52 protein-coding genes and 1 riboswitch (1 of these 53 running past the window's edge) are annotated in these 53,541 nt (G+C 37.7%); of the genes, 37 read left to right on the plus strand and 15 right to left on the minus strand.

The annotated features are described in order from the left end of the window. From H5R88_RS05280 to H5R88_RS05355, 16 genes are all read left to right on the plus strand, one after another. Window positions 1–755, plus strand: partial view of a segregation and condensation protein A gene (locus H5R88_RS05280; RefSeq protein ID WP_182600415.1) — the 3' portion only. It extends 37 nt beyond the left edge of the window; 755 of the gene's 792 nt are visible here — the last part of the coding sequence; its start codon lies off the left edge, out of view; its stop codon occupies window positions 753–755. Further along, the gene (gene scpB, locus H5R88_RS05285) at window positions 718–1,323 is read left to right on the plus strand and encodes an SMC-Scp complex subunit ScpB (RefSeq protein WP_182600416.1); all 606 of its coding nucleotides are present in this window, start codon (window positions 718–720) and stop codon (window positions 1,321–1,323) included. The genes H5R88_RS05280 and scpB overlap by 38 nt, the downstream gene beginning before the upstream one ends. Continuing rightward, window positions 1,323–2,036, plus strand: coding sequence for a pseudouridine synthase (locus H5R88_RS05290; RefSeq protein ID WP_182600417.1), 714 nt, complete (start codon window positions 1,323–1,325; stop codon window positions 2,034–2,036). Before scpB ends, H5R88_RS05290 begins: the two co-directional genes overlap by 1 nt. Window positions 2,037–2,176: 140 nt before the next feature. Further along, a riboswitch (FMN riboswitch) is annotated at window positions 2,177–2,296 on the plus strand. A gap of 116 nt (window positions 2,297–2,412) precedes the next feature. Then, on the plus strand, window positions 2,413–2,991 hold the full coding sequence (locus tag H5R88_RS05295) for an ECF transporter S component (protein WP_231795062.1): 579 nt from the start codon (window positions 2,413–2,415) through the stop codon (window positions 2,989–2,991). A 103-nt stretch (window positions 2,992–3,094) separates the two neighbouring features. Further along, window positions 3,095–4,120 carry a helix-turn-helix domain-containing protein gene (locus tag H5R88_RS05300; RefSeq protein WP_182600419.1) on the plus strand — a complete coding sequence of 342 codons (1,026 nt, stop codon included), beginning with the start codon at window positions 3,095–3,097 and terminating at the stop codon, window positions 4,118–4,120. Beyond that, the gene (locus H5R88_RS05305) at window positions 4,110–5,549 is read left to right on the plus strand and encodes a RecQ family ATP-dependent DNA helicase (RefSeq protein ID WP_182600420.1); all 1,440 of its coding nucleotides are present in this window, start codon (window positions 4,110–4,112) and stop codon (window positions 5,547–5,549) included. The genes H5R88_RS05300 and H5R88_RS05305 overlap by 11 nt, the downstream gene beginning before the upstream one ends. Before the next feature lie 84 nt (window positions 5,550–5,633). Then, on the plus strand, window positions 5,634–6,203 hold the full coding sequence (locus H5R88_RS05310; RefSeq protein WP_182579061.1) for a LysM domain-containing protein: 570 nt from the start codon (window positions 5,634–5,636) through the stop codon (window positions 6,201–6,203). A gap of 72 nt (window positions 6,204–6,275) precedes the next feature. Next, complete coding sequence (gene cmk, locus H5R88_RS05315) at window positions 6,276–6,962, plus strand: (d)CMP kinase (RefSeq protein WP_182600421.1); 687 nt, start codon at window positions 6,276–6,278, stop codon at window positions 6,960–6,962. A gap of 72 nt (window positions 6,963–7,034) precedes the next feature. Next, the gene (gene rpsA / locus H5R88_RS05320; protein ID WP_182579063.1) at window positions 7,035–8,285 is read left to right on the plus strand and encodes a 30S ribosomal protein S1; all 1,251 of its coding nucleotides are present in this window, start codon (window positions 7,035–7,037) and stop codon (window positions 8,283–8,285) included. A 91-nt stretch (window positions 8,286–8,376) separates the two neighbouring features. Beyond that, window positions 8,377–9,690 carry a ribosome biogenesis GTPase Der gene (gene der, locus H5R88_RS05325; protein WP_182600422.1) on the plus strand — a complete coding sequence of 438 codons (1,314 nt, stop codon included), beginning with the start codon at window positions 8,377–8,379 and terminating at the stop codon, window positions 9,688–9,690. A gap of 209 nt (window positions 9,691–9,899) precedes the next feature. Continuing rightward, the gene (gene hbs, locus H5R88_RS05330; RefSeq protein ID WP_003666054.1) at window positions 9,900–10,175 is read left to right on the plus strand and encodes a non-specific DNA-binding protein Hbs; all 276 of its coding nucleotides are present in this window, start codon (window positions 9,900–9,902) and stop codon (window positions 10,173–10,175) included. Between the two features lie 134 nt (window positions 10,176–10,309). Further along, window positions 10,310–11,575, plus strand: coding sequence for a tetratricopeptide repeat protein (locus tag H5R88_RS05335; protein ID WP_182600423.1), 1,266 nt, complete (start codon window positions 10,310–10,312; stop codon window positions 11,573–11,575). Between the two features lie 125 nt (window positions 11,576–11,700). Further along, window positions 11,701–12,912, plus strand: coding sequence for a CCA tRNA nucleotidyltransferase (locus tag H5R88_RS05340; RefSeq protein ID WP_182600424.1), 1,212 nt, complete (start codon window positions 11,701–11,703; stop codon window positions 12,910–12,912). 1 nt (window position 12,913) lies between these two features. Further along, on the plus strand, window positions 12,914–14,824 hold the full coding sequence (locus H5R88_RS05345) for an ABC-F family ATP-binding cassette domain-containing protein (protein WP_182600425.1): 1,911 nt from the start codon (window positions 12,914–12,916) through the stop codon (window positions 14,822–14,824). An 18-nt stretch (window positions 14,825–14,842) separates the two neighbouring features. Further along, window positions 14,843–15,805 carry a thymidylate synthase gene (locus H5R88_RS05350; protein WP_182579068.1) on the plus strand — a complete coding sequence of 321 codons (963 nt, stop codon included), beginning with the start codon at window positions 14,843–14,845 and terminating at the stop codon, window positions 15,803–15,805. Between the two features lie 15 nt (window positions 15,806–15,820). Next, window positions 15,821–16,309, plus strand: coding sequence for a dihydrofolate reductase (locus H5R88_RS05355; protein ID WP_182600426.1), 489 nt, complete (start codon window positions 15,821–15,823; stop codon window positions 16,307–16,309). Here the strand turns inward: H5R88_RS05355 and trhA are convergent. Further along, the gene (gene trhA, locus H5R88_RS05360) at window positions 16,298–16,942 is read right to left on the minus strand and encodes a PAQR family membrane homeostasis protein TrhA (RefSeq protein WP_182600427.1); all 645 of its coding nucleotides are present in this window, start codon (window positions 16,940–16,942) and stop codon (window positions 16,298–16,300) included. The two genes, H5R88_RS05355 and trhA, sit on opposite strands and share 12 nt — an antisense overlap. A 178-nt stretch (window positions 16,943–17,120) precedes the next feature. On the opposite strand from trhA, the gene fakB reads away from it, so the two are divergent. The 9 genes from fakB to H5R88_RS05405 all read left to right on the plus strand — a co-directional run bounded on the left by fakB (window position 17,121) and on the right by H5R88_RS05405 (window position 25,664). After that, the gene (gene fakB / locus H5R88_RS05365; RefSeq protein WP_182579071.1) at window positions 17,121–17,963 is read left to right on the plus strand and encodes a fatty acid kinase binding subunit FakB; all 843 of its coding nucleotides are present in this window, start codon (window positions 17,121–17,123) and stop codon (window positions 17,961–17,963) included. 91 nt (window positions 17,964–18,054) lie between these two features. Next, on the plus strand, window positions 18,055–18,981 hold the full coding sequence (locus H5R88_RS05370) for an SGNH/GDSL hydrolase family protein (protein WP_182579072.1): 927 nt from the start codon (window positions 18,055–18,057) through the stop codon (window positions 18,979–18,981). Between the two features lie 2 nt (window positions 18,982–18,983). Then, window positions 18,984–19,586, plus strand: coding sequence for a YpmS family protein (locus tag H5R88_RS05375; RefSeq protein WP_182600428.1), 603 nt, complete (start codon window positions 18,984–18,986; stop codon window positions 19,584–19,586). Between the two features lie 19 nt (window positions 19,587–19,605). Then, entirely contained in the window at window positions 19,606–19,827 is a 222-nt protein-coding gene (locus H5R88_RS05380; protein ID WP_182600429.1) for a YozE family protein, read from the plus strand. A 21-nt stretch (window positions 19,828–19,848) separates the two neighbouring features. Continuing rightward, window positions 19,849–20,721 carry a ribosome biogenesis GTPase YlqF gene (ylqF, locus tag H5R88_RS05385; RefSeq protein WP_182579075.1) on the plus strand — a complete coding sequence of 291 codons (873 nt, stop codon included), beginning with the start codon at window positions 19,849–19,851 and terminating at the stop codon, window positions 20,719–20,721. Next, window positions 20,714–21,484: a ribonuclease HII gene (gene rnhB / locus H5R88_RS05390; RefSeq protein WP_182579076.1), complete on the plus strand. Its 771-nt coding sequence runs from the start codon at window positions 20,714–20,716 to the stop codon at window positions 21,482–21,484. Before ylqF ends, rnhB begins: the two co-directional genes overlap by 8 nt. Window positions 21,485–21,534: 50 nt before the next feature. Further along, the gene (gene dprA / locus H5R88_RS05395) at window positions 21,535–22,410 is read left to right on the plus strand and encodes a DNA-processing protein DprA (RefSeq protein WP_182600430.1); all 876 of its coding nucleotides are present in this window, start codon (window positions 21,535–21,537) and stop codon (window positions 22,408–22,410) included. A 121-nt stretch (window positions 22,411–22,531) separates the two neighbouring features. Then, on the plus strand, window positions 22,532–24,652 hold the full coding sequence (gene topA, locus H5R88_RS05400; RefSeq protein ID WP_182579078.1) for a type I DNA topoisomerase: 2,121 nt from the start codon (window positions 22,532–22,534) through the stop codon (window positions 24,650–24,652). Between the two features lie 133 nt (window positions 24,653–24,785). Continuing rightward, window positions 24,786–25,664: an aldose 1-epimerase family protein gene (locus H5R88_RS05405; protein WP_443673983.1), complete on the plus strand. Its 879-nt coding sequence runs from the start codon at window positions 24,786–24,788 to the stop codon at window positions 25,662–25,664. Between the two features lie 41 nt (window positions 25,665–25,705). On the opposite strand, the gene plsY is transcribed toward H5R88_RS05405, so the two are convergent. Next, window positions 25,706–26,335, minus strand: a complete 630-nt coding sequence (gene plsY, locus H5R88_RS05410) for a glycerol-3-phosphate 1-O-acyltransferase PlsY (protein ID WP_182600432.1) — start codon at window positions 26,333–26,335, stop codon at window positions 25,706–25,708. Window positions 26,336–26,545: 210 nt separating this feature from the next. Between plsY and parE the strand changes: the two genes are divergently transcribed. The 5 genes from parE to H5R88_RS05435 all read left to right on the plus strand — a co-directional run bounded on the left by parE (window position 26,546) and on the right by H5R88_RS05435 (window position 33,100). Beyond that, on the plus strand, window positions 26,546–28,570 hold the full coding sequence (gene parE / locus H5R88_RS05415; protein ID WP_220477582.1) for a DNA topoisomerase IV subunit B: 2,025 nt from the start codon (window positions 26,546–26,548) through the stop codon (window positions 28,568–28,570). An 18-nt stretch (window positions 28,571–28,588) separates the two neighbouring features. Further along, window positions 28,589–31,054, plus strand: a complete 2,466-nt coding sequence (parC, locus tag H5R88_RS05420; RefSeq protein WP_182600433.1) for a DNA topoisomerase IV subunit A — start codon at window positions 28,589–28,591, stop codon at window positions 31,052–31,054. A 16-nt stretch (window positions 31,055–31,070) separates the two neighbouring features. Beyond that, window positions 31,071–31,526: an NUDIX hydrolase gene (locus H5R88_RS05425; protein ID WP_182600434.1), complete on the plus strand. Its 456-nt coding sequence runs from the start codon at window positions 31,071–31,073 to the stop codon at window positions 31,524–31,526. A gap of 120 nt (window positions 31,527–31,646) precedes the next feature. Further along, window positions 31,647–32,582 carry a manganese-dependent inorganic pyrophosphatase gene (locus H5R88_RS05430; protein ID WP_182579084.1) on the plus strand — a complete coding sequence of 312 codons (936 nt, stop codon included), beginning with the start codon at window positions 31,647–31,649 and terminating at the stop codon, window positions 32,580–32,582. A gap of 128 nt (window positions 32,583–32,710) precedes the next feature. Further along, the gene (locus H5R88_RS05435; protein WP_182600435.1) at window positions 32,711–33,100 is read left to right on the plus strand and encodes an iron-sulfur cluster biosynthesis family protein; all 390 of its coding nucleotides are present in this window, start codon (window positions 32,711–32,713) and stop codon (window positions 33,098–33,100) included. Between the two features lie 64 nt (window positions 33,101–33,164). Here H5R88_RS05435 and H5R88_RS05440 read toward each other — a convergent pair whose 3' ends face one another. Next, on the minus strand, window positions 33,165–33,488 hold the full coding sequence (locus tag H5R88_RS05440) for a hypothetical protein (RefSeq protein WP_182579086.1): 324 nt from the start codon (window positions 33,486–33,488) through the stop codon (window positions 33,165–33,167). Between the two features lie 126 nt (window positions 33,489–33,614). Here H5R88_RS05440 and H5R88_RS05445 point away from each other — a divergent pair, with 126 nt between their 5' ends. Then, window positions 33,615–33,755 (plus strand): hypothetical protein, encoded by a 141-nt coding sequence (locus tag H5R88_RS05445; protein ID WP_231795045.1) that lies wholly within the window; start codon window positions 33,615–33,617, stop codon window positions 33,753–33,755. A 362-nt stretch (window positions 33,756–34,117) separates the two neighbouring features. Here the strand turns inward: H5R88_RS05445 and H5R88_RS05450 are convergent, their stop codons facing one another. The 7 genes from H5R88_RS05450 to H5R88_RS05480 all read right to left on the minus strand — a co-directional run bounded on the left by H5R88_RS05450 (window position 34,118) and on the right by H5R88_RS05480 (window position 41,032). Continuing rightward, window positions 34,118–34,501, minus strand: coding sequence for an Asp23/Gls24 family envelope stress response protein (locus H5R88_RS05450; protein WP_182600436.1), 384 nt, complete (start codon window positions 34,499–34,501; stop codon window positions 34,118–34,120). A 17-nt stretch (window positions 34,502–34,518) separates the two neighbouring features. Continuing rightward, on the minus strand, window positions 34,519–34,710 hold the full coding sequence (locus H5R88_RS05455) for a hypothetical protein (protein ID WP_182579089.1): 192 nt from the start codon (window positions 34,708–34,710) through the stop codon (window positions 34,519–34,521). A gap of 14 nt (window positions 34,711–34,724) precedes the next feature. Continuing rightward, complete coding sequence (gene amaP / locus H5R88_RS05460; protein WP_182579090.1) at window positions 34,725–35,270, minus strand: alkaline shock response membrane anchor protein AmaP; 546 nt, start codon at window positions 35,268–35,270, stop codon at window positions 34,725–34,727. A 192-nt stretch (window positions 35,271–35,462) separates the two neighbouring features. Beyond that, complete coding sequence (locus H5R88_RS05465; protein WP_182600437.1) at window positions 35,463–36,992, minus strand: gluconokinase; 1,530 nt, start codon at window positions 36,990–36,992, stop codon at window positions 35,463–35,465. A gap of 51 nt (window positions 36,993–37,043) precedes the next feature. Continuing rightward, a complete protein-coding gene (locus H5R88_RS05470; protein ID WP_182600438.1) occupies window positions 37,044–38,063 on the minus strand; it encodes a LacI family DNA-binding transcriptional regulator in 1,020 nt (339 codons plus the stop codon). A 79-nt stretch (window positions 38,064–38,142) separates the two neighbouring features. Next, on the minus strand, window positions 38,143–39,486 hold the full coding sequence (locus tag H5R88_RS05475) for a gluconate:H+ symporter (protein WP_182600439.1): 1,344 nt from the start codon (window positions 39,484–39,486) through the stop codon (window positions 38,143–38,145). A gap of 13 nt (window positions 39,487–39,499) precedes the next feature. Beyond that, window positions 39,500–41,032 carry a gluconokinase gene (locus H5R88_RS05480; RefSeq protein WP_182600440.1) on the minus strand — a complete coding sequence of 511 codons (1,533 nt, stop codon included), beginning with the start codon at window positions 41,030–41,032 and terminating at the stop codon, window positions 39,500–39,502. Window positions 41,033–41,258: 226 nt separating this feature from the next. Between H5R88_RS05480 and H5R88_RS05485 the strand changes: the two genes are divergently transcribed. After that, a complete protein-coding gene (locus tag H5R88_RS05485) occupies window positions 41,259–41,792 on the plus strand; it encodes a GNAT family N-acetyltransferase (RefSeq protein WP_182579095.1) in 534 nt (177 codons plus the stop codon). 46 nt (window positions 41,793–41,838) lie between these two features. Here H5R88_RS05485 and H5R88_RS05490 read toward each other — a convergent pair whose 3' ends face one another. Further along, entirely contained in the window at window positions 41,839–42,150 is a 312-nt protein-coding gene (locus H5R88_RS05490) for a hypothetical protein (RefSeq protein ID WP_182579096.1), read from the minus strand. A 618-nt stretch (window positions 42,151–42,768) separates the two neighbouring features. On the opposite strand from H5R88_RS05490, the gene H5R88_RS05495 reads away from it, so the two are divergent. Beyond that, complete coding sequence (locus H5R88_RS05495; protein WP_182579097.1) at window positions 42,769–43,044, plus strand: hypothetical protein; 276 nt, start codon at window positions 42,769–42,771, stop codon at window positions 43,042–43,044. Between the two features lie 63 nt (window positions 43,045–43,107). Here the strand turns inward: H5R88_RS05495 and H5R88_RS05500 are convergent, their stop codons facing one another. Next, window positions 43,108–43,599, minus strand: a complete 492-nt coding sequence (locus tag H5R88_RS05500; protein WP_182600441.1) for a DUF805 domain-containing protein — start codon at window positions 43,597–43,599, stop codon at window positions 43,108–43,110. Between the two features lie 211 nt (window positions 43,600–43,810). On the opposite strand from H5R88_RS05500, the gene H5R88_RS05505 reads away from it, so the two are divergent. The 4 genes from H5R88_RS05505 (at window position 43,811) to H5R88_RS05520 (ending at window position 50,804) form a co-directional block, all read left to right on the plus strand. Further along, window positions 43,811–46,921, plus strand: a complete 3,111-nt coding sequence (locus H5R88_RS05505) for a type I restriction endonuclease subunit R (protein WP_182600442.1) — start codon at window positions 43,811–43,813, stop codon at window positions 46,919–46,921. A 51-nt stretch (window positions 46,922–46,972) separates the two neighbouring features. Next, window positions 46,973–48,595: a type I restriction-modification system subunit M gene (locus tag H5R88_RS05510; RefSeq protein ID WP_220477584.1), complete on the plus strand. Its 1,623-nt coding sequence runs from the start codon at window positions 46,973–46,975 to the stop codon at window positions 48,593–48,595. Then, window positions 48,588–49,790, plus strand: coding sequence for a restriction endonuclease subunit S (locus tag H5R88_RS05515; protein ID WP_182600444.1), 1,203 nt, complete (start codon window positions 48,588–48,590; stop codon window positions 49,788–49,790). The genes H5R88_RS05510 and H5R88_RS05515 overlap by 8 nt, the downstream gene beginning before the upstream one ends. Window positions 49,791–49,868: 78 nt before the next feature. Beyond that, window positions 49,869–50,804: a site-specific integrase gene (locus H5R88_RS05520; protein WP_035157478.1), complete on the plus strand. Its 936-nt coding sequence runs from the start codon at window positions 49,869–49,871 to the stop codon at window positions 50,802–50,804. A gap of 157 nt (window positions 50,805–50,961) precedes the next feature. Here the strand turns inward: H5R88_RS05520 and H5R88_RS09820 are convergent, their stop codons facing one another. From H5R88_RS09820 to H5R88_RS05535, 3 genes are all read right to left on the minus strand, one after another. Continuing rightward, the gene (locus H5R88_RS09820; RefSeq protein WP_310735478.1) at window positions 50,962–52,017 is read right to left on the minus strand and encodes a restriction endonuclease subunit S; all 1,056 of its coding nucleotides are present in this window, start codon (window positions 52,015–52,017) and stop codon (window positions 50,962–50,964) included. A 137-nt stretch (window positions 52,018–52,154) separates the two neighbouring features. Further along, window positions 52,155–53,051, minus strand: coding sequence for an IS3 family transposase (locus H5R88_RS05530; protein WP_310735477.1), 897 nt, complete (start codon window positions 53,049–53,051; stop codon window positions 52,155–52,157). After that, window positions 53,051–53,541 (minus strand): helix-turn-helix domain-containing protein (locus tag H5R88_RS05535; RefSeq protein ID WP_220477573.1); only part of this gene is annotated, 491 nt, incomplete at its 5' end. The genes H5R88_RS05530 and H5R88_RS05535, both read right to left, overlap by 1 nt.

Raw genomic sequence — 53,541 nt, forward strand, 5'->3', positions numbered from 1 at the left:
CGGTAATAAAGGTTCATGACTTTGAAGGGCCGTTAGATTTATTACTTCATTTAATAAAGCAATCAGAAATGGATATTTATGATATTCAGATTTCGCAAATTACTAGCCAATACCTTGATTATCTTCACCAGATGCAAAGCCACCAGTTAGAAGTTGCGGGTGAATATCTTGTCATGGCTGCCACTCTGATGGATATTAAAAGTCAGATGCTATTGCCTTTACCACCAGTATTAGATGATGAGCTCGAAGTAGAAGAGATTGATCCCCGGCAAGAATTAGTGGAACAGCTTTTGGAATATCAGCGTTATAAAAAGGCGGCCGATCGATTAAAAGATAAAGAAAATCTGCGGCAACAAGAGTATACTCGGCCGGCAATGCGGGTTCCTCGTGAAATGGTAAAATCTCATGTAGAACCCGGTGTCAAATTAACAGATTTGCAACAAGCATTTGCAGCAGTTCTTCGTCGTCAACAATTAGCTACCCCATTAGTTGAAACCGTAGCAGCTGAAAAAGTAAGTGTTGGTCAACAAATGAACTACGTGATTGAAATAATTCATGATGGTCCAGTTAGATTTGAAGATTTATTTGAACATTTACATACTCGCGATGGCTTAGTTACAACTTTTTTAGCAATTCTTGAACTGGCAAAGCATCAAGCAATTGTTATTAACCAAGGTGGCTTGTTCGAACCAATAATTTTAGCGGAGGGACCTAAGAGTGACGAATACGAAACTAACCAACCAAGCACAGATTGAAGGATTACTTTTTATTAGTGGGGATGAGGGAATTACTCTTGGTGATTTAGCAAAAATTTCTGGCTTTATGAAACCGGCTGTTTTAGCGATATTACAAGAGTTAAGAAAGAAATATGAGAATGATCCTACATCTGCTTTTATTTTACTTAAAAGTGACCAGACCTATCGTTTGGCAACAAAGCCTCAGCTGGCAGAGGTTATTAAGCATTACTTTGAAGTTCCGTTAACGGTGCCATTAACTAAGGCATTGCTAGAAGTGTTGGCTATCGTTGCTTATCGTCAACCAATTACACGGCTAGAAATTGACGATATTCGGGGAGTACAAAGTTCCGGATCATTACAAAAATTAATGGTTCGCGGTTTAATTGACACTCATGGACGCTTAGATGCTCCTGGTCGACCATTTCTGTATTCGACAACCCCCGCTTTCTTAAATTATTTTGGCTTAAGTGATTTGGATGAACTTCCACCATTGCCGGATCAAGATGAATTAGAAATAAGCAATATTAATGGAGATATTTTCCTCGAAGCATTACAAGCACGAGAAGAACGAAAGGACGATAATTAATGGAACGATTACAAAAGGCAATGGCGGAAGCAGGAGTAGCTTCTCGTCGAGCATCTGAAAAACTTATCCTTCAAGGAAAAGTGGCGGTTAACGGTATTACTGTAACCGAACTTGGTACTAAAGTTGGTGTTCATGATGAGATTGTAGTAAATGGGGTTCCAATCCACCACGAACAACATGTTTATTATTTGTTGAATAAACCGCGGGGTGTTATCTCGAGTGCTCATGATGATAAGGGACGGCAAACAGTCGTTGATATTATTCATGATGCTGAGATTGATGAACGAATTTACCCAGTTGGCCGGTTAGACTATGACACAACTGGAATTCTTCTTTTGACGAATGACGGCACTTTAGCAAATAAACTGATGCATCCCAAATATGAGGTTGAAAAAACATATGTTGCTAAGGTGGAAGGAATTGTTAAAAATGATGAATTAAAACAATTACGTTTAGGGGTGGTTATTGATGGTCGAAAGACAAAACCGGCCAAATCGAAACTCTTAAATGTTGACCGTAGCAAAAAGACAAGTATTGTTCAATTGACAATTCATGAAGGGCGAAACCACCAAGTTAAAAATATGTTTAAATCAGTAGGGCATCCGGTGATTAAACTTCATCGTGAAACTTATGGACCATTAAATTTATATGGCCTTCAGCCGGGTGAATTTCGTGCATTAAAGCCTGAAGAAGTACAGTTACTAAAGAAATGAAATTGAATTTGTGAAATAATCTGAAGGGACAGAAAGTATCGATTTTGCTAGATGGTAAAATCGATGAAAAAAGTGCTAAGCTATAAACGTTGACATGTCGGTAGAAGCCTATTAAAATAAGGTTCATAAAATTGAAAATCGTTTGTCTTCAAGGCGTGGTGTAATTCCCGACCGGCGGTGACAGCCCGCAACCCATTGTTAATGGTTGATCTGGTGTAATTCCAGAGCCGACAGTATAGTCTGGTATAAAGAAGATTTCTGTGTTAAATAATCTTTGAGTAGTTTATTTGCGTTGCTGACAAACAAATAGTAAGTTGGCAACGCTTTTTAATACAGGATGCCAAATGGAGACAATCTCAGATGGAGGTTGTTATTTATGACAGTAACGCATCAACGTATTCAGCGATTAGTAGGAATAGCATGTTTGGGCGCGCTAGCATTTATTTTAATGTTTTTTGAGTTTCCTGTTTTACCAATGGCTCCTTACCTAAAACTTGATTTTTCTGATATTCCAGTTTTACTAGGAGGCTATATTTATGGGCCAGTGGGAGGAATTGTTATTGCAGCAATTAAGTGCTTAATTCACGGAATGATTCACGGCTTTTCTCCAGCTGAATTAATTGGAGTTACTAGTGACTTTATTTCATCACTAACTCTTCTTCTTCCATTTTGCTGGGTATGGCGTCATCATAACTGGAGTAAGAGAAAACAGGCGATTACGGGAATTATTTTAGGAACCGTAACTTTGACGGTCGTAATGTCCCTGCTTAATTTGTGGATTCTAACGCCTCTATATATGGCAGTTTGGAACTGGAAATCGACATTACCAGTCTCCCAGTTAGTAACGATCGGCGTGTTGCCTTTTAACCTTATTAAGGGTTTGGTTGTTACAATTGTATATATAGTTATCGTAGGCCGGTTACGTCCATGGCTAGACCAGCATAGAATGATTTAAAAAGATAAATTAATTAAGGGGCTGAGGTTTTCTTGGCCTTTTATTTTTTATGGTAGAATTTTTAAATAAATTACGTATATAAATATATAGGGAGGTGAGATAGGTGAATAAATTGTTGCGCTTTTTTAGCTATCACCAGCCACGGAGAATTCGTGTAATTGAGAACACGCTTCGGAGTCGGCGCACGGTTGCAACCCTCTTTTGGGCTCGGCAGTACGGAATCTTAGAGTGGTTAGGAGCCGATCGAACAATGAATCGTCAGGAATACGATCAGCTTATTAATCAACTTGTTGCCGATAAATTATTAACTGTTGATGATCAATCCCAAGCGAGTCTTACTGAAGAGGGCGCTAAAGTTTTAAAAAACGAAGAAGTGAGTTCCTACATCCCATCATTTTATGACTGGTACTGGTTGGCCAATACCCAGCGAGTAATGCAACGACTTTTTTTAGCTATTCAAGTAGTATCAGAATTTGCTCATCATCAAAGAAAATATGTCCCATTAGCAATTCCATATAGTGAAATGGTTGCCGTAAAGCAGTGGTTTCGGCAAAACTATCATCACCATTTGATTAAGAGTCTATATACTGACCTTCACCGGTTCGGTACCGCTTTAGCAAGTGAAGATCCACGGATGACAACTGACCTTTTTAATGTCTTGATTGGTTATCAGCAATCAGGATGGACAATTAATCAAGCAGCCCAAAATTTGAAAATAAAAAACGATGATATCCAGTACTTACGTCATGATGAGATGTTAGCAGTTAGCGCTTATGCTCGTAATTTTCGTGGCCCCTTGCAACAATTGCTTCTTCCGCTGATCAATGAGAGTCCACTGAATCGGAGCGCACAAGTAACGTTTGACTTATATACTCAAGGAGTGTCAATTGGCTTGATTGCTCAAGAGCGCCGTTTAAAAGAAAATACTATTAAAGAGCACCTCTTAGAAGCGGCCATTCTTATTCCTGACAAGCTAGATTGGGATACACTTTTGCCCGAGAGTAAGCGTGATAAACTTAGTCAATGTTATAAAGGAGAACCGACCACATGGCAATTTGATGAGCAAATTGCTAGTTTTTATGAATATCGTCTATATCAAATACTTCAAGGAATAACAAATGAAAAATAAGCAAGAAATTCTAAATATTTTAAAAAATCATTTTGGCTTTGATGATTTTCGTTCAGGCCAAGAAGAGACAATTGATGCTTTACTGGAAGGAAAAGACACTTTATCGATTCTTCCCACGGGTGCCGGGAAATCTCTTTTGTATCAATTACCAGCTTATTTATTATCAGGAACAATTGTAATTGTTTCACCATTGATTTCACTAATGCAAGACCAGGTTGATCGTCTTCATCGTCAAGGAGAAAAACGAGTCATTATGTTAAGTGGCCAACTTGTCGGAAAAGAGCGGGTAAGTGTTCTTCGCAATTTAAAGGCATTTAAATTTATATTTACTTCGCCAGAAATGCTTGATAATCAGAAAGTTTTAACCGCGCTTAAGAAGAACAAGATTGCGTTAATGGTTATCGACGAGGCCCATTGTATTTCACAGTGGGGCCCTGATTTTCGCCCTGAGTATTTATTGCTTAAGGAAGTTCGCCAACACTTAGGGACACCGACAACGTTGATGTTGACGGCGACTGCTACTCCACGTATTCGCCAGGATATTTTGAAAAAAATGGGGATGGCGACTGCTTATCAGGTAATTAAATCTGTTGATCGTCCTAACATTTTTTTAGCTGTTCAGTCCATAGCCACTCAAAAGGAAAAAGATGGTGAACTACTAAAACTAGTTCAAAAGTTTACAGGTCCTGGGATTATTTACTTTGCAAGTCGCAAGCAGGCTTCTCAAATGGCAAAATGGCTTGAAAGTCAAACCAACTTAAACGTGGCAGCCTATCATGCCGGCGTTACGCCAATTGAAAGATTTCGAATCCAAAACCAGTTTATGAATAATGAATTACAAGTGATTTGTGCAACGAGTGCTTTTGGTATGGGAATTGATAAAAATGATATTCGTTATGTCATTCATTATCATTTGCCAAGTAATTTAGAAAATTATTTACAGGAAATTGGCCGGGCCGGTCGTGATGGTAAGCAGAGTTTGGCAGTTCTTCTATATGCAAATGGCGACGAAATGATTCAACGACAATTAACAGGCATTGATGTTCCACCAATTACAATCTTAGAGCAGATTAAGGATGGGAAGTTGTCAGCAAGTATTTTGGGAGATCAAGCATCTTTATTTGAGTTTTATCTTGAACATTCTTTTACACCCCAGCAAATAATTACAATGTTTGAGCGACGTAAAATTCAAACAGAAAAAGAGTTACAGGAAATGGTTGCTTATATCAAAGAAGATGGCTGTAAACGTGAATATCTTTTAAAATACTTTGGTGAGCAATTTGATGGTTCAAATGAGTTTTGTTGTGATTATGAGTTTCCAGATTGGTCAACTAAACTGATTTTGCCGGTCAGTCAGTTAATTTCTGAAAACACCAAAAGGGAATGGGAAGACCACTTGAAGGCCCTATTAAATATTACCGAAAATTAAAGTTTAGCGTTGTTGCTAGACAATCATCAAAAGTTTGCGATACAATCAGAATGTTAATTCTCAAAATAAGGAGGCATGATTACTTTGAGTGAGGAACGGAAAGAGAGCCGACGGGCTAATGATGAATTATGGGATAAAAAATTTACAGATAACGAAGACCTTGATAGTGACGGCCATTTGTCACGAACAGAACATCGTAAGCAACGATCCCATAATTCAATGATTACTACGATCTTAATCGTGTTAATTATTATTCTTGCTGCTACACCACTTATTTATTGGATTAATAATAAACAGTCCTTTAATCATCCGGTAAAGACTGAACAAGTAGCTACCAGTTCTGAAAACAGTAAAAAAAAAGAGTCTCACAGTTCGAGTACCTCTAGTGAGCACTCAAAGAAGGAATCTAGTGTAAGCAGTAGTAAATCCTCTTCTTCAAGTATTGAAGAATCAAGTTCGATGCAAACCAGCCAAAGTTACAGTGCTCCGCAAAGCAGTAGTAGCTATTATCGGTATAGTAGTAGTTATCGTTACGGTAATGGGTATCAAAACCGGACTACTGCTAATCGCTATAGTAGCTATCAACAGCGTTATAATAATAACCAAACCTATAATCGCTATAATAATACAGAAAACACAAATCGTTATCGTTAAAATAGAGTATCGGCAGTAATTTTCTGGTAAAGTAGTGTATTGAATTAAAAATAGAGGAGTGAATAACTAATAATGTGTAAGAGATTGCAAGTAGCAATTGATGGTCCGGCCTCAGCAGGAAAGAGTACGGTAGCCAAATTAGTAGCAAAAAAATTTAATTATATTTATTGTGATACCGGTGCAATGTACCGGGCAGTTACATTAGAAGCATTAAATAAGGATATTGACCCTAGAGATGATGAAAGGGTTGCTGAAATTGCTCGGCAAATAAAAATTGATTTTGAACCCGGTAAAACCGAACAAAGAGTTTTCTTAGATGGTAAGGAAGTGACTCATGACATCCGGTTGCCGAAAGTAGCGGCAAATGTATCTGCTGTGGCGGCAATTCCAGCTGTTCGCGAAGAGATGACTAAGCAACAGCGGAAAATTGCTGAAAATGGTGGAATTGTGATGGATGGACGGGATATTGGTACAACTGTTTTGCCACAAGCACCAGTAAAAGTATTCATGGTAGCGAGTGCTTATGAACGGGCGCGACGACGATATGCTGAAAACCAAGCAAAGAGGATTAATACAGCGTCGCTTGAAGAATTACAAAAAGCAATTGAATTAAGGGATAAAAAAGATTCAACGCGAAAAGTTTCACCTCTTACACAAGCGCCCGATGCAATCAAATTGGATACAACAAATATGACAATTGATGAAGTTGTAAACGAAATCAGTAAAATAATTAAAAAAACACAAGATGAATTAGCCTAAATACTGGAAATGTGAAATAAATTTTAGTAAAATATAATTTAGAGTTGATTGTTGCAAGGAGGATTTTTTTTAATGGCTGAAAACAACGAAAATAAAAACGATATGTTAGAAGCACTTGATAGCATTGAACAAGTTAAGGTGGGCGATGTTGTCAAGGGTGAAGTTTTGGCAATCGATGACGATCGTCAAGCTATCGTTGGTATTAAAGATGCAGGGGTTGAAGGTGTCGTCCCTGCTAAGGAATTATCAACCAAGCCAGTTGAAGACATCAATGATGCTGTAAAAGTAGGTGACGAATTAGAATTAGTTGTCATTTCTAAAATCGGTAACGATAAGGAAAATGGTAGCTACCTTCTTTCTCACCGTCGTCTTGAAGCCCGTAAGGTATGGGATGACATTCAAAAGAAATTTGATGAAGGTGAACACATTACCGCCAAAGTCACCCAAGCCGTTAAGGGTGGATTAGTCGTTGATGCTGGAGTTCGTGGCTTCGTCCCTGCTTCAATGATTACTGATCACTATGTTGAAGACCTTAATCAATTTAAGGGTCAAGAACTTGAATTTAAGATTGTTGAAATCGAACCAAGCGAAAACCGTTTGATTCTTTCACACAAGGAAATTATTCAAGCTCAACACGAAAAGGCTGCTGAAAAGGTATTTGCTGAATTACAACCAGGCGATGTTGTTGAAGGTAAAGTTGCACGAATGACTAATTTTGGTGCATTTATTGACCTCGGCGGCGTTGATGGATTAGTTCACGTTTCTGAAATTTCATACGATCACGTTGACAAACCTTCTGATGTATTGACTGCTGGTCAAGATGTTAAGGTTAAGGTATTGAGTGTGGATCCTGAACGTGAACGAATTTCATTATCCATTAAGCAAACTTTACCAGGACCATGGGATGATATTGAAGATAAGGCTCCAGTAGACAGTGTATTAACTGGTACTGTTAAGCGTTTAACTAGCTTTGGTGCTTTCGTTGAAGTATTCCCTGGTGTTGAAGGTTTAGTTCACATTTCACAAATCTCACATAAGCATATTGCTACACCTGCAGATGTTCTTAAGCCAGGTCAAGAAGTTCAAGTTAAGGTAATCAATGTTGATCCTGAGCATCAACGTCTTGGCTTATCAATGAAGGCTCTTGAAGAACGTCCAAAGGAAGACGAAAACAACAATAACAATGGTGAAAACTACCGTGGTCGTCGTCGTTCACGTCGTAACAATAATAACCGGAGCTTCATGAACAATGCTCCAGAAGAAGAAAGTGGCTTCTCAATGGGTGACTTAATTGGTGACAAGCTTAAGGACCTACGGAACTAGTTTCTTAAATTAATTATCTTTTAAGGGGGAAGTGACATGATTGTTACTTCCTCTTTAATCATTTAAAATAAAATGAAAGAAGGTGGAAAGATTGGCAAATCCAATCGTGGCAGTTGTTGGTCGTCCAAACGTTGGAAAATCAACATTATTCAATCGTATTGCAGGAGAACGAATTTCAATTGTGGAAGACACTCCTGGTGTTACTCGAGATCGTATTTATGCTCATGCTGAATGGTTAGGAAAACATTTTAGCATGATTGATACTGGTGGGATTGAAATATCAGATCAACCATTATTAACACAAATTCGTCAACAAGCAGAAGTTGCTATTGATGAAGCGGATGTAATAATCTTTGTTGTCGATGTAGAAAATGGAGTGACTGATGCTGATGAACAAGTAGCACGAATTTTATATCGCTCTAATAAACCAGTGGTTCTAGCTGTTAATAAAGTCGATAATCCAGAACGGCGTAGTGATGTTTATGATTATTATTCCCTTGGTTTAGGTGAGCCGTATGCAGTTTCAAGTGTTCACGGTATTGGAATGGGTGACCTTTTGGATGCTGTTATTAAAGAGTTTCCTGAGAACGCCGCTAATGATGAAGATGACTCTATTCACTTTAGCTTTATAGGACGTCCTAATGTAGGTAAATCATCACTAGTTAATGCAATTTTAGGTGAGAACCGAGTAATTGTATCTAACGTTGCAGGAACCACTCGTGATGCCATTAATACTCAATTTGAAACAGCAGATGGACAAAAATTTACAATGGTTGATACTGCTGGAATCCGTAAAAAAGGAAAAATTTACGAAAATACAGAGCGTTATTCATTAATGCGTTCTATGCGAGCAATTGATGATAGTGATGTTGTACTTGTTGTCCTAAATGCAGAAGAAGGTATTCGCGAATTAGATAAGCATATTGCTGGATATGCCCACGAAGCAGGATGTGGGGTTATTATCGTTGTCAATAAGTGGGATACATTAAAAGAAAAAGACCACCGAACGATGACTGACTTCACCAATTTGATTCGGCAAGAATTTCAGTATCTCAGTTATGCACCAATTGTTTTCGTTTCAGCAAAGACAAAGCAACGATTAAATCAATTACCTGGATTAATCGAAGAAGTATATCAACATCATCGTCAACGGATTCAATCGGCCGTCTTAAATGATGTTTTAATGGATGCAATTGCTGCCAATCCGACTCCAACACAAAATGGTCGGCGTTTACGAGTATACTATGGGACACAGGTTGTAACTGAGCCACCAACGTTTGTTATCTTTGTTAATGATCCAGAGTTAATGCATTTTTCCTATGAGCGTTATTTGGAAAACCAAATTCGGAAGGCTTTTGACTTTTCTGGTACCCCGATTCATTTAATCAAACGCCAACGACAGTAAAAGTTAAAGAATTCATTGTAAAATGAAAAAACATTAAAAATGCGGATAGAAGTTGTGAAAACCGCTTGTCAGCAGGCTTTCACTATGCTAATCTTAACAATGAAATGATACGAACTTCTCGTAGTTATTTCGTTAATTTTGGACCACTCAAAATTAACATTCACAGACGTGAGTTTAACACTCTCGTTATTTGTGGGAGGTGAAACAACATGGCAAACAAAGCAGAATTAGTAAGCAATGTTGCTACTGCAACTGGCTTAACCAAGAAGGATGCTACTGCAGCTGTAGATGCTGTTTTCAGTTCAATTCAAGCATCTTTAGCTAAGGGTGAAAAGGTTCAATTGATTGGCTTCGGTAACTTCGAAGTACGTCAACGTGCTGCACGTAAGGGCCGCAACCCACAAACTGGAGAAGAAATCAACATTCCTGCAAGCAAGGTACCAGCATTCAAGCCTGGTAAAGCTTTAAAGGACGCTGTTAAGTAATTAACAGTTAAATGTTAGGAGAGACTAGGAAAGAATTTGTTCTTCCCAGTCTCTTTTCTTTTTAAAGTCGTGTTCAATGCTTAAAATCATCGATTGTGATATATTTAAAAGTGATAGTAAAAGGAGGGCATAATATGACCTACTCAGAACAAATGCTTGATCAATTAGAAGCAGGGAAGTTAAAAGAAGCCCAAAACTCATTTAAACTTGCACTGATTAATGATGATGATGATATGTTATTTAGCCTTGCTGAAGAATTATATGCATTGGGTTTTCTTCAACAAGCACGGACGATTTACTTAAAATTATTAGATCGTTATCCAGATGAAGATGAATTAAAGACTAACTTAGCGACGATTGCGATTGATGAGGGACATAATGACGAAGCTTTATCCTACTTGGCCCAGATTAATCCGAACTCGCCGGCTTATGTTCAATCATTACTGGTTGCGGCTGATTTATATCAAACTGAGGAAGAATTTGAAGTAACGGAGGACAAGTTAAAAGAAGCTTATGCATTGGCTCCAGATGAACCGGCTGTTGAATTTGCACTCGGTGAATTTTATTTTATGGTTGGTCAATATTCTGAAGCAATCCAATATTACTTCCAACTAATTAAAAATGGGTATACTGACTTTGCGAAAGTTGATATTGCTGGACGTCTAGGTATCTGTTACGCTCAGAGCGGTCAATTTAAGAAGGCTTTAGGATACTTCGATCAGGTTAAACCGGAATACCAGACTAGTGATATTCGTTTCCAAAAGGGATTGACCCAACTCCAATTAGGAGATACTGAAAAGGCAATAAAAACTTTAGAGGATCTTATCAATGATGATAACCAATATGCATCTGCTTATCCTGAACTAGCAAAGGCGTATGAAAAGGAAAATAAGTATCAGCAAGCATTACGAGTTGTTCAAGAAGGGCTCAGTGTTGATCAATATAATGAATACCTTTATTCACTAGCGGCTGAAATTACCAGTCACCTTGGCGATCAAAAGTTAATGAAGAAATACTTGGTAAAGGCGCATGAACTTGATCCAGAGAATATGACGATCACTTTGCAATATAGTAATTTCTTGCTTCACCAACACGATGATGAGGCAAATATTAAGCTTTTAAGTCCATTGGTAAAAGAAGATGAAACTGATCCACAATTATATTGGAATCTAGCACGGTCATATCAACGAACTGATCAGCTTGAATTAGCCGGAAAATATTATGAAGCTGCTTTACCGGCTTATAGTGAAAATCCAACATTCTTAAAAGAACTAATTAATTACTACCGCGAAACTGGTGAAACTGATAAGTTAATGGATGAATTGGAACACTATCTCCGGTTAGTTCCAACAGACACTGAAATGCAAGATCTCTATGACCAATATGAAGATTACAAATAATTTTTAATTTAAATGAGACAGGAAACGTTAACGATTTTAACCGTTCTTTACGCTTCCCGTCTCTTTTTAGTAGTAAATTAATTTGTTATAATCAACTTTGATTATCAAAATGAGGACATGATTAAATGAAAATAAAACAATTACCAGCTATATTTGAACCAGCACGCCCTGTCTTGCAGAAAATAGAGGACGCTGGCTATGAAGCATATTTTGTTGGCGGTTGTGTCCGTGACACTATCTTGCATGATGAGATTCATGATATAGATATAGCAACGAGTGCTTACCCTAGTGAAATAAAGACGATTTTTAACCATACCGTGGACACCGGAATTGAACATGGTACAGTTATGATTCTTGACCATGGAACTGGATATGAAACCACTACTTTTAGAACCGAGTCAGGTTACCAGGACTATCGTCGCCCTGATAAAGTGACTTTTGTTCGTTCATTAAGCGAAGATTTACAGCGTCGTGACTTCACAATTAATGCTCTCGCACTACGCGAAGATGGGGAAGTAATTGACCTGTTCAATGGATTAGAAGACCTCCAAAAACATCTTATTAAAGCGGTTGGTAACCCTAATGAACGTTTTCACGAAGACGCTTTACGGATGATGCGGGCCGTGCGTTTTGCCAGTAAACTTGATTTTGTCATTGATACTGCAACATTAAAAGGGATTAAAGAAAATGCACCATTATTAGAAAAAATTGCAGTTGAACGAATCCGAGTTGAGTTGGAAAAACTATTACTAGGTCAAAATCCAGTAGCCGGCTTAAAAGATTTTATTGCGACCGGATTATACTACTATTGTCCAGGATTGGAAAATGCCCAAGATGCTTTGTCTGCGTTGCTAATCCTTAACCAATGGCATTTGGAAAATGAGGCTCAATTGTGGTCAGTTTTAAGCTTACAACTTCAGCTTGATCAAAAAGAAATTGGTAAATTCTTAAAGAAGTGGAAGACAGCAAATGATTTAATTGCCCAGGTCAAAAAAGTAGTTCCAGCAGTCCAAGCAATTCGCCAACGTACGCTTACGCCATCGCTAATGTTTAATACCGGTGAAACAGCCCTCCATGATGCTAACCAAGTAGCTAAGTTATATGGATGGGCAATTAATGATGAAGAATTGCAAAAAGCTTATCAAAAGTTACCAATTAAAAACGCTAAAGAATTAGCAATTGATGGTCGAGTATTAATTACTAAAGCAGGCGTAAAACCGGGACCATTGATGGGGAAGATTCTTCAGCAATTAACGCTAGCAGTGGTAAATGGTGAAATAGCTAATGACGCAACCACCTTATTAAAAAAAGTAGAAGAGATAACGAAAGAGGGATAATATGCAAACAATGCGTGCAGAGGGTCTAACTAGCACATACGGTGAAAAGACCTTATTTGATAATATTTCGTTTATTATCAATGAAAATGATCGAATCGGACTGATTGGTGTTAATGGGAGTGGAAAAACAAGTCTTCTCAACGTAATTAGTGGCGAAGTAAACCCAGAAGGCGGCGGTCAGATTACTAAACCTAATGATTATACGATCGGTTATTTAAAGCAGCAGCCTGAACTTGATGAAAATAGGACAATTATGGAAGCTGTTTTTGAAGGTAAACAACCAGTCTTTGAAACAATTCGTCAATATGAGTTGGCTCTTGAACGCTTTACAAAACACCCAGAAGATCCACAGGCAATCGACCGGTACACAAAAATGCAGGCACGGATGGACCAAGAAGATGCATGGGAAGCGGATAGCCGGGTAAAAACGATTCTGACCCAATTAAAGATAAAAGATGTAAGTCAAAAAATTGCTCAACTTTCTGGAGGGCAAAAGAAACGGGTTGGGTTAGCGCAAGTCTTGATTCAACAACCAGACCTCTTATTACTCGATGAACCGACTAACCACTTAGACCTTGATTCGGTAGTTTGGCTCCAGGATTTCCTTCGCAGTTATAAGGGAGCTGTCCTTGTTGTTACCCATGATCGCTACTTCCTTGATCAAATAACGAATCATATCTGGGAACTATCTTTTGGTAAACTTTATCACTACGAGGGAAATTATCAGGACTTTGTAGCGAAAAAGGCGGAACGAGTAGAGTTAGCTAAGGATACTGAGAAAAAGAATCAACAGTTATATAAGAAAGAATTAGCCTGGATGCGGACAGGTGCAAAGGCCCGTTCTACAAAACAAAAGGGACGGATCAATCGTTTCCACGAATTAGAAGGAAAAATTGGGAACCTTAAAACTGATGAAGATATTGCTATCAATCTTGGTTCACAACGGCTAGGAAAAGATGTTATTCAATTTAAGGATGCCAACTTAAAATTTGATAATCACCAAATTCTCCATGACTTCAATTGGCTTGTTCAAGCAGGTGATCGAATTGGGATTACTGGAGAAAACGGGGCGGGTAAGACCAGCCTATTAAATGTGATTGCCCAACGTGTCCCATTAGATAGTGGTGTCCTTAAGATTGGAGAAACCGTTAAGTTAGGATATTATACTCAGCAAACAGAAGGAATTGATAATGATAAGCGGATGATCAGTTTCTTATCTGAAATTGCCGATAATGTTACTGATAAGGATGGAAATAAGCTAAGTGTTACCCAGTTATTAGAGCGCTTCTTATTTCCACGTTTTATGCACGGTACTTTGATTAGAAAACTTTCCGGGGGTGAAAAGCGACGGTTATACCTCTTGAAGATCTTAATGCAGCAGCCCAATGTCCTATTGTTAGATGAACCGACTAATGACCTTGATATTGGAACATTAACAGTTCTTGAAGATTATTTAGATAATTTTGCAGGGACCGTAATTACGGTTTCTCATGATCGCTATTTCTTAGATAAAGTGGCTGATAATTTGCTAGTCTTCAACGGAAATGGAGATATTGAGCGTTATACGGGACGGTTTACTGATTATTTAACTGCTAAAAAAGAAGCAGCAGATAAAGCTAAAGAGGTCAAAAATGATCAAAAGGCCAATGCTAAAAAGAAGATAAGTGAACAAGACTCAGCCAAAAAAGAAAAAACAAAGCTTACTTATGCTGAACAACTCGAGTGGGATCATATTGATGAAGAATTAGATGCCCTTGATCAACAGCACCAGCAATTAGAAAATGAAATGGCTGAAGCAGCAAGTGATTATACGAAAATTGCTAAGTTACAAAAGCAGTTAAATGAAATCCAAGAAAAAATTGATGAAAAGACAGCTCGTTGGGAGTATTTAAGCACATACGTTGACGAGTAAAGGGAGGGATAAATAACGATGGCAACAAATGTAAATGAAGAGCAATATTTGGACTTAATTCGTTATGTGTTAGCGAATGGACATCAAAAGAGCGATCGGACGGGGACAGGTACTAAATCTGTTTTTGGATATCAGATGCGGTTTGACCTAAACAAAGGTTTTCCTATTTTAACTACCAAGAAAGTCCCATTTGGCTTGATTAAGAGTGAATTACTATGGTTTTTACGAGGTGACACTAATATTCGTTTCTTACTTCAACATAAGAATCATATCTGGGATGAATGGGCGTTTAAAAAGTGGGTGGAAAGTGATGAATATCAAGGCCCAGACATGACGGACTTTGGTCATCGCTGGCTGAAAGATCCAGAGTTTAAGAAGCTCTATCTTCAAGAAAAGAAAGCTTTTTGTCAGCGAATTCTTGAAGATGATGATTTTGCTCAAAAATATGGTAACTTAGGACTGGTTTATGGAAGTCAGTGGCGGAAATGGAAGACAAGTCAGGGCGATACAATTGATCAAATTGCTAACGTTATCCATCAGATTAAAACTACCCCTGATTCACGGCGGATGATTGTTTCAGCTTGGAACCCAGAAGATGTTCCTTCAATGGCGCTTCCTCCATGCCATACAATGTTCCAATTTTATGTTAATGATGGAAAGCTTAGTTGTCAGCTCTATCAACGAAGCGCCGACATCTTTTTAGGTGTACCATTCAATATTGCTAGTTATGCTCTACTGACGCATATGATTGCTCATCAATGTGGCCTAAAGCCTGGTGAGTTTGTCCATACATTAGGGGATGCTCACATTTATCTGAACCATCTTGATCAAGTTAAAGAACAATTGACAAGAACACCTCATGAGGCTCCTAAATTGATTTTACCTGCCGAACCAAAACCAATTGATCAATATGAAATGAGTGATATTAAGTTAGAAGGTTATACTCATGAGCCTGCCATCAAGGCTCCTGTAGCAGTTTAAAAGGAGTGGTTCAAGATGAGTGAGCTAAATTTAATTTGGGCAGAAGATTTAAATGGGTGGATCGGCAAAGATAATACAATTCCGTGGCATGTTTCTGCCGATATGAAGCATTTTAAAACAAAGACTACTAATCACCCAATTATAATGGGGCGAAAAACTTTTGCCTCCCTTAGAAATAAACCATTGCCTAAGCGGGAAAATATTGTGCTTACCAGTCAGGATATAGATGTTAGAGGGGTTAAGATTGTTCATTCTTTAACAGCACTGAAAGAATATCTAAACTTAAATCCAGACGAGTATTTTGTAATCGGTGGGGCAATGATCTATCAACAATTACTCCCACTGGCGACAAAACTAACAAGAACCGTAATAAATAAACAAATTGTTGGGGACACAAAAATGCCAACGATCGATTATGATCGTTGGCACTTAGTGAATTCTAGTAATTATGAAAAAGATGATCAACTAATTTGTCGCTTTGAAGAATGGGAGCTAAACGTATAACAGAATTGAAAAGTACATTAATATCGTTCCGATGAGAACAAAAATATGCCAAATTAAATGGGTATATGCAGTTGGACGGCTATAGAAGAGGGCGCCCAGAGTAAAAGCAAGACCGCCTAGTAAAAGTAAACCAAAGCCAACTGGTCCAAGAGCACGCCAGAGAGGCATGAAGGCCACTAGACATAGCCACCCCATAAAAATGTAAATAATTGTTGAATACTTACTTTTATGTTTTAACCAAATACATTTATATACGATTCCAATAACGGATAGTCCCCAAATCACACCAAAAATTGTCCAGCCTAACCAACCGCGAATACTAACTAAACAATAGGGAGTATAAGTAGCGGCAATAAGAACAAAAATCATTGAATGATCAAGGATTTGAAAAACTCTTTTAGCCCGTGTAAAGATCAATGCATGAAATAAGGTTGACGAAAGGTAAAAAAGAATTAAAGCACTTCCGTAAATAGTAAAGGTAACAATTCTCATGGGACTACCGGTATGAATAGCTCTGATAATTAATAAGATCAAGCCGGCAATCGATAATCCTGCCCCAATTCCATGAGTAATTGCATTACCAATTTCTATTAGTAAGGTACGCCGATCTCTTGTCTCTTTTTGTGCATCCATCAAAAAACCCCTTTCAAAAGACCAATGAATTTTTAAAATATTTTTGTTATACTAAATAAATAGTAATTGGTCCTACAAATTAAGATAAAATTGAGTATAATAGTAATTAAAATGAATTATCTAGTTCTCAGTACTAGATAATTATAGCACAAATTATTCAGGAAGAGGCGTAAGTTTCATGGCAAAAATAAAAATTGTTTGTGATTCATCAGCTGGATTAACTGATGAAGAGATAAAAAAATATGACATTACAATTATACCATTAAGTGTAATGATCGATGGAACGGTATACGTTGAACGTGAGACAATTACAAACGAACAGTTCCCTGAAATGATGAAGAATGCTAAGTCACTACCAAAGACTTCACAACCACCAATTGGAAAGTTTGTAGATGCCTTTGATAAGCTCGGCGAAGATGGTAGTGAAGTATTATGCGTTACAATGATGGAATCAATTAGCGGGACTATCCATGCGGCTGAACAAGCGGCCGGAATGACAAAGACAAAAGTTACAGTATATGATTCCCAATCTACGGATCAAGTGATGGGCTTTGAAATAATTGAAGCGGCCCAAGTAATTGCAGACGGTGGTAGTGTTGAAGATGCTATTGCTAAGATGAAAGAAGTACTTAGTAAATCCGAACTATACTTAGCAATTGACAACCTTGACAATTTAGTTGCTGGTGGACGAATCAGTAAATTTGCTGGGGCTATTTCTAATCTATTAAATATTAAGGTCATGCTCCATGTGTATGATGGCCAGATTCATATTGAATCAAAAGGCCGGGGCATTAAATCAATTCATAAAGAATGGGATAAGATTTTAGATGAAATGGCTCGCGGACCAAAAGTTAAGCGAATTGGGATTTCGCATGTCGATGCTGGCAAAGAAGTAGAACGCTTATTAGCACAACTAAAAGAACTTTATCCAGATATTGATGTTACTATTCGCGAGACAGTACCAATTATTGCAACTCATACTGGAATGGGTGCTTGTTGTTTGCTATACTATACAGAATAATCTTTGATAAAAATAGGTGGAGGCTGAGAAAAATGGAAATTTTTCCCAGCCTTTATCTTCTTAAAATTTTAAAATAAAGGACTATAGATAGATGAAAAAGTGGACTAAATGGCTATTATTATCACTTTTGACTATTCTGATTATTGGTGGGGGATGGTATACCGTTAACCACTTGAGAAATTTAACAAGTAATAGTTCAAAAGTTGTTACACCAAAGTACATTGAAAAGAAGAATGTAAAGATGGTTGCTTTAGGTGACTCCCTTACTCACGGTCAGGGGGATGAAGATAATAATGGGGGGTATGTTGGGGTAATAAAGGAGAAGATCGAACATCATTACCATCAAACCAAGGTTACTACCGTAAATTACGGGGTCACAGGAGATCGATCCGACCAGATTCTTGATCGGTTAAATCAGCAAGCTCAATTGCGCAGTGATTTAAGGAGCGCGGATGTAATTACGATGACTGTTGGTGGAAATGACCTGATGCAGATCCTCGAAAAAAACGTAATGGGTTCTGAACGGCAAGTTACCAGGAGTGTTGAAAACGGTGAAAAAACTTATCAACAAAAATTGATTAAGCTATTTGATGCAGTTCGAAAGGAAAATCCCAAGGCCCCAATTTTTGTGATGAGCATTTATAATCCCTTCTATACCTATTTTCCCGATGTCACAGTCATTAACCAGTCAATTAATCAATGGAACCAAACTACGCAAGATGCGATGAATAATTATAAGTTAATGTATTTTGTGAACATTGATAAGTTGATGTCATACGGCCAATATCAGACTAAGAGTCAGCAACAACAGCTGATCAAGGAAGAAGAAAAGGCTAATCAAGGGCAGGTAAGTCAAAAGCGGGTTATTGAAATTATGAATCATAAGGATAAGAACCTTAATAAATATATTTCAACAGAGGATAATTTTCATCCTAATCATACGGGATACGTCAAAATTGCTGATCAATTGTTTAAGGTAATGCAAAAACATGATAGTTGGGAATTCACACGGAGGTAAAAATGAAAAATTCTGAAGGAAAAAAGATTAATTGGTGGAAGTGGGCCTTTTTTTGTTTAGTAGCTCTGATTGTAATTAGTTGTGGGGTTGTATTAAATAAAGTGACTGCTCCTACGCCAGCCACAACGATGAGCAAAGCTGTAAAACCGAGTGATTCATCGGTGACAGTTGAATTAAATAAAAAACAAGTAAATGCTTTAGCTGCTAACTACCTGAATCAGTTTCTAAAAGGCCAAAAAATTCGTTATGATTTTATTGTTGGTGATCAGTACGCTACGCTAACAGGGAATACTAAGTTTCTAGGGGCTAAGGTGCGATTTGCTATTAACTTTATCCCTGAACGGTTAAACAACGGAAATGTCTTGTTGCGTGCTAAGGGGCTTTCGGTTGGACGGTTAAATATTCCGATCAAATTTGTGATGGGTTACATTGCAAAGAATTATAATATTCCTAAATGGGTCACAATTAATCCACAAAAGAAGACGGTTTTATTAGATCTTAATCGTTATAGTAAGCACCGTTCTCTTAAATATTCGGCGCAGGAAATTAATATGCAAGAAGGACGGTTTAAATTTTTAATCACTGTTCCAACAAATAATAAATAAATACTTGGAGGAAATAAAAATGAGAATGAGCTTTTATCAATTTTTAATGACTCAACGAAACCCTAATAGTGCAGATGAAGTTCAACAGTTTGCAAACAATGCTTTTTTGGATAGTACTTTTCCTAAGCATTCAGAAAATTTTGATGAAATTTCACATTATTTAGAAGAAAATGCGAACTATTTACCATCAATGACAATTTATGATGAAGCGTGGCAACGGTATATTGATGCAATGAATTAGAAAAGAAAAGGAGAAAGTCAAATGGCAACAATTCAATGGTTCCCAGGACACATGGCAAAAGCATTACGACAAATTCGTGAGCAAATGCCACTAGTAGATATTTTATTTGAGCTAGTTGATGCGCGTGTCCCTTATTCGTCGCAAAATCCAGAAGTGGCACTAGCGGCAGGAGAAAAGCCAAAACTTTTAATTATGACAAAGACGGATTTGGCAGACCAGAAACGCCTAAATGAATGGATTAACTACTTCAAGCAACATAATCAACCAGTTCTTGCCCTTGATTCACGGCAAAATAACGTGGCAAAAGTTGTAACAGCTAAAAGTAAAGAGATATTGAAAGATAAATTGGCAGAAGAAAAAGCCAAGGGAATGAAAAAGAGGCCAATTCGAGCAATGTGTGTTGGAGTTCCCAATGTAGGGAAATCAACCCTTTTAAATCACTTGGTAAAAAAGAACGTAGCAGCTACAGGAAATCGTCCCGGTGTTACTACTGGGCAACAATGGCTACGGTCATCCTCGGAATTGGAATTGCTCGATACTCCTGGTGTCCTTTGGCATAAATTTGCTACTCCTAAACAAGGGATAATGTTGGCTTTAACAGGGGCAATTAAAGATAGCTTATACGCAAAGGATGATGTAGCGTTGTTTGCCCTTGATTACTTGCGGCAATATCAGCCAGAAGTGTTAAAGCAACGTTACCACTTAACTGATGCAGATCTGGATGAATCGGTTGCTAATCCGGATTTACTATTAACGATTACTGCTAAAATGGGCTTTCGTGATGATTATGATCGAGCTAGTGAACGGTTGATTTTTGACTTGCGAAAGGGAAAATTAGGACCAATCACTTTGGAAGTACCAGCTGACCTAAATGAGGATGGACTAAATGAATAAGGAAACCATTAGTCAAATTAAGGCCCGTTTACAAACTATTACAGATGCAACTGATCCTTACTTGCAAACTATTCGTGATGATTCGCGTAAGGGTGTTCAAACGGCAATTCAGCAATTTGAACACCGGCTTGCACGGCATAAGGAAGCTGAAGAGGCGTTCAAAAAGCGATTCAAATACGAAAAGTACTACTGGAAAAATGGATGTCAGTATATTGCCGGAATGGATGAAGTAGGAAGAGGACCATTGGCTGGGCCAGTGGTTACTTGTGCGGTCATCCTAAATGCAGATTTTGATCTGATAGGGGTAACAGATTCTAAACAATTAACTAGACATGAACGGGAAAATTTATATTTACGGATTGTTGATGAGGCAGTTGAGGTTAGCATCGCGGTGAATGATGCGCCAGTGATTGATCAAATGAATATTTATGCGGCTACCCAAGATGCAATGATTCGAGCAGTTAACCACCTTCGCCATCGACCAGACCATCTGATTGTTGATGCTGTCCCGTTAGCAATTGATATTCCCCAGACAACTTTAATTAAGGGGGATCAAAAGAGTATTAGTGTTGCTGCAGCTAGTATTGTCGCAAAAGAATATCGGGATCACTTAATGCGGGATTATGATTATGTTTATCCAGGATATGGCTTTGCACAAAATATGGGTTATGGAACGAAAGAACATTTAGCCGGCTTAGAAAAACTGGGGACCACTCCTATTCACCGGTGTTCTTTTAATCCCGTTCCAAAATATTTAAATTAAAAAATGCATTTTCAAAAAGCCTTCGTATATAAATATAGGGAGGCTTTTTTATGTTACAAGTAAATGATTTTCTATTACGGTTAAGTTTATGTCGTGGAATTGGTTTAGTTTCAAAGTATCGTCTATGGGAGTGTGCTCAACAAGCGCGATGCTTTAATAATATTGACTATTTAATTGATCACGCAAATGTTAGCCTGCGAAGTGTATCGTCATTGAAAAATAACTGGACAAGTTCAGCGCTTGATCAAGTGGTAGCCTTAAACAGTCAGGAAAAGTTTATTACGATTGCGGATCCGTTATATCCGACCACCCTGAAAGAAACGTACTGTCCGCCCTTGGTTTTATTTTATCGTGGTAATCTAAGTTTGCTCCATCAGCCTTCAATTGGTGTTGTTGGCACTAGGCAGGTAACTAATTATGGACAGAGCGCTTTACGAGGATTATTGCCCCCAGTAATTAAACGCCAAATAGTAGTAATCAGTGGTTTAGCGCAGGGAGTAGATAGTTTTAGCCATGAACTTGCACTAAAATATGGCGGGGCGACTATTGGGGTGATTGGGACTGGTTTAGATCAGGCTTACCCACGAAATCATCAGGCCCTTCAAGATGAGGTTGCCAGACAAGGATTAGTAATCTCTGAGTATGGGCGGGGTGAACCACCGGTGGCTTTCCACTTCCCGGAGCGAAACCGAATTATTGCAGGTTTAAGCGAAGTAATTTTGGTTGTCGAGGCAAAGAAAAGGAGTGGGAGTTTAATCACGGCTAATATCGGCTTAGATGAAAATCGGTCTGTATGCGCTATTCCTGGAAGGATAGATGCTCCCTTATCAGTAGGATGTAACAGTTTAATCGCAGCTGGTGCGAAACCAATTCTCAGCGCCCAGGATCTGCTAGATGAGTTTCGGCTGTATACTTCGAGGGCTTGATTTCTGGTGAGAAGTTGATTAAAATATTTTGTTCAGTTAGAGATTATATTTGACAGATGGTAGTCAAATGGATTAATAATATTATTGAATGAAATATTAAAAATGTTAGGAGCCTACCAGAATGGCAACCAAAACAACTAAATCAACGGCAAAAAAGACAACTCGTCGCCGTTCAAAAATAAAAAAAAATCTGGTGATCGTGGAGTCACCATCAAAGGCAAAAACAATCGGTAAATTTTTAGGCCGGTCCTATAAGGTTGTGGCTAGTTTAGGCCATATTCGAGACTTACCAAAAAGCCGGATGGGAGTAGATATTGAAAATGACTACACCCCTGACTATATTTCAATTCGGGGGAAGGGTGATGTAATTAAGGAACTACGAAAGGATGCTAAAAATGCAAAAGCCGTATATCTTGCATCTGACCCGGACCGTGAAGGGGAAGCAATTGCCTGGCATGTTTCAAATATTTTAAAGCTTGATGATGATCAAAAAAACCGGGTTACCTTTAACGAAATTACTAAGGATGCTGTTAAAGAAGCTTTTAAGGAACCTCGAGAAATTAATATGGATCTCGTGGATGCCCAACAGGCACGACGGGTATTGGATCGATTAGTTGGATATTCAATTAGCCCAATTTTATGGAAAAAAGTTAAAAAGGGTTTAAGTGCTGGTCGTGTTCAATCAGTTGCTCTTTATTTGATTATTCAACGTGAAAATGAAATTAAGAACTTTAAACCAGAGGAATACTGGACAATTGATGCTGATTTCAAAAAGGGAAAAGAAGAATTCAAGGCTAGTTTTTACGGTGAAAATGGTAAAAAGGTTTCCTTGAAGAATAATGATGATGTCCAGGCAATTCTTTCTAAAATTGATAAAAAGAAAGATTTTGATGTTACTAAGGTAACAAAAAAAGAACGTCGTCGGCAACCACAGCCACCATATACAACTTCGACCATGCAACAGGATGCTAACCGTCGTTTGAACTTCCGAACGCGAAAGACAATGATGGCAGCCCAAATGTTATATGAAGGAATCGACATTAAAGAAGGGGCACCGGTTGGTTTAATTACCTATATGCGGACGGACTCAACTCGGGTGGCCTCAATTGCTAAGCATGAAGCGTCTAACTATATCCATGAAAACTATGGAGCGGAATATGCTGCAATAAAGCCAGTTAAGGGGAAATTACCTGAAGGGGCACAAGATGCTCATGAAGCAATTCGACCAACTTCGGTCTATCGGACCCCAGCTAAAATGAAGCAATATTTAACTCCTGACCAATATAAACTTTATAATTTGATTTGGTCACGGTTTGTGGCTAGTCAAATGACTGCAGAAGTAATTGATACGATGAGTGTTAACCTTCAGCAAAATGGGGTCGATTTCCGCGCAAATGGATCTAAAGTTAAGTTCCCTGGGTTTACGAAGGTATATAAGCGAGGAGCAGAAAAAGATAACTTGTTGCCAGAATTAACTGAAGGTGACAAAGCGAAAATGATAAAGGACGATCCAGCTCAGCACTTTACTCAACCACCTGCTCGTTATACAGAAGCAGCCCTTATTAAAACCTTGGAAGAAAATGGCGTTGGCCGTCCATCAACCTATGCCCCAACTCTTGATACGATTCAGCGCCGTTATTATGTTCGCCTTGTATCACGCCACTTTGAGCCAACTGAATTGGGTGAAATAGTCAACCGAATTATTGAAAAACAATTCCCTGATATTGTCAATGTCCAATTTACTGCCGGTATTGAAGGAAAACTTGATGAGATTGAAGAAGGTAAGCAGAACTGGATTAATGTTGTTGATAAGTTTTATCAACCATTCTCAAAAGAAGTTGATGCGGCTGAAGAAGAAGTTGATAAGATTGAGATGAAAGATGAGCTTGCTGGAACAGATTGTGAAATTTGTGGAGCTCCAATGGTTATTAAAATGGGTCGTTATGGTAAGTTTTATGCATGTTCTCGCTTCCCAAATTGTCGAAATACTAAGGCAATTGTAAAAGATACCGGAATTACATGTCCAAAATGTGGCCAAGGGACGGTTGTTGAACGAAAATCAAAGAAGAACCGAACTTTCTATGGTTGTTCCCGTTATCCAGATTGTGACTTTGTTTCATGGGATAAACCGATTGGACGGAATTGTCCTAAGGATGGGCATTTTCTTGTTGAAAAGAAGGTTAAAGGTGGCAAACAGGTTGTCTGTCCAAATGGAGATTACAAAGAAGAAATTCAGAAGTAAAATATCACTTTGCTTTTTACTAAATTTTACTTAAGTATTTATTGAAAAGGTTTCCAAAATCTGCTATTGTGCGTTTGGAACCTTTTTTATATACTTAATGTTAAACGATTATCAATTGAAGGGATCGATAACAATGATTACTTTACAAAACCAACAATTAACTGTGCAAATTGATGAATTAGGTGCTCAATTACATAGTATTAAACGGCAGGATAACGAAATTGAATACTTATGGCAGGGGGATCCCGCTTCATGGAATCGGCAGGCACCAATCCTCTTTCCGTTCGTTGGCCGCTTAAAAGATGATCAATACCAATATAACAACCAAACTTATCATCAAACGCAACATGGTTTTGCACGTGATCGAAAATTTCAAGTTATTGATCAAACATCATCGGTGGTTGTGATGGAACAGCATGATGATAATGAAACTAAGAAGGCTTTTCCTTTTTCATTTAGTCTTCAGGTAAAATTTGAATTAATTGTTGATAAGATTGCAATCAGCTATGCGGTGAAAAACCCGAGTGGGAATGAAACCTTAATCTATGCTATTGGCGCACACCCTGGTTTTAATATGCCATTAACTAGTGTTGGTAGTTTTGAACAAACAGAATTAAGTGTTAAACCGGCAACAGAATATTCACGGATCGTTTTAGATGGCGCCTATAACGATTCGGCTCATCCAAAATTGATTGATATGAAGGATTCGTTATCACTTAATCATGATCTTTTTAATAAGGATGCTATTATTTTCAAAACAGATGGTGGCCATTTTACAGCCAAATTAACAGATACTGTTGCTAATCATGGGGTTGTAGTTGATACCTTTAATACGGAATACGTGGGTGTTTGGTCACAATATCCAAGTACAGCTCCATTTGTATGTGTGGAACCATGGTGGGGAATAGCTGATAATGTCAACGCTGATGGGTTACTCCTTCATAAGCAGGGGATGCACCGCCTTGCACCAAATGAAACAGATAATTATCACTTTAGCATTAAGCCATTTTAACGAAAAAATAGGAGACTGTGAAAATTCTCATTTCCAGTCTCCTATTTATTTTGTTTCTTTTCTCGTAAATAATAGCCAAGGCCAAAACTTACCATCGATTCTTTTCCTGATAAAATTCGGTGAATATTTGATCGGTGGCGGTAAAAGACCACTCCGGTTAATATTCCTGCTACGATTGCTAAAATCCACGCATGAATGAAGAGGGCAATAATGAAAATTGCACTAATACCTACCATACTGGCGGCACTAACCATACTTGTTAAGCACAAAGCAAAAATAAAAATCAAACAGGCAACAACAAAGAGGAGGGGATTATAAGCTAATAGAATCCCCGCACTAGTTGCCACAGCCTTCCCACCATGAAAATTATCAAATATCGATACAGTGTGACCAAGGCTAGCGAAGAGTCCGATTAATAGTGGATTAACTGTTCCCGATATCCCTAAAAAATATGGCTGACTAGCGGCAAGGGTTCCTTTTAGAACATCAATCACTAAAACGACTACACCCGCCTTAAAGCCCAATGTCCGAAAGGTATTTGTTGTTCCAATATTCCCGCTGCCTAACTTACGAATATCCTTATGATAAATATACTTACCGATCCAGAGGCCAGTTGGGATTGAACCTAATAGGTAAGCGATAATAATCATCCCAATAATTTCAAAAATCATATAAATAGCTCCTTAATAATAGCTTATACAGCTTTTAAGCATAGCATGAATATTTGATTTTAACCACTAGGAAGACATAATTTGCCAATCTACCAAGTTTTCAGTATCATTTTAATTATGAATTGAAATTGTAGCCAGTTTAGCTTTACAATTAACAAATGTAAATGGTAAAATAATTTTCCGAACATACGTTTAGGTATAATATTGGCAATGGGAGGTCATTTTGTGGCCAAAGAAGAAGTAAAATATGATGCCTCATCCATACAAGTATTAAAAGGACTTGAGGCGGTACGAAAAAGACCAGGGATGTATATTGGATCGACTGATTCACGTGGATTGCACCACCTGGTATATGAAATAGTGGATAATGCCGTTGATGAAGCGTTATCCGGGTATGGTGATGAGATTAACGTCACCATTGAAGCAGATAATGCGATTACAGTTCAAGATCATGGTCGAGGGATGCCGGTTGGGATGCATGCTTCCGGTAAGCCTACGCCCGAAGTTATTATGACGGTTCTTCATGCTGGAGGAAAGTTTGGTCAGTCAGATGGCTATAAGACTTCAGGGGGCCTTCATGGTGTGGGGGCTTCTGTAGTAAATGCCTTATCATCACATTTAACGCTGACAATTGTCCGTGATCATGTCCGTTACCAAGAAATTTTTAAGGATGGCGGTCAACCAGTTGGGACATTGAAAAAATTAGGAAAAACCAAAGCGGAGAACGGAACGACCGTCTCATTTAAGCCGGACCCAAAGATTTTTTCAACTACTGTTTATGACTATAATACCTTAGCTAATCGGCTTCGTGAGTCAGCCTTTTTATTGAAGGGGATTAAGATTACCCTTACCGATAAGCGGGCTGGTCAAGAGAAACAAGATGTATTCCAGTTCGACAATGGAATTCAAGAGTTCGTTTCTTATCTTAACGAGGGTAAGGACGTTTTAGGAAAGACGCTCTACTTTGATGGAAAGCAAGATGGAGTTGAAGTTGAAGTAGCAGCTCAATATAATGATGGTTATTCTGAGAGCTTGTTATCATTTGTCAACAATGTCCGAACTCCAGATGGTGGTACTCATGAAGCCGGCTTCCGGAGTGCCTGGACGAAGACTTTCAATGAATATGCAAAAAAGGTTGGCCTGTTAAAAGCTAATGATAAAAATCTAGAAGGTAGTGATGTTCGGGAAGGGTTAACAGCGGTTATCTCTGTTCGGATTCCAGAACGTCTACTTCAATTTGAAGGCCAGACAAAGGATAAACTGGGTACTCCTGAAGCACGGAAAATTGTTGATGCAATTGTCAGTGAGCAGCTTAATTATGCCCTAATGGAAAACGGTGACTTTGCCCAGATGCTAATTCGGAAGGCATTAAAAGCACGTGAAGCCCGAGAAGCTGCCCGCAAAGCCCGTAACCAAGCCCGTGGTGGTAAACGAAAGGGTAAAAAGGAACGTAATCTTTCTGGAAAATTGACTCCTGCCCAATCAAAAAATGCTAAGAAAAATGAATTATTCCTAGTCGAAGGGGATTCGGCCGGTGGTTCAGCTAAGCAGGGGCGTGACCGTAAATTCCAAGCAATTTTACCATTACGCGGAAAAGTGCTAAATACAGAAAAGGCGAAGTTAGATGATGTCTTAAAAAACGAAGAATTGAATACAATTATCTATACTGTTGGTGCTGGTGCTGGTTCTGAATTTAATGTTGAAGATTCAAACTACGATAAGATTATTATTATGACTGATGCCGATGATGATGGTGCTCATATTCAGATTCTTCTACTTACCTTCTTCTATAAGTATATGCGACCAATGATCGAAGCAGGAAAGGTCTATATTGCTCTTCCACCACTTTATCGTTTGCAACGGGGACGAGGCGCTAAGACTAATATCACGTATGCATGGACTAATGAAGAATTAACAAAATTGACTGAAAAGATGGGCAAGGGAGCACAATTACAACGGTTCAAAGGGCTTGGTGAAATGAATGCTGATCAGTTGTGGGAAACGACGATGAATCCAGAAACTCGGACACTAATCCAAGTTCGTATCAAGGATGCTGAATTAGCTGAGCGTCGTGTAACTACCTTGATGGGTAATAAGGTTGAACCACGGCGAGAATGGATTGAAGAAAATGTCCAATTCACGTTAGCCGATGATCAAGAATCTGATAAATTAGTTGAGAATAAAGGGCAATTACCTCCAACTAAAGAGCCTACCATTAGTACATGGAATAAATAGAGAAGGGAATCAAGTTTTGTGAGAAACGGAAAAATTGAACATATGACACTCGAACAGATCATGGGTGATCGTTTTGGGCGTTATTCAAAATCAATTATTCAAGAACGAGCTTTGCCTGATATTCGTGATGGATTAAAACCGGTTCAGCGCCGGATTTTATTTGCCATGAATAAGGATGGAAATACTTATGACAAAGGATTTCGTAAGTCTGCTAAATCAGTCGGAAACGTAATGGGTAACTTCCACCCCCACGGTGATAGTTCAATTTATGAAGCATTAGTTCGGTTAAGTCAGGATTGGAAATTACGTGAACCCCTGATTGAAATGCATGGTAATAATGGATCAATGGATGGTGATCCACCAGCTGCCATGCGTTATACTGAAGCCCGGCTTAGTAAAATAGCAGGTTTAATGCTTCAAGATATCGACAAAGATACAGTTGAGATGGCTTTAAACTTTGACGATACTGAAAAGGAACCGACAGTTTTACCAGCACGTATTCCGAACTTACTCGTTAATGGGGCAACTGGAATTTCTGCTGGATATGCTACTGAAATTCCAACGCATAATTTAAGTGAAGTTCTTGATGCACTGATTTATCTTATCAAGCATCCAACTGCTTCTTTGGATAAGCTAATGGAATTTATTCCTGGTCCTGATTTTCCAACTGGTGGAATTATTCAGGGAATTGATGGAATTCGCAAGGCTTACCAGACTGGCCGTGGTCGGGTTGTCGTACGAGCAAAAACGGAGATTGAAACCTTGCGGGGTGGTCGGCAACAAATTAATGTGACGGAGATTCCTTATGAAGTAAATAAGGCGCAATTAGTTAAACGAATAAATGATCTTCGCCTTGCTAAAAGAGTTGAGGGGATTGCAGAAGCACGAGATGAAACTGATCGTAGTGGATTGCGGATTGCAATTGAACTAAAACGTGGAGCAAATGCAAATGGGATCCTCAATTATTTATTGAAGAACACTGATTTACAGATCAACTATAATTTCAATATGGTTGCGATTGATGACCAACGACCAATGCGGGTTGGGTTGAAAAGAATCTTGACTTCTTATCTCGAATTCCAAAAAGAGATTATTCGTCGCCGGACACAATATAACTTAACGAAGGCCCAGCAGCGTTTGCATATTGTTGAAGGGCTAATCAAAGCTCTTTCAATTTTGGATAAAGTCATTAAAACGATTCGGGGAAGTAAGAATCGTAAGGACGCAAAGGAAAATTTAGTAAAAGAATATAACTTCACACCTGAACAGGCCGAAGCAATTGTTACTCTGCAACTTTATCGCTTAACAAATACGGATGTAACTGAGCTAGAAAAAGAACAAAAGCAATTAAATTCGCGGATTAATGAATATCAGTTAATCCTAACTAACGAAAATGAGTTAGCAAACGTTCTTACTAAGGAAATTAGGTCCATTAAGAAGGAATTTGGCAATTCACGACGGACTAAGATTGAAAATCATGTTGAAAAGCTTGAGATTGATACTAAAGTTACGGTCGCAAACGAAGATGTTGTGGTCTTAGTATCACATGCCGGCTACATCAAACGAAGTAGCATTCGTTCCTTCAAGGCCTCGGAAGAAGAAGAAAACGGTCTTAGAGAAGATGATTATCCATTATTGATTCAACAAACGAACACGTTATCGCATTTATTTATGTTTACCAACCTTGGGCACATTATTTACCGACCAATTCATGAAATTGCGGATGCGCGGTGGAAGGATACTGGCGAACATATCTCACAAACAATAGGCTTAGCAGATAATGAAGAGATCATTAAAGCAATGATTTTTGATAAACTGGATCAGCCAGGAACAATTATCATGGGAACCAGCGATGGTCAAGTAAAGCAAACGGCATTTAATGACTATAAGCCGGGTTCTCGTTACAAGAGTCATGCAAGCGTTGCAATTAAACTACGGGATAATGCACAAGTTGTAAATGTTGATTACTATGAACCAACAAATGAGAATCGTTCATTACTAACAATTAGTCGCCAAGGATATGCAGTACGGTATGATGTCGCGGATGTTCCTGTAACAGGAATCCGGACAGCTGGTGTACGGGCTATTAACTTGAAAGATGATGACCAAGTGGCAGACCAAATTTTGGTTAAAGATGGTCAAAATATTGCTGTGATTACCCAACGAGGAGCATTTAAGGAAATACCAGTTGATGAGATTGAGGTTGGGGCACGAGCACGACGAGGAGAACTTGTTCTTCGTCGATTGAAATCCCATCCTCATGAAATTGCAGACTTCCTTGCTTACGATCATGACTATCAGGGAGCATTTGAGGTTATTACTAATCGGCCGGCATTCCAAGATATAATGGTTACTGATCACCATTTAAGTTCGATTAAATCAAACGGGACCTTTGTAATTGATACGGATACACAGGGGAAACCAGTAAAACTTCGAATGAAAGAAACGAATGTTTTATCTGAAGAACCTGTTAGCCAAAACTGAAAAGAGGACGGAGATTTTGGCATATATTAAAGAAATTCGTGATCTAGTTGGGCACCGTCCCCTAATAATGACTAGTGCTTCAGGAGCACTATTGGATGGACAGGGAGCTGTCCTGCTTCAGAAACGAGCTGATACTGGTGATTGGGGCTTTCCAGGCGGTTATATGGAATTTGGCGAATCTTTTGAGCAAACGGTAAAGCGAGAATTTAAAGAAGATGCGGGAATTGAAATTGTGCCTATCAAACGACTAGCAATTCTTGATCAGGATTTTTACACTTATCCTAATGGTGACCGGGTTCAACCAGTTAATGCTTTTTACTTAGTTAAGGAAGGTAGTGCTAAGCATTATCGACCAAAAATTACAGAAACAACGGCTACTGAATATTTTCCTTTAGATGAAGAACCGCCGCGCTTCTTCAATAATCAGCATGGACAAATGTGGCAGATCTTAAAGAATTTTATTCATAAATAAGGAAGATATTTAATAAATATTCTTTAATCTGTCAACTTCCATGATAGAATAGGGATGTAGATTGGTTCACATCCTAGAAATAATTAGGATTAAAGTAGTGAACAAACAGGAGGAATTTATATGAGCAAAGAATTAGTATTTGGACACCAAAAGCCTGATACAGATGCGATTACCGCTGCAATGGCATTTTCATACTTCCAAAACCAATTGGGATACGAAACTGAAGCAGTTGCTTTAGGTGAACCAAATGATGAGACTAAGTTTGCATTGAAGACTTTCGGTATGAAAGCACCACGCGTAATCGAAACCGCTGCAAACGAGGTAGACAAGGTAATGCTTGTTGACCACAACGAACCACAACAAAGTGTTAGTGATATTGATAAGGTCACTGTAACGCACTTAGTTGATCACCACCGGATTGCCGGCTTTGAAACTGCCCAACCACTCTGGGCAACTGTTCGCCCTTATGGTTGTGTAAGTACAATCATTACAGAATTGTTCCAAGAAAAGCACATTAATATTCCTGCTGACTTGGCTGGGATGATGCTTTCTGCTATTATTTCTGATACCTTACTTCTGAAGTCCCCAACTACAACTGACCACGACCGTGAAGCTGTTAAGTACTTGGCACGGATCGCTGGTGTTGAAGATTACGAAAAGTATGGTATTGAAATGCTTAAGGCTGGCACTAACCTTGGTGCTAAGTCTGATGCTGATATCGTTGATGGTGATGCTAAAACCTTTGAACTTGGTGGCAAGAAGGTTCGTATCGGTCAAGTTAACACTGTTGATCTAGATGATGTTTTTGCTCGTCAAGCTGATCTAGAAAGTCAAATGCAAAGTTTAATGGATGACAACGATTATGATTTATTCTTATTAATCGCTACGAACATCTTAAACAGTGATTCAGAATTATTGGTTATTGGTAATCCTGCTGAAAAGGTAGAAGCAGCCTTTGGTAAGAAGCTTAACGAAAACAAGCGGATGAATTTACCAGGTGTTGTATCACGGAAGAAGCAAGTTGTTCCTCCTTTGACTGATGCATTCGAAGGTTAATAACTAAATCAATCAAAAAACTGAGCAAAATTGTATAATTTTGCTCAGTTTTTGAGCTTTAAATTTCACAGCTTATTCTTAATTAGTTAAAATATAAGTACTGATTTTAGGAAACGGGGTTGATATTAATGAATATCACATTTACTGATCAAGCTGTTGAGCGTTTACAACGTTATGAATTATCGTCTAAAAAGATGCTCCTAGATTTTGATGATGGAGTTGGTCCCTTTTCCGCAGTTGGGAGTTGCAGTTTAGATGGTGATTATCGACTAATTCTTGTTAAAGTGGATTTGGATACCCCGGACTATAATGAAAAAATCACCTCTAATCTAGGGGATCTTTTTATTAAAGGTCATACAGCAGTTCAATTTGATGATGAAATGGAAGTAAGGTTTAATCCTCAATACTTTACAATGCCACTTGTCAGCCCTAAACGTGTTTTAACCGATAATCTTGAAGTCCTGGATCTTAGTAATACAAATTTAAATTCTCAAATTGATCGAGCACATGATTGCTAGGAACATACTAAGGGAGCGTGCTAGAAGCCCAATGCGACTTCATGATCACGCTCCCTTATTGCTTTTAAAGAATAATCCTGAAGATAAAAGTGATAATAATTGCAAAAATTCCAATAATTGTTGCATAGGAAAAATGTTTACGGTGAGCTGGCTTAATTAATGCTTGTCTCCCCATAAAAATTGTAAATAAGGCCCATAAAAAAGTAGCAATAAGTAAAATATATAATTTCCAAGTAACGGGGAGATGGTGGTAAAAATCTCCGTAAAATACCATCATGCCGATAAACATTACAAAGGCATAGGCATAGTTATCGCGGTGAAAGTTAAAATTAAAAAGATAAGCAAATACGAAAAATAATAAAATACTGATAGTATCGTTTAAAATCATATCCTATACACATCTCCTTATGACTTTTATTATAGTCATTAACAGGATAAAGATAAAATATTAAGAAGTAATCGCAAATAATATGATATGATTATCTTGTTAAAATTAATGAAGGCGGTGTTTGCAGTGAAGAAAAAAGTTATGCGGCGAGAAATAAAATTATTAACTGAAGAAAACCAACAATTGCGTCGATACACCTTATTAGCTTCAATCGGAATTTTATTAAGTATGATGATGGGGTTAGCTCGAATGGTTCAAAAAAATTAGTTTAGTAAAACCTTTAGAGGAAAGTAGATTGGAGTTAGCATACCGAAAAGCTGCACTTGAAGATTTACCAAAATTGTTGAAATTTATAATCAAATTATTCCATCATGATTAGCTACTGCGGATCTTATCTCGATAGCAATTGACGAACGGAAAGAATGGTTTGAATCATTTGGTTTTACTCAATGGAGCTTTTACCACAAGTGGCCGAGCTTGATGGTATTAAACGTGATTTAGGTATTTTAGGGCGTCATTTTAAATGATTATTTATTATGCAAACAAAGAGGCTGGAAAACAATCCAACCTCTTTGTTATTTTTAAATTCGAATGCTCAGCTATCCTTGCAAGGGGTGAGTTTTTTTCCTTTATTTCGTATCTTTTCCCACTTCTTCTTTTGTTTTAATGTCATTGATATGCAGCTCAAACTTAACTAAATTTAAGCCGGTCATTTTATTGATTGCATACTGTACCTCAGAACAAACAGCCTTAAAAATTTCTGGAGCGCTTTTACCATATTCGATGGTTGCCTCCATTTTTAATGCAACTTGCTTTTCGCCAACGTCGGCATCAATTCCCTTTGTTGGATTACTTCCGGAAGTTACTTTATCTGCTAATTCACTAAACATATTTCCGTCAAGGGAAAGGATCCCAGGAACTTTATTAGCGGTGATTCCAGCAATTTTTTCAATTACTTGATCATCGAATGTTAATTGCTCGTCGATTGCTTTATTATTTGTAGTGGTTGTCATGTTAATTCCTCCTCGAATTAGTTGGCAAATTTATTTAACATTTTTATTGCAAGCTTATTCAATGAATAGCCTTTTGCATCAAGAATATAGCCGATTCCGCCTAAGATAGTGATAGTTAATAGAATGCCAATCATTGGGAAGAAGCCCCACATAATCCAACTAATACTAATGAGCAGTCCTAATATAACGCCAATTGTAGCAAGTTTCATAGAGTACCTCCTTTTTAAATAATGTTAACTGATTCTCGGTTTGAGTAGGGACTTAGCTTAATGTGTAATTTATTAAGATCAATATCGAAATCCCGTTTAAGGTTTTCTTTAATTGTCTGGAGCAGTACTGTATGAATTAGTTTTGGATTGGTTCTCTTAGAAAGCATTCCATGAATGGTAACGTCTGCATTATGGTTATTGCGGTGCATTTTGAGTTTAATTACGGGGTTATAAAGGTCAAATTTAGCAATTGAAGTAGTTAAGCTGTGTTCAACTGCATGCTGATCAATTTGAACTTTATTAGCACCATCCTTAGCGATTGTCATTTGTTTAGTTGTTGTTGGGCGAAGAACGGCAATTGCTATTACGGTTAAAGCAACAATGATTAAAAATACTGCAACTCCTGCTGAGAAACTTTGACCAATGGGACTGTGAAGCCAATCATTAATTGGAATCGTCCAAGTTTGATTACGATAAAACCATAACAAGACAACAACGATTCCAACGATTACCTGTAGCATCATCACAAATGAGATCCACCATTTTTTCCATGCGGCCATTAGTACCACTTCCTTTCTATGAAACTTTTATCCAAATATATTTTTGCTATGAATTAATCATAACATGGATGAAAACGATTTACATTGATTTAAAAAACACTAAAGGTAATATTAAGAACCTATTAACAGAATAGTCATAATTAAGAAAACCATCCTACAATAAGATAATTGTTGTAGGATGGCATTTATTTATTATTTATTTTGTCTTTCTTGAAGTTTTGCAATTTCAGAATAAGCAGGAGCGAGCATCTCTTCAATTTGTTGGAAGAGCGGAGTATAGCGTTGATATACTTTTACTGCGGTTGGATCCGGTTGATAAGGACTGACCTTACCAATGAACTTTTGTGGCGTATTCAGACTATCGATCATTCCCAAACTTTGCATAGCCATAACTACTGACCCGAGGCAACCAGATTCAAATGAGTCTGGAACATTAACAGGACAGTTTAAGATATCTGCAAGCATTTGACGCCATACTTTTGAACGGGCAAAGCCACCGGTTGCAGTAACACTCGCTGGTTCACCTACTAGTGCACGGACAGCTTGAAAGACAGTCGCAATATTCATGCTAATTCCTTCCATCACAGCCCGTAACATGTCAGCTCGTGTATGAATTTGTGATAGCCCAAAGAAACTACCACGGGCTTTGGCATTCCATAATGGAGCTCGCTCACCGCCAAGAAATGGGTGAAAGAGGAGGCCATGAGCGCCAGCAGGGACGCCTTCGATGACATGATTTGCTAAAGTATAAGGATCCACCTGTTCGTTTTTTACTGCACTACTATCAACAAGATGTTTTACTGCCCATTCATAGACATCACCACCGTTATTAAGCGGACCACCAACAACCCACAACCCTTTATTAATAGCATAGCAGAAGAGGCGCCGTTCTGGATCAATAACAGGATGATCAGTTACGACTCGTACAGCTGCAGAAGTACCAATTGTAATTGCAACTGTATTTTGCTTAGTTGCACCAACACCGATATTTGAAAGAGCACCATCATAGGCCCCATAAATAAATGGCGTATCAGCCGGTACTCCTAATTTTTCTTGGACTTCGGGAACTAAGCCAACTGCTTGAGTTGTTCCATCGACAATTTCAGGTAGTTGGTCCTTGGTTATCCCCGCAACTTGAAGTGCCTGTTCATCCCACTCACAAGTTTTGAGGTTCATTAAGCCAGTTGAAGAAGCAATGGACATATCAACCTTAAATTCATTAAACAACCGGTAGAAAAGGTATGCCTTGATATCAGCAAAATATGCTGCACGATTAAACAAATTTGGTTCATCTTCTTGTAACCAGAGGAGTTTTGTCAACGTTGACATGGGGTGAACAGGAACCCCTGTCTTCATGTATAATTGTTGCCCTTCAGTCATCATTTTGAGGTTGTCTGCCGCGCGTTGAGCTCGACTATCGGCCCAAGTAATTAACCGTGAAAGGGGCTTCTTTTTTTTATCTAATAAGAGGAGGCTTTGATTTGCACTTGAAATTGAGACTGCCAGTAGTTTCCCAGTACTGAGGTCAGCTGCTGCCGCAACATCGTGGATAGCTCGTTCAGCAGCATTAATTACTTCTTCTGGTTCTTGCTCTGCCATTCCCGCGGCATTGCGGTGTAACTCGTAGCCATGGTTAGTTTGTGTGATCACCTGCGCATCTTGATCATATAAAACAGCCTTTGTGCTAGAGGTTCCAACATCAACACCAATTATGTAGTTCATTTATTGTTCTCCTTTAAAAACTCAATTTAATTCTCTTTGTAATATTATATGCTAAAGTGACTGGTGTGCAACGATTTCAACCGGTAAAAGGGTAGTAGAACTGATTGTACTTTGTTGTTTAATTTGCTTTAATAGCTTATTAGCTGCTAAGTTACCCATTAACTCCATATCTTGCTTCAATAAAAAGATCCCCTTAGCGACATACTGCGACCATTCCCAATCGTCAAAGCTAACTAAGCCAAGATCATCGGGAAAGGAAAGATTTAGTTCTTTGAAAATTGCTAAAAGGTCAAATAAAATGGGGCCCATTAATGAAACAACCGCAGTTTTTCCTTCCAGCTCATTTAATTGTTGCAAGAATGTTTTGGTAAGCCACTGCTGATCATGTCCCCGAGTTTCAATATTGTGATAACTCAGGCCATGATCAGTGGCTGCCACTTTTAAACCAGCAATCCGGGGAATTTGACCTGATGCTTCCGCAAAGTGCGCACTGACAGTTAGAATATTCTGATAATCATTTTGATAAAGAATCTTACCGAGGTTATAACAAGCATCACGATTCGCAGAAGTTACTTTGCCAACTGTAGAAGGCTGGTCATCAACTTCGCGGTCAACGATAACAAGCGGAATATCGTTTTGAATAGCAGGAGCAAATTGACTGAAGTGGCGTGAATTGGGTTGAACAATAATTCCGTCAACGCGTTGCTGATATAGACGTTGAAGGGCACGGCTTTCGTTTTCCCGTGAATTATTCGTATTCATGAGGAGAATATCATAACCCGCTTGTTGCAAAACATCATCGATCCCTTTAGCAAGTAAAGATGAAAAGGGATTAGAAATATCTCCAACGAGGATTCCAACAACGTGACTGTGAGTTTGCCGAAGTTGGCGAGCAGAGGCAGTTGGAACAAAGTGAAGGTCTTTAATTGCTTTTTCTACTCGTTTACGTGTTGCTGGGCGCATTTTGTCATAACGACCATTGATAATACGCGAAACGGTAGTCGTTGAAACACCAGCTGCTTTAGCAACATCAGCGATAGTAGTATGTTGCGTCATTTGTTTATTCATCATCCTTATTAGTTCTCTTATTAAGGATACCAAACCATATAAAAAGCGTCACTAGCTAATTCGCTAGGACGCTCAAATTGACTTAAATAAATAGTGAAATGGCGTAAACAGCTCCCAAACCTGCAAGTGCTAAGACGGAAGTTAAGGTTGTCCATGAAAGTAAAGTTTCTTTTAATGAAAGACCAAAGTATTCTTTGATCATCCAAAAACCTGCATCATTAACGTGTCCACAGAAGACAGAACCGGCACCGATGGCAAGAACCATTAATGTTGCCATTACGGAATTACCGCCAAATTGATGTGCCATTGGAACAACAAGGCCAGCAGCAGTCATTGCAGCAACAGTTGATGATCCGAGTGACATCCGCAGCAGCGCTGTAATTAACCATGCAGCGAGGATTGGAGAAATATTAGTTTGGGCGAATAAACTAGAAATGTATTTTGAGATTCCACCATCGACAAGAACTTGCTTGAAGGCGCCACCACCACCGATGATCAAAAGCATTACAGAGATTTGCTTGATTGAGTCGGCGAGAGCAGTTGAAATATCTTCCATTTTCTTGTTTCGCCATAATCCCATGGTAAAGATTGCGAAGATTAATGAAAGAAGCATTGCAAGGTCAGGGGCACCGATAAATTGGATGAATTCATTAAGTGGATTGTTCTTAGGGAAAATGAACGAACAAATAGTAGCGATAGCAATTAAGATAACTGGCATCATTGCAGTCAGAACGGAGATACCGAATTTGGGGGTTTCTTCAAGCTTAAATTCTTTATATTCGCCTAGAACTGAGATATCAATATTTTTACGGTAAACACGAGGATACACTTTTTGTAATACCCAGTTATAAACTGGACCAGCAATAATGATTGTTGGGATTGCGGCTAAAATACCAAGTAGCAATACGTGTCCAAGGTTAGCCCCAAGAATATCCGTGATTGCGGTTGGAGCCGGGTGTGGTGGTAAGAAGGCGTGCGTAACGTTCAAGGTTGCGGCCATTGGAATCCCAAGGTACATCAACGGCATATCAAGTTCGCGGGCAATGATAAAGATGATTGGTAAAACAACGACAAGACCAACTTCAAAGAATAGTGCTAACCCGATGATAAAAGACGCAAGGATAACTGCAACCTGGATCCAACGTCGACCAAATTTATTAATCAGGGTTGTCGCAATTCGATAGCCACCACCGGCATCAGAAACTAATTTACCAAGCATTGAACCAAAACCGAAGATGATAGCTAAGTGTCCAAGTTGGCCACCAATCCCAGTTTCAATAGTCTGGGAAATTTTTGTAAGTGGTAATCCGAGTAACAAACCGACGATGAATGATGTGATTACTAAACCAACGAAAGTATTCATCTTTAGTTTAACGATCATGAAGACTAAGAGAATAACCCCGATTAAAACGATAAGTAAAGGCATAGTAATTGACCTCCTAATGAGTAGTAGATTGTTGTTGTAATTTAGCGATTGTCGAATATGCTGGTGTTAATAATCCTTCGACCTGTTTGAAGAGTGGTAAGTAATTTTGATAAATATTAACTGCTTCTTGATTTGGTTGATAAGAACTGATATCACCAATTAATGTTTTAATAATTTCATAATTTTCGATCATTCCTAAGCTTTTCATTGCCATGGTAATTGCGCCGAGGCAACCAGATTCAAATGAGTTAGGAATGTTAACGGGGCAGTTTAAGACATCTGCTAACATCTGCCGCCAAACTTCGGCGCGCGCAAAACCACCAGTTGCAGTTACACTGGCAGGCTTACCAACAAGGTCACGAACCGCTTGGAAAACTGTTGCAATATTCATACAAATTCCTTCCATTACTGATCGCAGCATATCCGCACGGGTATGGATGTGAGAAAGGCCAAAGAAACTACCACGGGCATTAGCGTCCCATAACGGGGCCCGTTCACCACCAAGAAATGGATGGAACAGTAAGCCGTGAGCGCCGGCGGGTACACCTTCAATAACCTGGTTAGCAAGGGTGTAAGGATCAATGTTCTCATTTTTGACTGCACTGGCATCAACCAAATGTTTAACGGCCCATTGATAGACATCGCCACCATTATTAAGTGGACCCCCAATTACCCATAATCCTTTATCAACGGCGTAACAGAAAAGTCGTTGTTGAGGGTCGATCACGGGATGATCAGTGACAACTCGCACGCCAGCTGAAGTACCAATAGTAATTGCTACAGTGTTTTGTTTGATGGCACCTACACCTAAGTTAGATAAGGCACCGTCGAAAGCACCATAGACAAATGGTGTATCAGCGGGGATGCCCATCTTTGCTTGTGCTTCTGCTGTTAGGCCAATCGCCTGGGTGGTTCCATTTACAATTTCTGGTAATTGTGAACGGTCTACATTAGTGAGTTCCAATGCTTGATCATCCCAGTCACACGTATTGATGTTCATCATTCCTGTGCATGAGGCGATAGAAACATCAACCTTAAACGTATTGAAAAACTGGTGGAAGAGGTAGGATTTGATATCACCAAAATAAGCAGTTTGAGCAACCTTATCTGCTTGCGTCTTATTGAGCCACATAATCTTGGTCAATGGGGACATTGGGTGAATAGGTGTACCTGTTTTAGCATAGATTTGTTGACCAGCAGGACTATTCTTTAATTCGTTTGCGACATCACGCGCACGAGTATCGGCCCAAGTAATTACCCGGGAAAGAGGTTTAAAATTCTTGTCGAGCATGATTACACTTTGATTAGCACTAGAGAATGATACCGCTAACAATTTTCCGGTTGTTAAATCTGCTTTTTTTGCCGCGTTATAAATAACTTTTTCGACTGCTTCGATAATTGCCGCTGGGTCTTGTTCAGCCATTCCACTAGCATCGCGGTAAAGGGAATAACCTTGACTAAATTGATCTAACACAGTTGCATTTTGGTCATAAAGGACTGCTTTGGTAGAAGTAGTTCCAACATCGACACCAATAAAATAATTCATTGTAGTAATTCTCCCTTTATTTGATTGAAAACGCTTTAGTTTATCGTTACACCTAATAATATAATAGTTGATGTAAGCGATGTCAATAGCTTGTTTGATTATTAGTTTATCGATTTCCTGAATTAGAAAATAAAAATAATTGCATACAAATATTGAGGTATGATACTATTAGTTGCTTAATTTATTATGGTTTAGCTCTAAGCAACGATTTTAGGGAGGGATTACAATGAAAATCCGGAAAGCAACAATGGCAGATTTAGATGTAGTAGTAGATATTTTACGTGATGGACGTAATCAGTTAGCTGAGCGAGGCGTTGATCAATGGCAGGGAGATTATCCGAACGTTACCCATGTAAAAGAAGATATTGAGAATGGTTATGCTTATCTCGTTAAAGCAGATGATGGACAAACAGTTGGCACTTTAGCAATTGTTGAAGCACCGGATCATTTTTATGATAACCTTAACGGGGAATGGCTAATTAATACTGAAAATTATGTTGTAATCCACCGCGTAGCTATTCACTCCCAGCATGCAGGAAAGGGCTATGCATCTAGATTATTTTTGAGCTTGATTGAATATTTGGAGACTGAACGTCCAGAAATCGAATCAATTCGTTTGAGTACAAATGAAAATAATATGGCAATGCAACGAATCGCAACTAAGAGTGGTTTTAAAAAAGTAGGGACCCTCCATGGTGCTTTTCGGCCAAGTGAATTATCATATGTTTATGAGTTGTTAACAAAAGTGCGGGTAGCATAAAAAAGAGGAAGGCGTTGAGTTTGTAACACCTTCCTCTTTAATTTAATTATTTTTCATTGATTTTCTTAGCATATTCGCGAGCATTGTAAAGTTCGTAGACCACCCATGTTTCGATAAGGGTAATGACACAGATGAGAATAGCCGTATACGTATCTGGCAAAATGAAAAGTAGCAATAAGAAAATCCATGAAATCCATGACCATTGAGTTTCAATTGTGACGATTCGCCGCACCCGTTTAGTAGGTTCAATACGACCGGATTGGTTAAAAATAGTCCGAATTTGATAAAAATAACGAACTTCAAAAATACTTTCGATAATAAAAATTGCCGTTAAAATGATTAATAGAATGTTCATCATAAATAAGAGCCCCTTGTCTTTCAATTTATCTCTAATTTTAGAACTCTTGGATAAGAGAAGCAATTTAAATATACTATCTAAACTTGGAGGCATTGTAATTTAGGTTTTATTCTTTCTTTAGTAATTCCATTAGGGTTTAGCTTATCTTATTCTGTTTCCACTAACTAATGCAGAATAACACTCAAACTGAGGTTAAAATTGATGCTCAAAGTTCAAAAACGATGAAGATCAATCAGCTCTTGTAATTGCACAACAAGTTAAGAATCGGCAAATTGATAGTCAACAGCTAGTTGATGATACATATCAAAAAATAGTGGAAAATAAGGATCTTAACAGTGTGATTTATCAAGATTCAGTAAATGTAAGGCAACAAGTGAATAGTTTGCCAAATACAACCACTAGTTCAGAACAACCCTTCTATGGAGTACCAATTTTAATTAAAGGTTTTGGACAAGCATATAAAGATTATCCGGATACGTTTGAATGAGTTTCCATATATGAAAAATAATCGTTATGGTTATGCTAAAAATTTTGATAAACATTTTTGACTAATTCTGTGCATAATTTATAATATTGAGTAGGAAGAAAATTCTTGGATTGATATAGGAGGAAATAAGTATGTCATTGATGCAAAATACCTCAGAAATTAACAAGACTGATGGGCAGGTATACTTAATTACTTTATTGCGGAAGAGTACAAACATGCCACAATACATTGACCATATGATTTATGAAACTGCAGAAGGTGGTCAAAAATTCATGGCGCACTTAGTCGAAGCTTTTTCACGAGCAGGTTACCGGGAAAAGAAGCTTAGCGACGACAAGTACAATCTCGATAACGGACTTGATAAGATCACTTTACGAGGGTCGTATCAACCTATTTATAAGGGATAATTAAGGTTAATCAAATTAAAAGAGCTGATGCTACATTGGAAGCACCAGCTCTTTTAATTTGAATTAGTCATCATTTCGTAATGACGGAACCGTAATATCGTTGTCGTAGTTAGCACTCCACCAACCTTGTTTATTGATGTAACCACTTGGCAAGCAAAGGATAACTAAGAAGATTATCTCAATGACCGAGAAGATAGTTTCCATAACTGCACTATTGTTGCTTGTAAAGATAAGCGAAAGCAACCAAAATACTAATACAGTCCAGCCTGTTAAACCGGTATCACGAACCCGCCGGACACAAATAGCAATTCCAGGAATAATAATAGCAATGGCGAATACCGCAATAACAAAGAGCAAGAAGATTAAGAATCCAACGCCATGATTATAGCCGTTCATAATCGAAGTAACAGAAGCAAAACCAGCGATTACTAGTAAGAAATATAAAATAACAAAAATGATGAAATTAACTAATACTGGCCACCAAAAATCAGCCCGCGTTGAAGTAGCCCGGTACTTAAAGGCGTTTTGCCAGTAGTATTTGTAAGCTTTAAACATACAATTCTCCTCCTTTGATATATTACATTTTGATTATAGCATTTTTGTGGGGCTGTAAATTGATTTATAGTTTAGAGAAGAAAAGAATTCTTAGCTATAGTTCCTAACAACAAGCTAAAAATAAAATCCTTAAATGTTTTTACTTACGTTGCATAGGAGTGTTATTTTTTCTTATAATGTTAAAGAATATCAAGTTAAAGTAGGTTATTAAATGACTATTTGGAAGAGCGAACTAGCATTTGAAAATGAATTAATTAACCATCTTAGTAATTTAGGTGGAACTAAGCAATGGGAATATTTACCGCAAATTAAAACAACAGATCAATTGTGGGATAACTTTAAGCAGATCCTCGAGCAACATAATCAAGACCGCCTAGAGAAACCATTATCGCCAACGGAATTTAATCAAGTGAAGGCGATAATCAATAAGTTAAATACTCCCTATGAAGCAGGGCAGTTTCTATATGGGACTAATGGGATATCACAAATTGAAATTGATCGTGATGATGGTAAACACGTATATTTAACAGTCTTTGACCAGGATCAAATAGGCGCTGGGAATACTGTTTATCAAATTGTTAATCAGATCGAACGTCCTGCAGTGATTCCTGGACGGAAGGATCGTCGTTTTGATGTAACAATGTTAATTAATGGGTTGCCAATTATCCAAATTGAGGAAAAAGCTGATGGCCGCGATGCTAAAGAAGCGTTAAACCAAATGCATCAATATATTGAAGAGGACCAATACTCAGATATTTTTGGTACCCTTCAAATTTTGGTGGCGTTAACACCACATGATGCACGTTACATGGCTAATACAACTGCTGATAAGTTTAATACTGATTTTGCTTTTCAATGGCAACGAGCAGAGGATAATAAACCAGTGCTAGATGCAATGCAATTTGCGGATCTGATGTTATCAATTCCGATGGCCCATCAAATGGCAACAAATTATATGATTTTGGATGGAACGCCCCGTCACCAAATGATAAAGATTATGCGGCCATATCAAGTTTATGCAACAAAACGGGTCATTAACAAAATTCGTGAGCATACGTTTGGGATTGATGATCAACGAATCGGATATGTTTGGCATACAACTGGATCTGGTAAAACCATCAGTTCATTTAAGGCTGCCTGGCTTGCATCACGATTACCTAATGTTGATAAAGTTGTATTTATGGTTGATCGAGTGGCCTTAACTAACCAAACAGTTGATGAATATATGGCGTACGATCCTGAAAATACTGAAGGAAGTAATGGGGGAGTAGTTACTGACACTGCTAATCGGTGGGCATTAGCTAATAAATTGAAGCGTAAAGGAAACGGAATTATTGTAACTTCTACTCAAAAGATGGATGCAATGGTTAGAAGCAAGGACTTCAAGCCTATTGATAAGAATCTTGTCTTTATTGTTGATGAAGCTCACCGCTCAACTTCTGGAGAAATGCTGCAAAGAATTCGGAAAGCTTTTCCTAAATCGGCCTGGGTTGGTTATACTGGGACTCCTGTATTTGCGAAAGAGAATGGCAAATCTAAAACGCCGACAACTCGTGATATCTTTGGGGATGTTATTCATACTTATACAATTCAAGATGCTATTAAAGATGGTAATGTTCTTGGATTCAAGGTGGATTTTGAAACAACATTAACTGAAAAAGTACTGCGGGAACAGTATCTGCCAGAGTATTTTAAGGCTCGCTATCCTAAGATGACAGATGGGGAAATTCAAGAACGAATCGCCAATATGAATGAAAATGATATGGACGATAAGGTTGAGCCAAGTGTCTATGATGAAAATCATAAGCATATTGAATTAGTTGTTGAGGATATCTTAAAAAATTGGAATAAACGGTCTGTTAATGGTAAATACAATGCAATCCTTACTACTCATGTTGGCGGCGGGAAAGCATCGACGCCAATGGCAATGGCGTATTATAACGAATTTAAGAAACAAAATGCTAAAAGGGAACATCCATTACGAATCGGAATTACCTTTAGTCAAGATACGTCCAATGGTGATAATCAGCTAGAGACAAATGATTCCTTACGTGAAGCAATGCAAGACTACAATGAAATGTTTGGTACGAGCTTTAATGATAAGCAGGTTAAAGAATATACAGAACAAGTAGTTTCGCGATTGAATCGGACAATTGATGATGGTAAATATTTTGATCTTGTGATCGTTGTTGACCAATTATTAACAGGATTTAATGCACCACAATTAAATACTCTTTACGTAGATCGAACATTAAAGGGTGCAGCTTTGATCCAAGCATATTCGCGAACAAATCGAGTTCAAGATATGCAAACTAAGCCATTCGGCCGAATTGTAAATTACCGGTGGCCTAAACATACGGAAAAATTAATGAAAAGTGCATTAGCAAAATATGCAAATCGTAACTCCGCTAACATTCAAGAAGAACTTTTTAACGATGAAGGTAAAAACGATGGTGTTATTGCTCCTTCCTATGGTGAAGTTAAGAAAGAGTTGCATAAGGTTGTAAATAGGTTAGCTAGTTTTTCAGAAGATTTTACTGATATTCCAGCAAGCGAAAATGCACAAGAACAAATGTATAAAGACTTACGCCAATACAACCATTTGATGGCAATTGCCAAACAAGATGACAAATATGACGATACACGCCCTGAAGAATTATTAACCTCATTGGGGATGAGCTTGGATGATGAAGAAATCTTAACAACCACTTTAGCAAATCGGCTAAAAACAAAAATTGCTAAAAGACATCATATTGATTTCTCGCAAGTTGACCTCCAAATGGAACACGTTAAAGAAGTGAAGGTTAATTGGGATTATCTTGAAGGTTTAATTGTCGAGGTAATGAATAAGTATCACAATAACGACATTGAGGGTGCTAAAAAATCCGCTGAAGAAGTAAAGATTATTTCCGATAAATTAGAAGATCGGGGATATGCGGCCAAGATTCTAAGATTTATTAAGGATCTCTTCAAAGGAAAGGTTAAATTTGAATATCCAGTTCAGCAAAAGCACGTTAAGAAATTGATTGCGCAAAACAATGAAGGTCAGCAACGTTCTGCTATTTTTGAGTATAAGAAAAAGTGGGGACTAGCTGATATTGAAGATTCACATTTAATAAATGAAATCTTAGATAAGCATGTCATTGGTGCCGATGACCTAAACGGAAATGGAGAGCTTGACAACATCGTCATGGAAGGTCAATCGGTATACAAGACTGATGCTGAAGCTGAAGAGGTTAAAGAACTCTCAAGGATAAAATATCGAACGAAATTACGTCATTCTATCAATGAGTTTGCAGATGAACTAAAGAAAAAGTTTTAGGAGTTTTTTGAAGTGAATAAAGCACAAGAAATAACAAGTCAATTATGGGAAATGGCAAACCGCTTACGGAGCAATATGGATGCCAGCGAATATCGAAATTACATTTTAGGTTTTATGTTTTATCGGTATCTCTCAGAACACCAAGAAAAAAGTATGGTTGAAAATAAATTGATCGATGTCGCAGAGGGTCAGAGTGTAAATGACGCATATAAAGAACAAGCAAGTGGTGAAGACTTAAATGATTATTTAAAAGAAATTGCTTCTTCGCTTGGTTATGCGATTGCTCCGGAATATACATGGGCAACAATTGTCGATAAGGTCAATAATAATACAATTGCTCCCTCAGACTATCAAGATATGTTAGATAGTTTTAACCATAATCTAAGCCTTAATCGGAATGCTAAAGTAGATTTTCATGGAATATTTGATGATATGAACCTAGGTAATTCTCGTCTAGGTAATTCAACATCAGCGCGGGCAAAGGCATTGACTGATATCGTTAATTTAGTAGACCAAGTTGAATATAGAGATGAAAATGGTAAAGATATTTTAGGAGATATTTATACATATCTAATTAAAGAATTTGCCGGAAATTCAGGAAAAAAAGCTGGAGAATTCTATACCCCACACCAGGTTTCTGAAGTATTAGCTAAATTAGCTACATCAAGTTTAGATCCTGAATTGGAATCCCCAGAAGTATATGACTTTGCTTGTGGAAGTGGATCACTACTATTAACAGTAAAAGATCAGCTCAAGAATAAAGTTGCACAGAAGAAGTTAAAGTATGCCGGACAAGAATTAAACACGACAACTTATAATTTAGCGCGGATGAATTTAATGATGCACGATGTTCGTTATCAAAACATGACGCTAAAAAATGCAGACACGCTTGAAATGGATTGGCCTGATGGTGTAGACGAACATGGGATAGATCATCCGCATAGTTTTGATATTGTTGTGGCTAATCCACCTTATTCTGCACGGTGGGATAACAATGATAGTAAGTTAAAAGATCCTCGTTTTAAAGAGTATGGAGCATTGGCGCCTAAGACAAAAGCCGACTATGCCTTTCTTTTGCATGGCCTATATCACTTAAAACAAGATGGAACGATGGCAATTGTTTTACCACACGGGGTTCTATTCCGTGGTGCTAAGGAAGCGCAGATTCGGAAAGCTTTATTAGATAAAAATCAGATTGATGCAATTATTGGGTTACCAGCAAACTTGTTCTATTCAACGGGAATTCCGACGGTTGTGCTTGTTTTGAAGAAGAATAAAGAAAATAAAGATGTATTATTTATTGACGCAAGTAAAAACTTTGAAAAGGGTAAGAATCAAAACGTCTTACGAAAAGAAGATATTAATAAGATAATTGATACATATAAGGAAAGAAAAGATGTTGATAAGTATGCTCATGTGGCAACAATCGATGAAATTAAAGAAAACGACTATAACCTTAATATTCCGCGATATGTTGACACATTTGAGCCTGAACCACCAGTTGATCTTGGGAAGTTAACAAAAGAAATGGAAGAGACTCAAAAAGAGATTGAACAGACCCAAAGTGAGCTTTTGGGGATGATGAAAGAGCTAACTTCAAAAGACGAGAAGACCCAAAACGACTTAAACGAATTTATCAAAATGTTAGAAAACGAGGTAAGGCGTAATGGATAAAAAGCCCGAAAAATTGGTACCTGAAGTCCGTTTTAAAGGATTTACTGATGATTGGGAGCAGCGTAAGTTGGGGGAAGTAGGAAAAACTTTTACTGGTTTATCGGGTAAAACAAAAGAAGACTTTGGACATGGTAATGCATACTTTGTAACGTATATGAATGTCTATTCTAATCCAATTTCTAATTCTAATATGGTTGAAAATGTGGAGATAGATACTAAACAACAGGAAGTAAAAAAAGGAGACGTTTTCTTTACTACTTCTTCTGAAACTCCTGAAGAAGTTGGAATGAGTTCTGTATGGTTAGATGATAAACCAAATACTTATTTGAATAGTTTTTGCTTTGGATTTAGACCTATGAGAAATATATTTAACTTTTACTACCTAGCCTACCTACTTAGATCAAATAATATCAGGAATAAGATGATAATACTTGCACAAGGGATATCTAGGTATAACATCTCTAAAAATAAAGTGATGGAATTAGAAGTAGCCATACCTAAAATTAAAGAACAACAAAAAATAGGAGAATTTTTCAAACAATTAGATTCCCTCATCACTCTCCAGCAACGAAAATTGGAAATATTGATTAAATTAAAACAATCATTTCTTACAAAAAGTATGGCAAATAATTTGGATAAGAACCCAGAATTATATTTTAATTCAGCTTCGATTAAATGGTTAAAGCAAAAATTATCAAATTTAACTATTAAAGAGTTTAAAGGAAACACTAAACTTAATGATACAAAACCAGGAAAGACAGAATATCTGGATGCAGAAAGATTAAATGGTAATGCTCCTTTATTTATAGATAAACCAATCAATACATTAAAAAGTGATATTTTAATACTGTGGGATGGCTCTAAAGCAGGAAGTGTTTATTATGGCTTTGAGGGGAGTCTAGGTTCAACTTTGAAAGCTATAAGATTAAATCCTAAACTGGTAAATTCTTTTTTCGTATATCAGCAACTTAAAAGTAAACAGGATGTTATTTTTAATAAATATCGAACACCTAACATTCCACATGTTATTAAAAATTTTACTAAGGTATACCCTATTTATTTTCCATCTATGGCAGTTCAAAATAAAATTGCTAGATTTTTAGGTAATTTAGATGCTCTTATTGAGATACAACAAAAGTCTATAAAGGATTATAAAGGTATTAAAAAATATCTTCTTCAAAAGCTCTTTATCTAATTAATTGCATAAAGCATAACCTCCAACAAATAATACATTTGTGTTTTTGACACTAGATTATTTATTGGAGGTTTTATTATGTCTCGGAAACACTACAGTACAAAGCTATTTTATAAATACTACATGGACTGGATTAAGCTTTATAAGGAAAAAGCAGTTCGAAAAGTAACGTTGGATAAATATTACTTAACACATCGAAAAATTAAAGAGCTTGCACCAGAGTTACATATGAATGAACTTACGCGCCAATCATATCAAAAATTGTTAAATAACTATGCTGCTACTCACGAAAAACAAACTACTCTTGATTTTCATCATCACCTAAAAGCAGCCTTAGTTGATGCATTAGACGAAGGATTACTGGAACATGACCCCACACGGCGTGCAATTATAAAGGGAGTTGATCCTAGCAATAAAAAGAATAAATTTTTGAACCTTTATGAATTGCAAAAGTTACTCCGTCATCTTGATCTAGGTGATGAATTAAACTGGGATTGGTTTATCTTACTAGTATCAAAGACTGGCTTACGATTTGCGGAAGCGTTAGCCTTAACTCCAGAAGATTTTGATTTTGAAAGGCAACAAATTATCGTTAATAAATCTTGGAATTATAAAACACCAATTGGTAATTTTCAAAAAACTAAGAACGAATCTTCAAACCGCGTTGTCATGGTCGATTGGCACCTTATGAATCAATTTAAGTCACTTATTCGAAATAAAGAAAGTGATTGGCCAATTTTTGTGCCACACAATAAAAGAGTATTTAATTCTACTGTTAATGGCTTATTGGAAAAATATTGTTATAAATTAGATATACCAACTATTTCGGTTCATGGTTTACGCCATACCCATGCCTCATTATTACTTTATGAAGGAGTGTCAGTTGCTAGTGTTGCCAAAAGACTAGGTCACGCCAACACTACAACGACCCAAGAAACTTATATTCATATTATTGAGGAACTTGAAAATAAAGATAATGATAAAGTCTTACATCATCTATCTCAACTGAACTAAACAAAAAGTGGTACCAGTAAAATAAATGCTGATACCACTATTTTTAGATGAAAAGCTTTTGTAAGAGATACTTTTTTAAGGTAGTTAGTTGAGTAAGCTTGTTTTGCTGGTGAGTGATGAGATTGTCAATATGCATTAAAACTTTATAGATACTTATTTACTCTGGTAAAACTGGAGTATTAATTTTTAATGCTAAGATACTTCGCTTTGAGATATTAAATCTAGAGATACCTTGGGCAAGTGGATAAATTAGTTTGCGCATTTGAGGAGAACGAAGATAATAAGTAAGAAAAAAAGAATTAACGTAATTAGACTTTGGTCTTATTCCAAAACAAAAACTATTTAAATAAATATCTGTCCCAGCTTCAGAAGACCAAACGGAATTTAATGCTACTTCGCTTGGTACTTCAGATGAAATAGTAAAAAGCAAGTCTCCTTTTAACACTTTATTTTGCTTAGAATCAACTTCTATTTGCTCAACTCCATCCGAAACTGCAACTTCATTATTGTGAACATTTAAATAGGTTATATATCTCGCTTTACCATGCCCAAAATCATCTTTACTTTTTCCAGTGAGACCTGAGTATATTTTTGCACTTATATCTTCTAAACTATGCTGCCTCCAGTCACTATCAAAATTTTCAAACCTTAAAACTGGTTGTTTGCTATTTTTACTAACGAATAATTGTTGTAACATTGCCGTTTTTAACTGCTTTAATTGTTTCAATTTTCGTTGCTGGAGGGTGACAAAATAAGTTACCGTATCCATAAGTTTAGCTATCAATTTTTCTTCTTCAGTTTCAGTAACTTTAATTTCTAAATTTTTAATATCATTTGAACTAATTGATTCAAATGTAGAACCTGAACTAAGCTTTTCCCAAGTCCTATCCAATAGTTTTGTTTGTAATAAATAATATAAATATTTATTTCCATCAATAGCCGCAACTCCACGACCAATAACTGCATCCATGTTTGCCATGGCTAAATAACCAACAGGCGCCCTTACAGTCATTATAAATTCTCCCTTATGCACTTGTTTAGTTACTTCCTTTGTCCAAACTCTAGGAGAAATTTCATTTGATTTTAAATCAGCATTTCCTTGAACAAGCACATAATCATTCGGATTATCTGTATAATTTTTACTACTAGGAGACTGTCCCATCGTAACTTTAGCAACATCTCCCAACTTACGCTGCTCCCATCCTTTATTAATCTTAGGTTGAGAAAATAATTATGAATAAATAGAAAAAATTATTTTCTCTAGCTTAGAAAAAATTCAACTAAAAAGAAAAAGCACCCTGTGACAGATGCTTTTGAAGTGCAAGAAAAAAGTTAGACAAAATTAAAATATTAGGCTGCTAAGGCATGATTTCGGTATTCGACCGGAGCCATGCCTTTTGTTTTTAAGGTTGTTCTAACATGATTAAAATATTGAACATATTCTTGAGAAAGTTCGCTTAATTCTGCAATATCCTTACAAGACAGAAATCCTGCTAGTAACTCAGTCTTAAATAAGTGAAAGAAACTTTCTACTGGGGCGTTATCCAGGCAATTTCCCTTCTGTGACATACTTTGAATAAACTGGTGATCCGCCAATTTTTGGGTATAGTAACCTAACTGGTAATGGCAGCCCTGATCCGAATGGATAATTGGATAAGCATTATCAGGTAGATTGGTAATTAATTCTTCTACGGTTTTTACAATCAGTTCTTTGTTCGGACTAATACCTATTTGAAAAGCTAGAATCTCTTGACTCGCTTCATCAATCATCGCTGAGATATAAGCCCACTGATGGTTAGCTAAGCGGACCTGTGTCACGTCAGTATGAATAACATGATAGGGACGTTTTTCATTGAAGTTTTGTTTTAACCGATTGTCCGCAATCTTACCAACCGTACCATGGTAAGATGAATACTTCCCATTACGATGGCGATTATATAAGGTTACTTGAATATTTAATTCCCGCATTAACTTGCGAATAGTATCCCCACTCAGGTGTAATCCTATTTGATCCAGCTCCATTTGAATACGACGATAGCCCGCGGTCCAACGTCCACGAAGTCTAAACCGTTGGGCAATCTTTAGAATTTGAACTTTAGCTTCTTCATATTTATCGTGGGAGTGGGCAATTCGTTTACGTTCATCATGATAGGTTGCCTTGGCAAGCCCAATGGCTTTGAGAAGATCGCCAATCTTATAGCGCAGTTTCTTTGGTCGCTGTGATTGATCGTCCCTGATCTGATCCACTATTTGGGTTTTCTTCCTGGCTTTGAGGGTCCGAACAGGGACAGCGATTTTTTTAGGATATCACGCTCCATTTTAGTATCATAAAGTTCTTGGTTCTTCTTCGCTAATTCTTCCTTTAATCGTTCCAGCTCACTCTTATTAGCGAGCTGACGAGCCTGTTTTTTAGTATGTTTCACTTTAGACGGCCTACCTTTCGGGTGAGGCTTCAAAGCTGTAATACCGTCCCGTTCAAATTGCGAGCGCCAGCTCGAAACTTGCGCTGTTAAAATATCAAAGCGAGCGGCAACTTCAGCCATCGAATCCTCATGAGTTTGGTAGTAGTCTATCACATTTAGTTTAAAATCGGTGGTAAATATTCGTTTATGCCGCCGTTTTTTTAGTGTATCGATTCCCCTCAATTGGTATCTCTGAATCCATTCTGCGATACGTCGCCCACTAATTTGATATTTCTTACTTAAATCATTAGTACTTTGTGAAGTCGAAAGGTATT

Origin of the sequence: Limosilactobacillus agrestis (assembly GCF_014145585.1) — a bacterium.
Classification (GTDB): domain Bacteria; phylum Bacillota; class Bacilli; order Lactobacillales; family Lactobacillaceae; genus Limosilactobacillus; species Limosilactobacillus agrestis.

Coding starts and splice junctions, on each gene's coding strand:
- H5R88_RS05290 (WP_182600417.1), top strand. CDS start 1,323: ATGGAACGATTACAAAAGGCAATGGCGGAAGCAGGAGTAGCTTCTCGT.
- H5R88_RS05295 (WP_231795062.1), top strand. CDS start 2,413: ATGACAGTAACGCATCAACGTATTCAGCGATTAGTAGGAATAGCATGT.
- H5R88_RS05305 (WP_182600420.1), top strand. CDS start 4,110: ATGAAAAATAAGCAAGAAATTCTAAATATTTTAAAAAATCATTTTGGC.
- cmk (WP_182600421.1), top strand. CDS start 6,276: ATGTGTAAGAGATTGCAAGTAGCAATTGATGGTCCGGCCTCAGCAGGA.
- rpsA (WP_182579063.1), top strand. CDS start 7,035: ATGGCTGAAAACAACGAAAATAAAAACGATATGTTAGAAGCACTTGAT.
- hbs (WP_003666054.1), top strand. CDS start 9,900: ATGGCAAACAAAGCAGAATTAGTAAGCAATGTTGCTACTGCAACTGGC.
- H5R88_RS05335 (WP_182600423.1), top strand. CDS start 10,310: ATGACCTACTCAGAACAAATGCTTGATCAATTAGAAGCAGGGAAGTTA.
- H5R88_RS05340 (WP_182600424.1), top strand. CDS start 11,701: ATGAAAATAAAACAATTACCAGCTATATTTGAACCAGCACGCCCTGTC.
- H5R88_RS05345 (WP_182600425.1), top strand. CDS start 12,914: ATGCAAACAATGCGTGCAGAGGGTCTAACTAGCACATACGGTGAAAAG.
- H5R88_RS05350 (WP_182579068.1), top strand. CDS start 14,843: ATGGCAACAAATGTAAATGAAGAGCAATATTTGGACTTAATTCGTTAT.
- H5R88_RS05355 (WP_182600426.1), top strand. CDS start 15,821: ATGAGTGAGCTAAATTTAATTTGGGCAGAAGATTTAAATGGGTGGATC.
- trhA (WP_182600427.1), bottom strand. CDS start 16,942: ATGGATGCACAAAAAGAGACAAGAGATCGGCGTACCTTACTAATAGAA.
- fakB (WP_182579071.1), top strand. CDS start 17,121: ATGGCAAAAATAAAAATTGTTTGTGATTCATCAGCTGGATTAACTGAT.
- H5R88_RS05370 (WP_182579072.1), top strand. CDS start 18,055: ATGAAAAAGTGGACTAAATGGCTATTATTATCACTTTTGACTATTCTG.
- H5R88_RS05375 (WP_182600428.1), top strand. CDS start 18,984: ATGAAAAATTCTGAAGGAAAAAAGATTAATTGGTGGAAGTGGGCCTTT.
- H5R88_RS05380 (WP_182600429.1), top strand. CDS start 19,606: ATGAGAATGAGCTTTTATCAATTTTTAATGACTCAACGAAACCCTAAT.
- ylqF (WP_182579075.1), top strand. CDS start 19,849: ATGGCAACAATTCAATGGTTCCCAGGACACATGGCAAAAGCATTACGA.
- rnhB (WP_182579076.1), top strand. CDS start 20,714: ATGAATAAGGAAACCATTAGTCAAATTAAGGCCCGTTTACAAACTATT.
- dprA (WP_182600430.1), top strand. CDS start 21,535: ATGTTACAAGTAAATGATTTTCTATTACGGTTAAGTTTATGTCGTGGA.
- topA (WP_182579078.1), top strand. CDS start 22,532: ATGGCAACCAAAACAACTAAATCAACGGCAAAAAAGACAACTCGTCGC.
- H5R88_RS05405 (WP_443673983.1), top strand. CDS start 24,786: ATGATTACTTTACAAAACCAACAATTAACTGTGCAAATTGATGAATTA.
- plsY (WP_182600432.1), bottom strand. CDS start 26,335: ATGATTTTTGAAATTATTGGGATGATTATTATCGCTTACCTATTAGGT.
- parE (WP_220477582.1), top strand. CDS start 26,546: ATGGGAGGTCATTTTGTGGCCAAAGAAGAAGTAAAATATGATGCCTCA.
- H5R88_RS05430 (WP_182579084.1), top strand. CDS start 31,647: ATGAGCAAAGAATTAGTATTTGGACACCAAAAGCCTGATACAGATGCG.
- H5R88_RS05435 (WP_182600435.1), top strand. CDS start 32,711: ATGAATATCACATTTACTGATCAAGCTGTTGAGCGTTTACAACGTTAT.
- H5R88_RS05440 (WP_182579086.1), bottom strand. CDS start 33,488: ATGATTTTAAACGATACTATCAGTATTTTATTATTTTTCGTATTTGCT.
- H5R88_RS05450 (WP_182600436.1), bottom strand. CDS start 34,501: ATGACAACCACTACAAATAATAAAGCAATCGACGAGCAATTAACATTC.
- H5R88_RS05455 (WP_182579089.1), bottom strand. CDS start 34,710: ATGAAACTTGCTACAATTGGCGTTATATTAGGACTGCTCATTAGTATT.
- amaP (WP_182579090.1), bottom strand. CDS start 35,270: ATGGCCGCATGGAAAAAATGGTGGATCTCATTTGTGATGATGCTACAG.
- H5R88_RS05465 (WP_182600437.1), bottom strand. CDS start 36,992: ATGAACTACATAATTGGTGTTGATGTTGGAACCTCTAGCACAAAGGCT.
- H5R88_RS05470 (WP_182600438.1), bottom strand. CDS start 38,063: ATGATGAATAAACAAATGACGCAACATACTACTATCGCTGATGTTGCT.
- H5R88_RS05475 (WP_182600439.1), bottom strand. CDS start 39,486: ATGCCTTTACTTATCGTTTTAATCGGGGTTATTCTCTTAGTCTTCATG.
- H5R88_RS05480 (WP_182600440.1), bottom strand. CDS start 41,032: ATGAATTATTTTATTGGTGTCGATGTTGGAACTACTTCTACCAAAGCA.
- H5R88_RS05485 (WP_182579095.1), top strand. CDS start 41,259: ATGAAAATCCGGAAAGCAACAATGGCAGATTTAGATGTAGTAGTAGAT.
- H5R88_RS05490 (WP_182579096.1), bottom strand. CDS start 42,150: ATGATGAACATTCTATTAATCATTTTAACGGCAATTTTTATTATCGAA.
- H5R88_RS05495 (WP_182579097.1), top strand. CDS start 42,769: ATGTCATTGATGCAAAATACCTCAGAAATTAACAAGACTGATGGGCAG.
- H5R88_RS05500 (WP_182600441.1), bottom strand. CDS start 43,599: ATGTTTAAAGCTTACAAATACTACTGGCAAAACGCCTTTAAGTACCGG.
- H5R88_RS05505 (WP_182600442.1), top strand. CDS start 43,811: ATGACTATTTGGAAGAGCGAACTAGCATTTGAAAATGAATTAATTAAC.
- H5R88_RS05510 (WP_220477584.1), top strand. CDS start 46,973: ATGGCAAACCGCTTACGGAGCAATATGGATGCCAGCGAATATCGAAAT.
- H5R88_RS05515 (WP_182600444.1), top strand. CDS start 48,588: ATGGATAAAAAGCCCGAAAAATTGGTACCTGAAGTCCGTTTTAAAGGA.
- H5R88_RS05520 (WP_035157478.1), top strand. CDS start 49,869: ATGTCTCGGAAACACTACAGTACAAAGCTATTTTATAAATACTACATG.